The sequence below is a fragment of the Paenibacillus lemnae genome (assembly GCF_012933385.1).
Taxonomy (GTDB): domain Bacteria; phylum Bacillota; class Bacilli; order Paenibacillales; family Paenibacillaceae; genus Paenibacillus_AQ; species Paenibacillus_AQ lemnae.
Window position 1 is genome coordinate 346,029 of record NZ_JABBPN010000001.1, and the last position, 57,671, is coordinate 403,699.

Below are 57,671 nucleotides of genomic sequence, written 5' to 3' on the forward strand. Positions count from 1 at the left end.
AGGATGGAGCCTAAAATACCGGTCATGATGACAAATACAGCCGTCATATTCGGCACGCCGCCGATGACCTGGGAGACATTCATGGCAATCGGTGTCGTGATGGAGCGCGGGACGAGGCTGCTGGTGAGCGAGCTGCTCAGATGCAGCCATTTGGCCAGCAGCGCGGACGACAAGATAGCGATGGCGGATCCCATCGTTACGCTGACCATGATTTCAGCGGCGTGCTTTTTCAGAGTTTTGAAGTTTTTATACAGAGGTACGGCAAAAGCGACCGTCGCCGGCTGCAGCAGCTTGCTGAGCCATTCCGCTCCTTCGTTATAAGCTTCGTACGAGATACCTGTCTGCGTCAGCATCACGACGAGAATGATCGGCGTGATCAGGAGCGGGGACAGGTAGACGCGGTTTTTACGCAGATACAGCTTTTTGGAAGCCGCATAGACTAACAGGGTCAGAGGCAGGCCGAACAAGGCGATCCATGCTGTCATCATGAGGGTGTCCGCTCCTTTCGTTTTTTGGATATGAACGTCGCAATGAGTCCTGAACTGGTCATGACCACAACGGTACTGATACATACAACAAGTAGTATTGAAATGCCGTCGCTTTCAAACAGCGAGAAATATTTCATAATGCTTACAGCGGCAGGAATAAAGAACAACAGCAGCTCAGCGAGCAGCCAGCTGGCGCCAAGCTCGATCCACTGCAGGCGCAGTATACCGGTCTCCAGCAGGATAAACAGCACGGCAATGCCCAGGATACTGCCTGGCACGGGGATTTGGAGCCACTGGGCCGCTTGATCCATACCCAGCGAGAACAGCATCAGTCCGGCCACCTGGAGCAGACCTTTCAATATGTTTTTCATGACAGGTCTCTCCTTTTCGATAATGTTTCGTTATATGAAAATTTTACATCGGTTTCTTTCATAGGTAAAATGCATATATCGAATGCGTATCATTCCGTTTGGCTATAGTGCAGAGGGAAGGGGAGTGAGTCATGGATATTCGGCACATGCAGTATTTTTTGGAGGTAGCCCGCCACCGGAGCTTTACCAAAGCAGCGGAGACACTGTATATTACACAGCCCACGATCAGCAAGACCATCCGGAACATGGAAGATGAATGGGGTGTCACGCTGTTTTACCGTCAGGGGAAAAAGGTGGAGCTGACCGATGCCGGGCGCATCATGTATCAGCAGGCCCAGCAGATGGTGGAGGCGTTCCAGCAGATGTCTTACGAGCTGGAGGATTTGATGGAGCTGCGGCGCGGTCATCTGGTCATCGGACTTCCGCCGATGATCGGGTCAAGCTTTTTCCCGGTGGTCATTGGCCAGTTTCACCAGAAATACCCGCAGATTACGATTCAGCTGATTGAAGACGGAGCGAAGAAAGTAGAGATGGATGTGGAAAGCGGTTTGATCGATATCGGTGTGGCGGTGCTTCCTGTGCGGGAGGAGCTCTTTCATTATTACTCCTTTATTGAGGAGAATCTGAAGCTGCTGCTTCATCCGTCGCATTCTTTCGCGGCAAGGGATAGCGTGTCTCTAAAGGAACTGGCGGAGGAGCCCTTCGTCTTGTTCCGCGAAGATTTCACACTGCATGACCGGATTATTCGGGAGTGTGTTCAGGCCGGATTTGAGCCGAAGGTGGTTTACGAAAGCTCGCAGTGGGATTTGATCAGCGGTATGGTGGCCGCCAATCTCGGCATCGCACTGCTGCCAGAAACGATCTGCCAGGAGATCGATGCGTCGCGGGTGGCCATTGTGCCGCTGGATCATCCTTCGATCCCGTGGCAGCTCGGCATGATTTGGAGGAAGGACCGGTACATGTCGTTTGCCGCTCGTGAATGGATCTCGTTTACGAGGAATCTGCTGGCAGAGAAGCCGGAATCCGTATAATGCTGAACATAGAAAACAGGCGCTTTTCGGGAGACATGCTCTCGAACAGCGCCTGTTTGTTGTTATAAATTCTACTCCTGTACAGCTGCAGGCGGGACGACGACCGCTATGGTGCGGCGGGCGGACCAGGCCATGCACAGGAACACACCGCAGATCAGAATCACGGCACCGAACAGGTACGGGATGTTGATCTGGATATCGAACAGGTTGCCGGCAATGGCCGGTCCGACGATATTACCAACACTCATATAGGCATTGTTCATACCGGCGACGAAGCCCTGTTCGTTGCCGGCCATTTTGGACAGCAGTGTGTTGATCGCCGGCCGCATAATCGCTGTGAAGATGAAGAACAGCACCGAAATGCCGAGCACGTACCAGAAGTTGCTGGAGAGCAGCAGGAGGACCATGCAGACAGCGGCAGCCAGGAAGCTGGCGGAGATCAGTTTAATCTCTCCGAAACGGCGCAGCACCTTATCGATCAGCAGCGCCTGGATCAAGGTTCCGACAAGGGCACCAATGGTGATGACGACCGAGATCTCTTTTGTGGAGAAGGTGTAGCTCTCTTTGGCATAGAGCGGGAAGATGGCTTCAAAGTTCATCAATCCCAGGGTCAGCGTGAAGACCAGAATTAACGGTACGAAATAGGGTGCTTTCGCAGAGAGGGCGAACTGTTTGAGAATGTTCTGCCTCTTCGCGGTCATCGACCGTGCGGCAAGCTGTCTCTCTTTCGTCAGAGTTTCCGGCAGAACGATCAGAGACAGGACGAGGGCTGCGCCTGCCACAGCAGCCGAGACGTAAAGCGGTGTGCGCAGGCTGACTTCAGCGAGGAATCCGCCAACACCGGGCCCGACGACAAAACCGAGCGACATGGCGGCGCCCAGCATGCCCATACCTTTGCCGCGGTCTTCGTCGGTAGTGATATCCGCCACAAAAGCCATCATCGGCGGGATCAAGGCTGCGCCGCCGATGCCCCCGAGCAGACGGGATACATACAGCAGCCACACATCCCCGGCAATCGCAAACAGCAGCTGGGAGATGGTGAACAGCGCGAGGCCGGTGACAATCATGATTTTCCGGCCGTATTTATCGGACAGCTCGCCAACGATCGGCGAGAAAATAAACTGCGTAAGACCAGATGCTGCGATAAGATAGCCTGCGGTCTGACCGCCTGCGCCGAACTCTTTCAGGAAATCGGGCAGGATCGGGATAATCAAACCGATACCCAGCATGGCGATAAACATATTAACCATCAGCAGAAGGAGCGGACCGGTTTTTTTGGACGGCACTGACATTGAACGTTCTCCTTATATCTTCATCGTATTTTTAAGGCTACTGGCTTATATTAGCAGGATTACCGGATGTCAGGCAATAGAAACTATAAAAATTTTACATTCATTTCAGAAAATTTACATAAAGACAAGCATTCATGTGAAAAGTTCCTGTTTTAAGCCCTCTTGTACAGCAGAAATGAGTAGACGGTTGGAGCCAGTGCAAGCAGCAGGATCACGGGGAGAATGACGTAAACGGCATGAACCTCCAGGAAAGACATGATGATCATCAATACGCCGCCTGCCATCCAGAGGTAGCCTGCAAAGCGGTGCGTTTTATTCCAGTTGTCAGGGCTGTGAAGCGTCCAGGGAAGCTTGATCCCAATCGTATAGTTTTGTCTGCTCTTCGGCAGATAATTACCGACTACAACAAGAATCATTCCGACGAGGGCGGGTGCAATGATTTCAATAGGCAGATCAGCACCCATCGCTTTAAATAAAGTGACAGGCGTAATGATCAGGCTCAGTACTGGAATGAACCACAGCCCCATCGTCCTCATAACTGGCGCGGCGTTCATTTTCTTGGGGTCATTGTGCAGGACGATATGAACTATGATGTTCAGTACAGCCAAGGATGCCGGAAGCAGGTAAGCGGCGACCGCTTTGGAAGCATATCCATCCGGATTGCCTGCAGCATCCCAGTGGATGGCGATCTGTCCAGGTAACTCAGGGTACAGCACAGCAGATAAAATCATCGGCAGCAAGCAGACCAGTGTGGCAGCAATAAACGTCGTTCTGTATTTACTCATTTTTCTTCCCCCCATTAAATTGTGACAGCCAGAGCATAATTTCTTCAACAACGGATACATTGATTTCATAGTAAATATAGTTCTTGTACTTCGTCTCAAAAATAAGTCCGGCTTTTTTCAGCTGAGACAGATGATAGGAGATGGTGGCCCCCGTCATGTCAAAATGCTGGCCGATCTCTCCGGCAGACATCCTGCCTTGTCTTAGCAGGACCAGAATTTCCCGCCTGATCGGGTCCGATAACGCCTTAAATGTTTCGGGAAATCCCAATGTGTATCCCTCGCATTCTATTTAGAATTTTATCTAAATACATTATCTGATGAATCCTTTCAAAAGGCAAGACCTATTTAGAGGAATTTCTAAATGATTTGAATGACTTATTTTAAAATCATGTTTCAGCAAGTAAAAAAAGCCTGTACATGATAATATAAATCATACAGTTATTAGGAGCGGAACCAAGAAAAGAGACATAGGGGGACAAGACATTGACAATACAGACAGGGATTATCGGGTTCGGGCTTTCGGGATCCACGTTTCACGCGCCACTCTTAAGCAGCATTCCGGATTATGCGATCCGGGCTGTTGTATCTTCGAATCCAGAAAAAGTACACAAAGATCTTCCTGGTGCGGCTGTCTATCAGGAGGTAGACGAGCTGCTCACCGATCAGGACATTGACGTCGTCGTTGTGGCCAGCCCGAATGCAACCCATTACGATTATGCACGGAAGGCTATGGAAGCCGGAAAGCATGTTGTTGTGGAAAAGCCGTTCACGGTCACCGCGAGCGAAGCGGAGGATCTCATTCAGCTGGCGAAGGACAAGGGAGTGCTGCTGACCGTTTATCAAAACCGCCGCTGGGATAACGACTTCCTGACGGTACGCAATCTGCTGGAGACGGGTGCGCTGGGCAAGCTTTCACTATATCAGGCACATTTTAACCGTTATCGTCCTGTTGTTAAAAAACGCTGGAAAGAGCAGGAGGGGCCGGGAGCGGGACAGCTGTACGATCTCGGCTCTCACCTGATCGATCAGGCGCTGCTGTTATTCGGCAAGCCCCAAACCTTGTGGGCGGATCTTCGCGCCGAGCGGCCGGGCTCTCAGGTGATTGATTACTTTCACCTCGTGCTGGGCTATGAATTTCACCGGGTCATTCTGCATTCAGGATCACTCGTCCGCCACGCAGGACCGAAGTTCGAACTGCATGGCGATAAAGGCAGCTTCCTGAAGTATGGCCAGGATCCGCAGGAGAGCCAGCTGAAGCAGGGTCTTCGGCCCGGGGATTCGGGCTGGGGAGAAGATCAGCCTGATCAATACGGAGAGCTGGCCACAGAATTCAGCGGCCTTGCCGTACAAGGGGAGATCGACACGCTGCCAGGCCGGTATCAGGCCTTTTACCAGGGCTTGGCGGATGCCATTCTGGAAGGCTCTCCGGTCCCTGTCCAGCCAGAAGATGCCCGGGACACCATCCGGATCATTGAATATGCGATGGAAAGCCATGAAAAAGGCTGCACGATTCAGGTGAAATAGCCTCCGGATGATTGCGTGTTCTGGCAGCGCGGCGGTTTACAGTATGAGATAGACAACAAAGTCCGGCACTTCGGTGCCGGACTTTGTTGTGTTCACAGAACTTTGTCGATGCAAGGCATTCAGGGCAGCTGGATTCTGGGGTTCGGTAACACATCTTTATGAGTGCGCCCCCAATCCCGCATCAGATAAATAATCGGTTTGAGTGACTCGCCCAACGGAGTCAATGAATAATGGACAGGCGGGGGAGAACCATCAAGAACCTCCCTTAAAATGAGCCCGTCCCGCTCCATTTCCCGCAGCTGCACAGTCAGCACCCGCTGCGTAATATTTGGCAGAAGTCTCCGTAGTTCATTGAAGCGGCGGTCCCCGGTACACAAATGGTACAGAATAACCCCCTTCCACTTTCCTCCCATAATGTCGTTCGTAATTGCGATGGGACACCCGTAATTGATGATGCCTGAATAGTAAGTCTCGCTGCTCATAATGAGGCCCCCTCTTGTAAAATGATGCCTTGCTAAGTATCCATTTGGTCCCTTAGTGACAAATAAGTGCCTTCTTGTAAGCTGGATAATGAACTAGTATGATTCTCTTATGTTAGATTATATAACATGAAACGCAAAAAGAATCGAGGTGTTTTCATCAAAATGAACTATTTTTCATCTCGCGTAAAATAAAATAACATATTATAGGAGGTAAGTATGAATAAAACTGGAATTTCACGTATCGGAAAAAGAATGTTCGCAGCAATGTTAGCGTCAGGGCTGCTGTTTACCGCGTCTCCTTGGACCTCCTATGCAGATGTAGAGACAGCTTCCACAGTGACAGCAGCTAATCAAGCTGCGGCTGTTTCTCTATCGTCGACGGATGAAACCCTGCGATTTACTGAAACGAAAAAAGTAATGAAAGGCACTCCTTACAAAGTAAGCATCAGCAGCGCCACAGATTTGGACAGCGCAGCAGGGAAGTTTGTAGTCGATTATGACGCTTCCTTATTCGATTTTGATTCAGCCGAACCAGTGGACCCGTCAATCCGAGTTGTGGGTACCCGGGAACAAAACGGTAAATTGACTCTGGTAACCATGCAGTCAAACGGAGCTGTAAAAGCGGGTCAGCCGGTCTTCACGCTGACATTTAATCCGAAGCGGGCCGCAGCGGGATCTCAATTTAAAGCTGCAGCAGAAATGGCTCTACCATCTGGTGGAACTATTGAGCCGTCTCAAGGAACCGTACTGGGCATCAAAGGAGATTTGACAGGCGACAACATCGTTGATATTCAGGACTTGTCCCTTCTCAGTGCACATAATGGCGCTACCTCTGCCAGCGGCGACTGGGAACAGATCAAGGCAGCTGATTTCAATGGTGATGGTGCAATCCGGCTGTACGATTTGACAGCAATGGGTAACATTATTGCCTTTCAATCCGGAAGCTCGGTTGATCTCGCAGAGTTAAGCGTGCGGGAGATTCAAAACACGATGGAAGCCGGGACACTGACGGCGGTAGAGCTTGTAACAGGATATCTTGAGCGGATCGCCAAGTATGACAAGCAGGGACCATCCATCAATTCCATGATCACAATCAATTCAGATGCGCTTAGAATTGCGTCCCTGCTGGATGCGGAGCGCATGCACTCAGGCTCCCGGGGTTTGATGCATGGCATTCCTGTCATTGTGAAAGATAACTATAACACGATCGGGATGCCCACCAGTGCGGGATGCACATGTCTCAAGGATAACTACACGCTGACAGATGCCCAAATGGTAGAGCAATTAAGGGATGGGGGAGCCATCATTCTGGGTAAAGCCAATCTGCATGAATTTGCCCTTGGATTATCGACAGTCAGTTCCCTGGGAGGACAAACGTTAAACCCTTATGATCTGACTAAAAATCCAGGAGGATCTTCTGGCGGCACGGGAGCTGCAATAGCAGCCAACTTCGCCGTGCTGGGATTGGGTACAGACACCGGCGGATCGATCCGCATTCCTTCCTCTTATAACAATCTGGTAGGTTTGCGCCCAACTATCGGCTTAACAAGCCGTGAAGGGATTGTTCCTTTGGCTCTTTCACAGGATACCGGAGGGCCGATGGCCAGAACAGTGGAAGATATCGCGATCTCAATGGATTATTTAAAAGGCTATGATCCGGATGATGCAGCAACTTTGTACAGCATGGGCCGGACTCCGAAGACCTATACGGATTCTTTGGACAAAGACGGGCTGAACGGGGCTCGAATCGGGGTTATCCGCGACCCGCTTGTGATGGGAACGAATGAAGGTGTCATCGGTCTGACCAATCAGGCGATTGACGATATGAAGGCAGCGGGTGCAACAGTCGTGGATGTGGAGGTTCCGAATCTTTCGGATATCCTGGCTTACCCGAGCTTAAGTTCATTTGAGTTCAAATCAGACCTGAACACCTATTTTGAAACGTATATCAACAACAACCCGGATACGAAGGTTCCATACCGCTCGTTATCGGATATTGTGGACTCCGTTACCGACATGCTGCCACATATGCTGAATGTATACAAGGGCCGCGACAGCGTAACCGATTTGAGTGAGAATCAGGATTATCGGGACATTATCCTTAAGCGTCCAAAGCTTACCCGGGAGGCACTGCTTCAAACGATGACGGACAATCAACTGGATGCACTGCTCTATCCTTCTACGGCAAATCCGCCTGCAAACTTGAGAGACAGCAATGCTGGAAGTGCGAACCGGTTGAGCCCTTATTCCGGATTCCCGGCCATCAGTATTCCTGCAGGTTTTGTTACCGGTGGAACTGAAGAGAAGCTGCCTCAGAACATCGAATTGCTGGGCAGACCGTTTGATGAAGCTGCACTGATTAAATTAGCTTATTCCTATGAACAGCATACGCAGCACCGTGAAGCGCCTGTACATGTACCGGCGGTTAAGAAGCCAGTTGAACTGCCGCAATTTACCGATGTGCCTTCCACGCACTGGGCCTATGATACGATCAGAACCCTTGCGGCACAACAGATCGTCCAAGGAACGGGAGGATCGCTCTTCATGCCGAAGCGTACGGTGACCCGTGCTGAATTTACATCCATGCTGGTAAGAGCATTGAAGCTGGAAGCTGCCGGTTCGGCTGATTTCTCGGATGTTCCTGCGGGAGCATGGTATGCCGGCGACGTGAGCAAAGCTGCCGGAGCGGGAATCGTCAACGGCCGGAGCGCCACAAGCTTCGCTCCTAACGACAGTATTACGAGAGAAGAAGTAGTCATTATGCTTGTTAAGGCATACGAACTGCATTATCAAACGACATTAAGCCCGGCTGCCCCGTCGTTTAAGGATCAGGCGGCGATCAGTTCCTGGGCATCAGAGTTTGTAGGCAAGGCACAGAAATCCGGCCTGGTACAGGGAACTCCTTCCGGATTGTTCAGCCCTAAGAGCGAGGCAAACCGGGCGGAAGCTGCTCAATTTATTGCCAATCTGCTGGATTGAGAAACAGAGTGACCGTATAAGCATCTATTGACTTCTGTTTTGTGCACATAACTTTCCTCCCCTCGTGGAAAAGTAGAAAGACATGTCCTTAAAGCTGCAAGTTTGCAGACTGGGGCCATCTACGACAGAGGGGAGCAACATGTAACGTGAGAATTATCAAGATCGTCCGGCTTTTGCCGGTCGTGGTGCTCTGCGCCGCATTGCTGGCTGCCGTGCTGCCGGACAGTGTTCATGCTGATGGGCGTACCTTTCATTTTGGTTTCAAGAAAAGTGTAGGCGGCAAGCTGCCCTCGATTGATGAAGAAGGCTTTAAAGAGCTGTTGAAGAAACACGGTGCCGTATTCATGGGCGACCCGGCGAAAAAAGATCTGTATCTGACGTTCGATAACGGCTATGAGAACGGATTTACACCGGCGATTCTGGATACGTTAAAGGCCAAGAAGGTTCCGGCAGCCTTTTTCGTGACCGGACATTATGTGAAGACGCAAGCTGATCTACTGAAACGCATGACGGCAGAGGGGCACATTATCGGCAATCATTCGTGGAGCCACCCTGATGTTTCCGCCATTTCAGCGGACAAGCTAAAAGAAGAGCTGAGCCGGGTCAAGCAGGAAGTGAGCAATGTCACAGGCCAGCAGGAGATGAAGTATCTCCGGACACCGCGTGGAATCTTTAATGAAAGATCTCTCGCAGTCAGCAGGGAAATGGGTTATACGAATGTCTTCTGGTCGCTGGCCTATATGGACTGGGATGTGAATGCCCAAAAAGGAGCATCTTATGCCCTGCAAAAGGTGACCGCACAGCTGCACCCCGGTGCCGTGCTGCTGCTTCACTCCATTTCCCGTGATAATACGGAAGCGCTTGGTGCCATCATTGATGAAGCCCGCAGACAGGGCTACGAGTTCAAGAGTCTGGATCAGATGGAGACACGCCTGCCGTAGTCTTCGGGTTAAAGCGCACAAGGACTGTGTGAATGGCCTAGCAATAGAGCGAGTGCTTGAGACTTAACGGGTCTTAAGAGCTCGCTCTTTTTGCTGCTGCTTTCAAAGCGGGGGGAGTCGATGTTTGGTATAATACGAGTCAGAGATTTTAATAAAAGGAGTCTGCCCGTAATGCCTCAAACCATTGAAATATCCGTCAGGCCGCTGGTCGAGTATGTGTTCCGGAGCGGCAGCATTGTGTCGGGTTTCCGTACAACAACCGCATTGACCGAAGGGACCAAAGCGCATCAGCAGATTCAGAAGGATTATGGGGAGCAGGATCACAAGGAAGTGCACCTGACCGCTGAAGTGGTATGCGGGGATCTTACCTTTGTGATTGAAGGCCGCTGTGACGGACTGATTTTAAGCGACGGCGTGCCGATGATCGATGAAATCAAATCGACTTCCGGCAGCCTTGAAGATATTGGTGAAGATACCTATCCCGTACACTGGGCCCAGGCCAAAATGTATGCCTATATGTATATCCGCAAACATGCGGTCCAGCAGATGTCTGTTCAGCTGACATATGTGGGGATCAAGACCGATGAGGTGAAGCGGTTCCGCCGCAGCTTTAGCGCTTCCGAGCTGGAAGCCTTTGCTCTGGAAGCTGCGGAGGCCTACGCGCCGTATGCCCGGCTGCTGCTGGAGCATGCGCGGCGGCGGGATGAGAGCATCCGCAGCTTGTCATTCCCGTTTCCGGATTACCGGAAGGGCCAGCGCAGGCTGATGGGCGCCGTATACAAAACCATTAGCGACGGCCTCAGGCTGTTTGCGAAGGCGCCGACCGGGATCGGCAAGACGATTTCCACGCTGTTTCCTTCTATTAAAGCGATGGGGGAAGGGAGCATCAAGCGGATCTTTTATCTAACCGCGAAGACGATTACCCGCACTGCTGCGGAAGAGGCGCTGGAAAACATGTCAGCCGGGGGACTGCACCTGCATGCGGTGACCCTGACCGCGAAGGACAAAATCTGTTTTCGTGAGGGGGACGGCTGCACCAAGGAAGCCTGTGTGTTCTCGGAAGGCTACTACGACCGGATTAACGGAGCGATTCTGGATCTTTTGCAGCATGAGACATCGATGACCCGCCCGGTGATTGAGGAATATGCCCGCAAGCATCAGGTATGTCCCTTTGAGTTCTCGCTGGATGCTGCTTATGCCGCAGATGTGGTGATCTGTGATTATAATTATATTTTTGACCCCAGGGTGTCGCTGAAGCGAATGCCGGAAGAGATGAAGAAGTCGTCCGTGCTGCTGGTGGATGAAGGCCATAACCTGGTGGACCGGGCCCGCAGCATGTTCTCGGCAGAGCTTCGGAAGTCGATGTTTCTGGAGGTGCAGCGAGCCTATAAGGAGAGGAATCCGGGCATTTATCAGGCCGCCAAAACCGTGAACAACCGCTTTATTGTCCTGCGCAAAGTCAGCGGGGAGGAAGAACGCGTGGTCGGCTCCAGCCAGCCGGAGATGATGGATGAGCTGCTGGAAGCTTTTGTGATTCAGGCGGAAGCGGAGCTGGTTACGGGACGCGGAGGTGAAGAGGCAGAACTGCTGCTGGAGTGTTATTTTGCGTCACAAGGGTACCTGCGTATTTCGAGGCTGTATGATGAGCGTTATGTGACGTATGCGGAGCTTGACCGGAATGAGGTATTCCTCAAGCTGTTCTGTCTGGACCCTTCCCATCTGCTGAGACAGGCCGGCAAAAACTTCCGCTCCACCATACTGTTCTCCGCTACGCTGACCCCTTTGATGTATTACCGGGATATGCTGGGTGCAGAAGAAGAGGACTACAGTCTGTCGATTCCTTCGCCGTTCTCGCCGGACCAGCTGGATGTGAGGCTGCTGCCTGTGTCCACTCGGTACAAGGACCGGGAGCGCAGCAAGGAGGCTATTCTGGACATGATGGACAAGCTGGTGATGGAGAAGCCTGTGAATACGCTGGTGTTCCTGCCGTCTTATCCTTACATGCAGGAGATTTATGAGGGCTTTACCCTCCGAAATCCCGGAATGCGGACCTTACTTCAGGGCCATGCCATGAGCGAGGAGGACCGGGAAGGGTTCCTGAACGCTTTTCAAAAAGATGCCAGCGAGCCGCTGATCGGCTTTGCGGTCATGGGCGGGATATTTTCCGAAGGCATTGACCTGAAAGGGGAGCGGCTGTCATCGGTCGTTGTGGTCGGGGTGGGCCTGCCGCAGCTGTCGTTTGAAAATGATATTATCCGCACGTACTTCGGCCGCAGTGACAAGAACGGCTATGACTACGCCTATGTCTACCCGGGCATGAACAAAGTGCTCCAAGCCGGCGGCCGCCTGATCCGTTCGGAAACCGACCGGGGCACACTGGTGCTGGTGGACGACCGGTTCCAGAACCGGCAGTACCACCATCTCCTGCCCGAGGAGTGGCGGAATTTTAGACGAGTCTAGACCGCAGCGTTGTGGTATGAGCCGCGAATGGGGGCGATGTGTGTGGAAAACCACATACAAGCCCGCAAGAGACCTATGTGGTCTTTTGCGGGCTTGTATCGTAAAACGCCATCCGCCGCAGACGCGCTGCTACTGGATCGACTTCATCAAGTCATGGAAGTAACGGGGTTCATGCGTGTAATTGAGCTGGTACCACGCCTCCAAGGTGTCAGGCTCAAACACATCCAGCAGCCGCAATATATGCTTCGCAAACAGCAGCGGTGCGGTTCCGGATGATGTGACGACATGTCCGTCGGTGACGGCAGGATTGGTGTCGTAATAAGCTTCCCCGACATAATGCGGACACATCATTTTGAGGTAGCCCAGGTCATTGCTTGTGTGTCTGATAGAATCCAGTATGCCTATTTTGGCAAGCCCAAACGTAGCCCCGCAAATTGCCGCAACAACAGTCCCTTTTACTAAGGCGTCAGAAGCTTTTTGCAAGATAGGCTCATGCGCCGCGTCCATCCAAGTGTCGCCCCCCGGAAGAATCAAGACGTCTGTACGATCCAAAACACATGCGTCAACAGAAATATGCGGGGCAATATTTAACCCTCCCATTGTCGTTATCGAGCGGTGGTCCCGGCCAACGGTCACAACTTCAAGTGGTACAACCCCTTTTTTAAAATATCTCCCGGTGCGGAGTTCAGCCATAATATAGCCAACCTCCCAGTCTGACATGGAATCCAATACATACAGATACACTTTTTTATACATTTGACCACTCCTTAGGCGTTCATCAATTGGTATATCCCCATTATAAAAAAACTTCACTGACATCCCCCGTCAGTGAAGTGATCAAGCCTGATAATGATTCATCATCTCCTGCAAAACTTCCAGCATTCTCTGTTTCATACGCTCAGGTTCTACAACTTGAATTGATGTGCCATATGGAAAAAATAAATACGGTACAGCATTGTGCATATCGGTTTCTTGCAGTTCAAACGTCACTGTGTCTGGTGACCGATCCTTGACATGATGTCCTAAAAACCAATGCTGACATAAATGGTCCAGAGAACTTGCCTGACCGGTAAGCGTGAGCAGCTTAAGTGACTGGGGATGCTCCGCACTGGAAAGGATGTGATTCATAAAAAAATCAGCCGCCGAAAACGACGGAGGACGATCAAAGGTGTGTTCGGTTGCAGTCCAGTTTAAAATACGATCCACTCTAAAGCTGCGGATTTCCTCTCTAAAATGACAATAACCAATGACATACCAGTTGTGATTCCAATAAAGAATGCCATACGGGTCCAGCATCCTTTGACGGGGCTTTCCTTGAAGACGGGTGTCGTATTCGATAAGTACGGCGTTTTTGCTCACAATACTTTGTGCTAGCAGGTCTAATGCCGGTTCAACCCGTGGTCTTCCTGCGGTTTGAATGACTTCAAACCCTTCTAAACGCTGATTGATCATGGTTATCTGCTCTGGATTGGAATATTGTTTGAGTTTGGCCGCAGCCCTGTCCAGGGCTTTCCCGCCATAATAACCGGCCTGTTCCGCAAAATCAGCTGCATGCAGCAGTGCGGCCTGCTCGTCCACATGAAACAGAAGCGGGCTTTCAATAAAACGATGCAGCAGCGTATATCCTCCATGATGCCCGGCGTCCGATATGATCGGAACACCACTGGCTGAAAGCGTATCGATATACCGGTAGACTGTTCTGATATTCATCTCCAGCCGTTCAGAGATTTGCTGGGCTGTCATTTTTCTGCCGGAGTTCAGCATCCAAAGAATCGCAAGCATACTGTCGATCTTGGACATGCAAGTATCACCTCATGACTCTAGTGTTCCGTGTTCCTCGTTTTCATAGCTTAACACATGCGCCAGGAGGAAAAGCATAAAATTCCGCATGTCACGTTGTCGCAAGCCGTGCATGAGCGCACCACTGCAATTGACATGACAACTTTTTCGAGTATATAGTTAGGTTACCTAATTAATTAGTAAGCTATCTAAATGACACATACAAAAAATGAGGTGGTTCCATGACTGATTCTGATAAGGAGCCGTCCTTTAACTGCGGTGGAGCAAGCGATGCGTCTTCCCCGGAAGATGTGCTTGGTGAGGCTTCACGCCGGCTTATGAGAACCTTCGGGCTGTTTCGCAAAAGGCAGTGGGAGCAGATGAGCATCTCCGGTTTCACTGCCGGGGAGATCAAGGTGCTGATGGCTTTAAAATTCCATCCGCCTGCTGAAGGAACCGACGGTTTGAAGGTGTCCGAGATCAGCGGCCATATGGGTGTAACGTCTCCTACGATCACCCAGTTTATAAACGGCCTGGAAAGCCGGGATCTGGTGACACGCTTTATGGACGCCAATGACCGGAGAGCGGTCAGAGTGAAGCTGACAGCGCAAGGACATCACATTGCGGACAAGGCGCATGAAGCGTTTAATGTCCATTTCAAAGGTTTGGTAGAGTACTTGGGAGAAGAGGAGAGCATGGAGCTCGCCCGTCTACTCACAAAGGTGTACACCTATCTGATCGAGCATGAAATTGATCTCAATCCGGCAGATGTGAAAGGAGAGTCGTAAAACATGTTGAAGTTGTTTCGGTATATTAAGCCATATCGTGGAGCTGTGCTGCTGGTGCTAATATTTACGTTCCTTCAGACACTGTCCGAGCTGTTTCTGCCTACGCTGATGGCGGGCATTGTGGATGACGGGGTATCCCAGGGCAATATTCCACTCATCTGGCGCATCGGAGGCATCATGGTTGCGGTTGCTGCTGGCGGTGTGATCTGCTCCATCGTGGCAAGCTATATGGCGGCGAAATCGGCCACGGGACTCGGACGGATTTTGCGGCAAAAGGTGTTCTCCCATGTGGAAAAGTTCTCGCTGCAGGAGTTTGACCGGATCGGCACGGCGTCGCTCATTACGCGTACGACCAATGACATTACGCAGGTGCAGCAGGTGACGATTATGATTCTGCGCATGCTGGTGCTGGCACCGCTCATGTGTATCGGGGGGATCCTGATGGCAGTTACCCGCGATCCCGGCCTGGCCACCGTGCTGCTTGTGGTCATTCCCGTGCTGGCACTGGCGATCTTTCTGATTGCATATAAAGGTATTCCGCTGTTCAAGGTCATTCAGACGAAAATTGATACGTTGAGCCGCGTGACACGCGAAGGCTTGACGGGTATGCGGGTTATCCGTTCATTCAACCGGACGACCTATGAAGAAAGCCGCTTCCAGGAAGCGAATGAGGATCTGACGCAGACTTCTATACGGGTTAACCAGATCATGGGTGCGATGATGCCGGTCATGATGCTGGTCATGAACCTGGCGACGATTGCGATTGTATGGTTTGGAGGAGACCGGATTCAAAATGGTCATATCCAGGTGGGCGATCTGATGGCATTTTTGCAGTATGCGATGATGATTATGTTCTCCCTGATCATGCTGTCCGTCATGTTCGTGATGATTCCGCGGGCGCAGGCCTCGGCAGTGCGGATTAACGAAGTGCTTCAGATGAAGCCGGACATCGTGGATCCTGATCAGACTGGCAGAGCTGTGCACGGAAAAGGTCATGTGGTGTTTGATGATGTGACGTTCTACTATCCGGGTGCGGAAGAGCCTGCGTTGACGGAGATTTCTTTTGAAGCGGGCCCGGGTGAAGTGACGGCCGTCATCGGAGGCACAGGATCCGGTAAGTCCACATTGATCAGTCTGATTCCCCGTTTTTATGATGTGACTTCGGGAAACGTAAAAATTGACGGGCTGGATATCCGGGAAATGAGCCAGGAGGACCTGAGATCCAAAATCGGCTTTGTTCCGCAGCAAGCACTGCTCTTTACCGGCAGCATTGCGGACAATATCCGCTATGGCAAAGAAGATGCGACGGATGAAGAAATCCGGCATGCTGCTGTCGTGGCGCAGGCGGATGAATTTATATCCGGGATGGAGGGCGGTTATGAAGCGCCAATATCCCAAGGTGGGGGCAACGTGTCAGGCGGCCAGAAGCAGCGGCTCTCCATTGCGCGGGCTCTTGTCCGCAGGCCGGAAGTCTATGTGTTTGATGACAGCTTCTCGGCGCTGGATTTCAAGACCGATGCGAAGCTGGGTGCCGCGCTGAAAAGTGAAACGACCGCCTCCACGGTTCTGATCGTGGCCCAGCGGGTCAGCACAGTCATGGATGCAGACCGCATCATCGTGCTGGAAGAAGGCAAGGTGGCAGGAATTGGCAGCCATGCCGAACTGATGGAAAGCTGCAGTGTCTACCAAGAGATTGTGTCTTCCCAGCTGTCAGAGGAGGAGATCGCATGAGTGAGCAGCAACGTGGCGGCGGACACCGCGGCGGAGGCGGAGGCCATCCTCGTGGTGGTCCCTTCGGCGGAGGACCGCATGGACCAGGTATGCCAGTCGAGAAACCGAAAGATTTTAAAGGCACCTTCCGGCGTTTAGCCGGTTATCTCAAGCCGCACCGGGGCAGACTGCTGCTGGTGCTGGCTGCGGCACTGCTGAGTACAATATTCGGAATTGTCAGTCCGAAAATTCTCGGAGATGCTACCGACGTATTATACGATGGATGGAGGAATATGCAGAGAACTCCTGGAGCTAGCATTGATTTTGCGGCCCTTCAGGAAATCCTGCTCTGGCTGGGCGGACTGTACCTGTTGAGCTCGGTATTTGGCTATGTCCAGCAGTATGTGATGGCCAGCGTAGCCCAGCGGACGGTTTACGATCTGCGTGAAGAGGTGGACCAGAAGTTGAGCCGGCTGCCGCTGAAATATTTTGATGCACGTTCGCATGGCGAAACGCTGAGCCGGGTTACGAATGATATGGACAACATCAGCAGCACGCTTCAGCAGAGCTTGACCCAGATGATTACGTCTGTTGTAACGCTGCTCGGGGTTATTGTCATGATGCTGTGGATCAGCCCGCTGATGACCCTGGTGGTCATCCTCACGCTGCCTTTAAGCGTGATTGTAACCATCGGAGTCGCCAAGGGTTCCCAGAAGCAGTTTGCAGATCAGCAAAAATATCTGGGACAGCTGAACGGGCACGTCGAGGAAATGTATACTGGCCACCGTGTCGTGAAGGCGTTCGGCCGCGAGCAGCAGAGTATCGCGCAATTCGATGAGGTGAACAACAAGCTGTATGAAGCGGGCTGGCGCGCCCAGTTTATCTCCGGGGTTATTATGCCGCTGATGATGTTTATCGGAAATATCGGGTATGTGATCGTCAGCATTATGGGGGGTATTTTGGTAACACAGAACTCCATTTCGGTAGGTGAAATCCTGGCGTTTATCCAGTACTCGCGTCAATTTACCCAGCCGATCACACAGCTGGCTAACATTGCGAACGTCATTCAATCGACCATTGCTTCGGCGGAACGCGTGTTTGAGGTGCTGGACGCAGAGGAAGAGATTCCGGAAGCCTCGTCGCCCCGGGATCTCAAGCAGGCACAGGGCAGTGTGGTGTTTGACCAGGTGGCCTTCGGATACAAGCCGGATCAGCGCTTGATTGATGATTTGAATGTGGATGTGAAGCCGGGTCAAATGGTTGCGATTGTAGGACCAACCGGTGCCGGAAAAACAACGCTGGTCAACCTGCTCATGCGGTTTTATGAGCTGGATGATGGGCAGATCCGTATCGATGGCGTGAATATCGCCGATATGAAGCGCAGCGAGCTGCGCGGCCTGTTCGGCATGGTGCTGCAGGATACGTGGTTGTTTAACGGGACGATCCGGGACAATATCGGTTACGGCAGGGAAGGGGTGTCTGAGGAGGAGATCGTACAGGCAGCTGAAGCTGCGCATGCCGATCATTTCATTCGGACGCTGCCGAATGGGTATGACACGGTACTGAATGAAGAAGCGTCGAACATTTCCCAGGGACAGAAGCAGCTGCTGACCATTGCCCGGGCTATTTTGTCCGATCCTGCCATTCTGATTCTGGATGAGGCGACTAGCAGTGTGGATACACGTACCGAGCTCTATATCCAAAAAGCCATGAACCGCCTGATGCAGGACCGAACGAGCTTTGTCATCGCCCACCGTCTTTCCACCATCCGGAATGCGGATTTAATTCTGGTCATGAACAAGGGCCGCATTGTGGAGCAGGGCACACATGATGAACTGCTTGCGCAGGACGGTTTTTACGCTGATTTGTACAACAGCCAGTTCAGCGAGGAACAGCAGGCGGTTTAATATTTTATATCGCATACAGCATCGCCCCGGGGGCAGGAGACCCCGGGGCGATGCTGTATTTAGGCGATGCTGCAGGTTGGGTCGTTTAAGAGGGCTGCATAACCAAGTCGGAAAAGGCGCCGTACAGACCGCCGCTGTAGCGGTACTTTTCCTTCAAGGGCAATACGGCTCCTTGATACCGGACATGACCTGTATCCAGAAAAATAACCTCGTCAGCAGCTTGTTCGGCAACATCCAGCTGATGTGTCGAGAAGATGACGGCCTGACCTGCCTGAGCACACTGCTGCACCAGAGTGACAAACGATCGCATCCAGTACGGATCCAGGCCATTGGTAGGCTCATCCAGAATGAGCAGCGGAGGCGCTGCAAGGAGGGCTTGGGCGAACAGCAGGCGCTGGCGCATACCTTTTGAGAAGGCGGTCAGCTTCTTGCTTCTTACGGCATCAAGTCCCACAAGCTCCAGCAGCTCCTTTACGCGCTGCTTAGAAACATTACGCAGTGAAGCGTAGAACATGATGGTTTCCTGAGCAGTCAGCGCATCACCGAAGTGAAAATCATCTGGCATATAACCGATACCATCCGCACATTTCTTCCGATGCTGCTTCCAGTTCAGGCCTTGAATTGTTAGCTCACCGCTGCTTGGACGGATGATGCCGGCCGTGATTCGGAGCAGTGTGCTTTTTCCTGCGCCGTTACCTCCGCACAGAGCCAGAACCTTACCGGGCTGCAGGGAGAAGCTTAGCGGCTGAAGAAGGGTTTGCGATTTGACGATTTTGGACACTTCTCTTACTTGGAGCAGCATAGAATTAGGCATGGGTTCTCCTCCTTTGCAGTATCCATGAAGCTGCGGTCAACAGCAGTACAATCCAAAGCAAGCCTGCAGCCAGGAACGTAAGCGTGCCTTCCGGCTGATGCATCCAGTTCACCCAGCGGTAATATTCAGGTCCCAGCACAGAGCCGCCACCAAGCTTGATGACCAGAAAGAGTCTGGACAGCTCTGCGGGATTCAGAAAGACCATGATCATAAGCATAGGCTTGATCAATGGGTAGGCTAGTACACCCAGAAGAGCAATGAGAAGTGTAGGCCAGCCCAGAACGAGAAAGAACCAGACCGAGACGGAAACCGTCAGCGCCTGCCATCGGTTCCTGCACAACACACCGATGAGCAGAGATAGTGCAAGAAAGAACAGTACCAGACAGCAAGAGAATACGATAAACAGACTGTATGTTTTCCAGGTGTAAGATTGTGACGTAAAGGCACTGATCAGTCCGGATATACCAAAGCCGGCTGCAACAATAATGAGCAGTACATACAGCGTCCCGATGTATTTGCCGAGCACATATCCCGCAGCACGTATGGGGTAGGTAGACAGCAGCTGCCAGCCGCCTTCCTCCTTTTCTGCAGCGATTGAAAAAGAACCCAGCAGCAAGGTCATCAGAGGCAGCAGATATAATATGAGGTTAATCATGGCGCTGGTCGTACCGGAGTAATCCTGAAGGCCCTGCTGCTGCTGAATGAGAAGCAGGGCAAGGCTGAACAAGATAAATAAACCCATAAATGAATAAGACCAGGGATTGCGGAATCCGAGCTTGATCTCACGTCCGGCGATCGTCTGGATCGCCCGTAAGCTCAGAAAGTCCTCACCGCTTGTATTATTCATGTCCCGAATTGCCGCCATGCTCATCGCTTTCTGACGTGTCATGCGCCTCGGATCCATGTCCATGCTCGCCATCACCATGCATGTCATCCATCATATCCATTCCAGATTTCCATTCATGATTCTCAAGTTCTGCGCTGGTCATAAGCGTACCCATACCATGCTCCTGCACAAATTTGTCTGCACTTGCTTGATCTTTAAAGGAGAGAACGCCAAAAGCCATCGGAGTACGGATGTTCTCATCATAAACATAGACAGCATCTTTTAAGTGAAGCCATTCTTTCGTGTAATAATCCCGGACAAATTTTGCACCGATGTTATCCTCGCCATGCTCTTTTGTCCACACATACATGTCACCCAGATCATCGAATTTCAACGTTTTATAATCCTTTAGCTGCAGCTGTACGGCGTATTGGTCATCCTTGATCTGCATGTTGCAGACAACACATTTGTCCACATTTTCATCAATCGGAACGGCCGCATATTCCTCTTTACCGCAGCCGGCGGTTAATACGACAACAATACTGATCAGCATGAGCTTCAACATGGTTTTCATTGTGCTTTCCCCCTGAAATTAAAAATTGAGATGAGTGTAATGCCAAGCAGTATTAACGAAGCCGGAAGCACCCCTTTATGAGCTTCGGGGCTGTTTGCATCTGCCGGCAATTCCGGCGGTTTCAGCAAGGGTGAGGCATCGGACAGGCCACGCTCCTGATCGACAGGAAACAACTGCTCCAGCAAAGGCAGCCCGGGTGAATGAAACAGGAGCTGCAGCTGCGGAGTGGACCTGGTGATCTGAAGAAAAAACGGATTGACGATATAGGGAAGGTCGCTGAGACCAGATCCGTCCAAATCCAGCACCTGTGCAGAATCCCAATAATTTTGGTCCGCCGCATTGTCGCTGCTGTCTATAGCTTGGGCGGGTACGACGTTGGCAGAGAAGAGATTCTGGCGCAGCATATTCCCCTCAGCATTCAGCATTTGAATACCGATGAAGTTACTGCTGATTTCGTTAGAGAGAAGCTGATTATCCGAAGATTGTTGAACGAAGATGCCAACCCGATTTCCCTGAATAGAATTCCGGGCGACATACGACGCCGATACATCATACAGCAGCAGCCCCTGTGCGTTAACGCTGCTGTTCTGCTCTTCAAACCGATTGTCTGTAATTTCTGCTTCGCGCACACTCATAATCATGGCCCCCGTCACGTTCGACATACTGCGGTTGCGACTCAGGTCCAAATTCTTAGTGAACATAAAGTGAAATCCGTAGCGTGACCAGGATACGTCATTATCTTGTACGGTAAAGGAGTTTCCGCCTTCTACATACACACCATCCTGAAGTCGTGCTATGGAATTGCCGGTTATCGTGATGTTACTGGAATCCAGCAGATCCAAGGCATTGCCTCTGGTAGACCCGCTTTTCTGACTGCCTACAATGGTGTTGCTGTCCAGCGTAATGTCATCTGCTTCCCGAAGATAGATACCCGCCCCATACGTCTTGATACTCAGAGAGGACAAGCTGCTTCCCGGTGAAGTGATATGTATGGCGGGAACTAAAGGGTCCCGGTGCAGTTGAAGGACGGTAAAGCCGTCAAGCTGAGTCTGACCGGCTGTCAGCGATAACGCCGGCTGAGCCGAACGATTCACGATTTTGCCATCATTTCCGAGGATCTTTAACGGCTTGTCAATGACGGCAGGCCCGCTGTAGGACCTCTGCTCCAGGATGAGGGTATCACCGGGAGCTGCTGCATCAATCAGCGGCTGAAGTGGAACAGGCTGTTCTTCTGCTGCTGCCGGAACACCGATAGGGAATAAGACAGTAATCGTTATCATGAACACAAAAAAAGCACGGAATACCGTGCCTGATCGGAGAATATGCATGCCACGCCTCCTTTCCTCCGGCCGGTGTTCATTTATCCTAGAGGAAGGAGAAGGGATTGGGTATAGCTCTAAAGAGTCATTTCACCCAGCCCTGGTCATAGGCGTATCGGGTGAGCTGGACACGATTGTCCAGATGGAGCTTTTGCATAATATTTTTGAGATGGTTCTTGACCGTGTGCTCGGATATCACAAGCTCGCAGGAAATATCCCGATTGGTTTTTCCTTTGGCCACCTGCTCCAGAATTTCCTGCTCCCGCGGGGTGAGTGGCGAGCGTTCTGGCTCCAGCGGTTTGGTGGAGAATTCCTTTAACAGCTGGACTGCCAGCTCGCGGGTGAGCGGGGCCTCGTCCAGGGCAACGGCCCTGACATACTCCAGCCACGATACGGGGGAAATGTTCTTCAGCAAATACCCTTGAGCACCCTGTTTAATAGCTTCAAAGAGGTCTGTGATGTCATCAGAGACGGTGACCATAATAATCTTGACATACGGATAATTATTTTTAATCTGGCGGGTTGCCTCCAGCCCGGATTGCCCGGGCATGTTAATATCCATCAGGATCACGTCAGGCATATATACGGCGGTCATTTTCAGAGCCTCCAGGCCGTCCTCAGCCTCCGCAACGACCTCAAAGCTGGGATCTTCTTTCAAAATCTCCCGAATACCTTCCCTCGCATGGGCATGATCGTCAGCAATCAGAATGCGAATGGGCTGCATGATGCATCATCCTTTCTGTATTCTCAGAATCGTGTGTTTTTCACTGCGGGACAAGCTTAGCTTCCAGCCCAGCGCCTCGGCCCGCTCACGAATGATCCTTAGCCCGAACCGGTTAGGATCATTCAGCTGTTCCTCATCAAGACCCTGTCCATTATCTTTAATGCTTACCTGCCAGCCTCCCGGAGTCGTGCACCCTTGAACGGAGACCTGACTAGCCCCGGCGTGCTTGCTGATGTTAAGCAGTCCTTCTCGTACAGAGGAATAAAGTTCTACCTTTTCTTTGATGCTCAGTGAGGCTTCGGGAATGTTCCAATCTATGGTAACCGGAATGCCGTGCTCCTGCCCAAACTGCGATATCAAATGAAATATCGCATCCTCCCAGCCGGCAGCAGACTCTCCTTTGGGCTGTGCCCTAAGGCTGCTGATCGCTTGTCTGACATAGGCATTCAGCTCCTGAGTCACTTTGTGGAGGCCGGCATACGCAGGAGAGGTGTTCGGCGCACACGTATCCGCCGCTTTTAATTGTTCGACCTTGACACTGATCAAAAAGAGGGATTGAGCAATGCCGTCATGCAGCTCTCTCGCCAAAGCCTCCCGTTCCTCAAGAACAGCTTTAGCTGCCTGTTCTTCCCGGAGCTGAGCCTGCAGCTGTTCCATTCTTCCAAACAATTTGAGAAGCAGCGTAATACTGACCAGGAAGACAAGCACAGGAGCAAGCCAGTTCCCCAGTTCCATCGAAATATAGGGCAGAAGATACTCATGTCGGACAAACTCCCATACCGCGATCGTTAATGTAGGGATAATCAGAATAAGAATTTTAATGTTTTTGTAGCTCATAAACAGCCGCCTTTTGTTTTATTATCGTGCGAATACTTCATTTCTATATAGATTGAAAATAAGAATTACACGTTTAACGGAGAGTGAGAATCGATCTGGAGAAGCGAAGCGGTCGCCTTTATCCCCGGATTTCACCCTAAAAGTATGTAAATTCGAAAAAAATCCGGGGATAACAGCGATCGGAAGATGGTTCTCAATCGCAGTGGACTGTATGTTATTTTAAGTTCATCCTATATAGGATAATGCAATACGCTATATTTTCAACTGTTCTATGGATCGTGCTCTGATGATTTGATTAAAACAAGGGGCGCTCAGGGTAATAATATAGGCAGTACGAATGTTGGAATCTTGACACATAAAGAGGAGGAAGAATGATGTACGACCGGGCGATGCTGATTTATAACGGGAAGGCGGGGCAGCAGGAAGCAGCAACGCTGCTGGGCAGCGTCACGGCTGTGATCGCTCCCGAGGTTCGGGAGCTTGTCCTGTTTCAAACACAGGAGCCCGGCGATGGGGAACGAGCCTGCCGCGAGCGGGGATCTTCTTTTGATCTCGTTCTGATCATGGGAGGGGACGGAACGGTTCATGAGTGCATCAACGGACTGGCCGCGTTAAGTGAACCTCCGCTGGTCGGTATTCTACCGGCAGGCACTTGCAATGATTTTGCGAGATCCCTTAATTTGCCTGTCGACCTTGTGCAGGCGGCGCAGCAGCTAATGCAGGGAAACCGCAGGATGATCGATTTGGGTGCGGCAGGCGACCGGGTGTTTACTAACTTTTTCGGGATCGGTCTCATCACAGATGCTTCCGAAAATATTAATACGGGACTGAAAGGTACACTGGGGCGAATCAGTTATTTTATCAGCACGCTCCAGACGGTGAGATCGGCGGAACCGTTCAGCTACCGTCTGGATTGGGATAAAGGCACCTTGGAGGGTGAGGCCGTTATGATCTATGTGTCGAACGGGCGCTTCCTGGGAACACAGTCTCTTCCTTTTCCAGAAGAGGCTTTAGAGGATGGAGTAATGGACGTTATGATCATCCGGGAAGCTGGAATCCCGCTGTTAAAAGAAATGCTCAGCCGCAAAAATAAAGGGGCATGGGAGCCCAAAGATGACAGTATCCATTATTTTCAGACGGCATCGCTTAACTTGTCTACGGCAGAGCCGATGAAAGCAGACACAGATGGAGAGAAGTACATGGAAACACCCTCTGCTCTCGAGGTTAGAAAAGGTGCGCTGGAGTTCTTGACAGGTGAAGTTTAGAGTCTTGCAGACGGTTGATCGGTAATAGCGGTAAGCAGCAGCTGGAGATCAACGCTAGCATCGCTGAGGCAGTGTGAGGATGGACAGAAACCAAACGGCATGCTGCTGCTCATCGGCGGCGATTCTACGGAGCATATCCCGGGTGGCCTGATCGGGTGCTTGGTCTGACAGCGTTAAGTAGGCGTCGACCGTCTCCTGTTCATCGCGAAAGGCGGCAAGTACTCCGGTTCTATAGTCCTCTGGACAAGGCTCCGACATCTGAGGCATGCTCTGTCTGCCTGTGAGCCTGACATAGAGATCGGTAAAATAGCGATAGTGCCGAATTTCATCCTTGCGGATTTCAAGAATCAAATCCCGCTGTTCTTGGACAGGCGCCATGGCGGCAAGCTTTTCATAACAAATGATGGCGCTGTATTCGCCGTTGATCGCTTTTTCGAGACCGCGGATAAAATCCGGGTTGATTCCTGTCTGGGGATGAGGATAACCAGTATTTGCATACATAATTCAAAAGCCTCCCATTGATCCTTCTTCTCTATCGTATGCAGGGCGAATGCCTGCGTTACTAAAGAAAGTAATGAATGTGGGAGGCATGGCGCGGCCCAGACCTTGACGCTCGCGTGCACCAGCCCTAGCGCACGAGCTGACCGCCTGCACACCGAGGCCGAGGCAGCTCGCGCGGCGCCTGCAAACGCCAACGGACTGGAGTCTTACTTCTCCAGCCCGTGCCAGAACAGATCTACAATCTCGCGGGCAAGCTTTTCGGCTGTCTTTCCCTTAGCGATTTCACGGTTGCCAACCATCAGCACGGCGGAGAGCGCATAAGCGGTCAGGAGCGGATCTGTCTGCCGGATTTCTCCCTGCTCAATCGATCGGGCTAGATGCCCGGCAATGATCTCATGGATGCCTTCCTCCGCGCGCCGGATGTCATCCAGCTGCTCTTCGGAGAGCGAAGAACGCGCTTCCCGCATAATGGTCTCAAAATCCGCATGCTGCCGGCCCAGCTTGGTTTCCGAAACAAGGATTAAACGTTCGCGAAGCGGCATATCTTCCTCAAGCAGGGCTGCGGTTCGTTCACTGGCACGGCGCATGACGGCGGTAAGCGCAGCTGTAAACAGCTCAGGTTTACCTTTGTAGTAATAATATATGGAAGCCTTCGTGACACCACAGGCCTTGGCAATCTGCTGCAGCGATACAGCTTCATAACCCAGCTCCATAAACAGCATGGAGGCTTTGAAAAGTACGGTTTCCTGAACCGATGGCTCCTGCTCCTTGCGCTTGGGTCTGCCGGGCGTTCGAAGATTGGATTTCATGATGGATTCCTTCTTTCTTTCGATCTGCAAAAAGAACCATTTGATAATTAACCTTCCGGTATATATAATTAATTGCGGACCAAATGGACATCGCTAAAGAGACGTGATGGTCTGCTGTATAAAAAGTTTAAACCGGAATCATGATTCTGAACTAGATTTTGACAAAAGGCTATACCTTTTGCAAGTGTACACCGATTCTTACATGGATGAAAGAAGGAGGACAGGTTCCCAATGAAAGAACATACCGGATTTGGCCGTTTTGTCGCAGGCCCGAAAACCAAGTGGGTCACGCTGGCTGTGTGGGTTGTGCTTGTCGCTGTGTTAAGTGTGGCATGGCCAATGGTAAATGAGAAAGAAACCAATAATGCGCCAAACCTTCCGGAAGACAGTCCGTCTGTCCAGGCCGATCTGGTGGCGGCCCGTGAGTTTCCGAGCGGAGAAGGACTGCCCGCGCTTCTGGTGTGGCAGAGAACGGGAGGCCTCAGCGATGAGGATCTGGGCAATATCCAGAAGCTGTATGCCAAGCTGACGGAAGATCCGGTACCGTATCAGGCGGGTGAAGTGATCCCTTTTGATAAGCTCCCGCTTCCCGCTTTGAAGCAGCAGCTCTCAGAGGATGGAGAATCTCTTGTCACGCCGGTGTTTTTTGAAGCATCGGCAGGTGCAGAGGGAACAGAGGAAGGGCTGAACCGGGTCAAGGAAATGACGACAGAAGCTTTCGGTGCCAATCCTTTTGACCAGGACCTGAACGGCACGGAGCTCGCCGCACGCATCACAGGTCCGGCAGGCATATCGGTAGACGCTACCGGCCTGTTCCAGGATGCAGACGTCTCGCTCTTGATAGCTACCGTAGTGCTGGTCCTCGTTATTTTGCTGCTGATCTATCGGTCACCGGTGCTGGCCCTGATTCCGCTGGTTGCTGTCGGCTTTGCCTATGGTGTGATCAGTCCGGTGCTCGGCTACATGGCCGGAGAGGGATGGATTACGGTAGACAGCCAGGCGATTGCCATCATGACGGTGCTGTTGTTCGGTGCAGGCACGGATTACTGCCTGTTCCTGATCTCGCGCTTCCGCCAGGATCTATATGAGGAGAAGAGCAGGAAAAAAGCTTTGTTTAAAGCTTTGACGCAAACCTCAGGCGCTATTGCGATGAGCGGTATTACCGTTATTGCGGCTATGCTGGCACTGCTGTTTGCGGAATACGGTGCTTATTACCGGTTTGCCATTCCGTTTAGCGTAGCCATTCTCGTCATGTTTATTGCAAGCCTGACCCTCGTTCCCGCCATGCTGGCGATTCTCGGCAGAGGCTCATTCTTCCCGTTTGTACCTCGTACACCGGAGATGGAAGAAGAACGTGCACGCCGAAAGAACAAGCCTGTTAAGCATCGGAAAAAACAAAAGGACGATGCCATCGGCCGTCTGGCTACCCGCAAGCCTTGGACCATTACGCTGGTCGGTCTGGTGCTGCTGGGATCGCTGGCCGCGGTAACCCCGCAGCTCCGGTTTACGTATGACCTGCTGTCTTCCTTCCCGGAAGATATGCCTTCCCGTGAAGGCTTTAATATCATTGGCGACAAATTCTCGCCGGGTGATCTTGCTCCGGTGAAGGTCATGGTTGATTCAACGGGTCAAGAGGTCAATCTGCAGGAGTCGCTGTCTGGCCTGTCATTCATAAGCGATACTGGGGAGCCGGCTCAGGGAGCTGTGAATCCGAACATTGCTGCCTATGACGTGAAGCTGGCCGTAAATCCTTACGACCAGGAGGCGATGGACCGCATTCCTGAGATTCGTTCGGCAGCAGAGCAGGCACTGGGTGATGCCGGCGTTTCAGATCCTGCTTCCAAGGTGTGGATTGCCGGACAGACGGCGACCCAGTACGATACAGAGGTAGTCGGTGAGCGCGATATTATGGTGGTCATCCCGTTCATCATCGGGTTTATTACCCTGCTGCTGCTCCTATATCTCCGTTCGATCATCAGTACCTTGTACCTGATGCTTACGCTTATCCTGTCTTATTTCTCAACACTGGGGCTGGGATGGCTTATCCTGCATTACGGTCTGGGTGCAGAAGCGATTCAGGGAACCATTCCACTGTATTCCTTCGTATTTTTGGCTGCGCTCGGTGAAGATTACAACATCTTCCTGATCTCTAGCATCTGGAAGAAGAGCCGCAGTATGCCGCTGAAGCAGGCGATCCGCGAAGGTGTGCATGAAACGGGACCTGTTATCACTTCGGCGGGATTGATCCTGGCAGCTACCTTTGCAGTGCTGGCCACGCTGCCGATCCAGGTATTAGTGCAGTTCGGTGTGATTACGGCGGTCGGAGTTCTGCTGGATACCTTTATCGTTCGGCCGCTTCTGGTCCCTGCAATTACGACACTGCTGGGGAAATGGGCGTTCTGGCCGGGTAAAGCTCCGGAGCAGGTTGATGATATAGAGCCTGAGCCGGTGCCGGCAAAAGGCTGATTAAGAATACAAAACAATGAAAGAATAAAAGCGGATCCCGTGTTTTGGGATTCCGCTTTCTTTTGTGATAAGGGTATACAAAAGATGGAAGCTATTGTAGAGGGCATATCGATTGCACTACAATGGAACCATTACAGCCGAAGGGATGTTACCATGCTCAACAACAGGTTCAGACTTAAAGAACGAAACACCACGATGAAAACCGAAATCCTGGCAGGCTTGACCGTTTTTTTAACGGTAGCTTACATCATTATCGTCAATCCGATGATTCTCAAGGATGCGGGCGTGCCGTTCGACCAGAGCTTTACTGCCACCATTGCCGCCGCCGTCATCGGAACGTTGTTTATGGCTTTCTTCGCCAATTATCCTGTCGTGATTGCACCGGCGATGGGTTTGAACGCTTATTTCACGTATTCCGTGGTGGGAGGCCACGATATTCCCTATATGGTCGGATTTTCGGCTGTTTTTATATCGGGGATTATTTTTCTGCTTATCTCGCTGACCTCACTGCGTACCCGGCTGATTCAGGCGATCCCGGATAATCTGAAGCATGCGATTGCAGCAGGGATCGGCCTCTTTATCGCCTTTATCGGCATGCGTTTGTCCGGTATTATCACCGATCATGAAACCAATCTGGTTACCTTGGGAGATTTCACCGAGCCTGGCGTTGCGCTGACTCTGGTGGGTATTGCCGTGACCATTGCGCTGTTTGCTCTGAACGTTCAAGGCGCATTATTTATCGGTATGCTGATCACCGGGGTGTTTGCCTGGATCACCGGGCAGCTTCACTTTGATCAGGGGGTGATGTCTCTGCCCAGACTGCCGGAAGGGATCCTCGTGTATAATCCGCTGACCTCCATTCAGGATGTGGTGGAGTATGGATTGTACAGTGTCGTATTCTCCTTCCTGCTGGTCATGCTGTTTGATACGACAGGCGCCATGCTGGCCATCCTGAAGCAGGCCGGTTTGCTCAAGAACGGCAGGCTGGAGCGGGCAGGCAGTGCATTTGCCGCAGACTCTGTCGGCACGATCGTCGGCTCCATGCTCGGTACCAGTCCGACTGCGGCCACGGTGGAATCTGCAGCCGGCGTAGGAGCTGGCGGCAAGACCGGCATCGCCGGCATCACGGTCGCTGTACTTTTTGCTGCCGCCGCTTTCTTCAGTCCGCTCATTGGTTCACTGTCCGGCGTAGCTGCCATTACAGCACCAAGCCTGATTATTGTAGGCTGTATGATGATTCGAAGCGTCTCCGAGATCCAGTGGAACGATTTCGAAGAGGCTTTTCCCGCTTTTCTGGTGATCATCAGCATGCCGCTGACTTCCAGCATTGCCAACGGGATTGCGCTCGGATTCATCTCTTATCCTGTGATGAAAATAGCCAGGCGCAAATTCAAAGAAGTGCATCCCTTTGTCTATATTTTTGCGCTGCTGTTTCTCGTCCAGCTGATCTTTTTCGCCCATTGATTTGCAGCGAAGGAGGCAGCAGGAAAGCAGGAATAACAGACGGCAAGCTTCATACAATAGTCAAATGATGTGAACACGAATATGCCCTTAAACGTTGCAACTTTAGGAAAATCTTCTATAATGATGTGTATATTTATAAAGGGAGCCATGATATTTTTGAAAAAATCCGTACTCAACCGATTGGTTTCGGAATTGATTCGCCGGTCGGGCAGCGGAGTTTCGGTCAAGCTTGAATCCCATTTTCCGGGGGGCCGGTTAATCGGCGGGAAATACGGGATGGAAACGCACGCCGTTACGATGTATACCGAAGTCATTAAGCAGCAGTGTCTGCAGGTGTTTGGCTCACTGGATGCGGTTTATGATTATTTTGCGGTTGTTCTGGCCCATGAGCTGGGACATGCAGCAGATCAGCACTTGGCGGCGCTCTGTGACAGATTGGATGCCGCGATGGATGAACGCACCCGGACCGAGATCCTACTGCAGATTGAAGAGAATGCATGGAATCATGCCATGCCATGGTTGTTGGATGTCGATCCGGCATTCACAGACATGATTGTTGAACAGTCACTGGCGCCCTACCGTGAAGAGCTTGCCCCGGTCATCGCTTGAACCAAGCGCCTGGACAGGAACACGAAGACGTCAACCTATGCCAAAAAGGCAGGATCATCCCGCATGGGACAGCATCCTGCCTTTTTTTATTTAGTCTTCCTCTGGATCCAGCTTATTGAGTGGCTCTACAGCAGGACCCTCGAGCACGCTGCCGTCATACCCAAAACGGGAGCCGTGGCACGGGCAGTCCCATGATCGCTCGCCTTCATTCCAGTGCGTTTCACATCCCATATGTGTACAGGTCGTGTCCACCAGAAAAAGCTTGCCCTGTTCATCCTTGTACGCCCCGGCCCGCTGGCCATTATGACGAACTACCCCTGCTTCACCCGGACCGATGTCTGAAATTTTATCATGGGTCATGTCGAATTTGCCGGAGATCAGTTCTTTCGCTACACCTGCATTTTCAACGACTAGTGTCTTCAGGCTAGGATCACTTTTGAAACGGGATGGGGAGAACAGCTCGCTGTACCGGTTATCCTGTCCCAGAAGCTGGTCTCTGAGAATCAGGGCGGCCGCTGTTCCGTTGGTCATCCCCCATTTCCGGTATCCGGTAGCGACGTAGACGCGGTCTTCCTTGGAGGTCAACTGGCCAATGTAAGGCAGGTTGTCGAGCGTAATGAGATCCTGTGTGGACCAGCGGTAAGGAATGCTGCGCGCACCGAGGAGTTCCCCGCCGAACACTTCCAGATTCTCGTAATGCCTGTGGGTACAGTCGCTCTTGCCCGTAGGATGATCTTCACCGCCCACCAGAACCAGTTCTTCGCCCTGGTATGTTACAGACCGCAGGGAACGAGCAGGCTGATCGACGCTCAGGTACATACCGCCCGGATAGGCAGTTTCCGGCTTGATGGCCACCACGTACGAGCGGTCAACATGCAGCCGGGCAAAATACATGCCTTTTCCGTCGTAAAACGGAAAATGGGATGCGGAGACAGCCTGTTGACAAGTGATCTTATGCTGTCCGCGCTCGGTGTACAGGATGACCGGTCCGTCTGTATCCGCCTTCTCGTCTATCGTGGTATTTTCGTAGATGGTTCCGCCCAGCTTCAAGAACTCCTGCACCATAGCCTTCAAATAGGCGAGCGGGTGGAAGCGGAACTGTCCCGGCATCTTGATCGCGCCGGTAACTTGAATCGGCAGGGGAAGTCGGTCTGTCCACTCTCCCGGAATACCCAGCTTCTTATAGGCCTCATATTCATCTTCCAGCTGCGATTTTGTTTTGTCATCTTCTGTGGTGTATATATACGCATCCTCTGTCACCAGATCACACTCGGCACCCAGCTCTGCCGTCAAATTCCGAATAAAGTCCATCGCCTCGGCTCCGGCTTCGTAATACAGACGCGCATTCTCCTCGCCAAAGTGATGCATGAGCTCATTATAAATCATGCCATGCTGGGTTGTGACCTTCGCTGTCGTAAATCCGGTCGCCCCGTCCAGTATCCGTCCGGCATCCAGCAGCGTTACCCTGCGGCCTGCTTTAGCCAGCAGATAAGCTGTCGTGATCCCTGTAATGCCTGCGCCAACGATTGCAATATCGGTTTCGATATCTTCTGCCAGCCGCGGGAAAGCCTTAAGATCCGTTGTCGCTCTCCACAAGGATTCCGGGAATTTCGGCAAGCCGCTGCTTCGTTTCATGTCCTGTTCCATTCACATCAGCCTCCTTATTGTATACATGTTATTGATCCGTGTCCCTTCTGGGCTCGTCAACCATTATTACCACCATGAGGTAAAAAGAAACCGATATCATCCCCGCGGCCGAGGGTGTTTCCCCTACTGCAGGTTTCTTTGGATACATAATGTGGAGTCTTTTTGAAGAAAATACCTTGAAGATCAATATACGGACTCCACTTCACGGAATGAGGGAATGTAACATGTCATCACACAAAAGTCATGCGCAGCAGACCCGGGAATGGCTGCTGAAGCAGCTGGAAAATGTCGGGGACAAGGAAGAGTGCACGCTTTCGATCGGACAGGATCAGGCTGTTCTGATCTATCTGAAAACCATGACCGACCCGATAACCGTTCAGGAACAGCTGGTGAACCGGTTTTATGAACTGAATGACCTGGACCAGTACCATAACTTTGTGTCATCCTTTCCTTCTGTTAAAGAAGCGAAGGACCAGGACGAACTGCTGGGAAGCTTGCTGAAAGGCCAAGTGATTGTATGTATTGGGGATCAAATGTATATGTTTGATGCGCTTCTGGTGCAAGGGGCCACCGTGTCCGATGCCAAGACCGAGAATGTCATTCAAGGCCCGACAGATTCGTTTACAGAAAGCCTGGATACGAATATGAACATGATTCGGCGCCGCTATCAGAGTGCGAATCTGAAAGCTGAATATATGGCCATCGGGAAGCTGTCACAGACCCGGATTGCGATACTGTACGACGATTTAAGGGTGGATAAAGCAGTGCTTAAAGAATTAAAGGAACGGCTGGACAACCTGGAGGCGGATGTCATTCAATCGGCATCGGAGATCGAGCGGTTTACGATGACTCCGAAATGGCGGCTGTTTCCTACGATGATGCTCAGTGAACGGCCGGATCGGACCGTGCTGAACCTGTCACAGGGAAAAGTTGTAGTTGTGATCGATACCACGGGGTATGTCATTCTGCTACCCGCTATTTTCAATGATTTCTTTACTGCCATGGATGATCAGATCCAGCTTCCGCCCATTGGCTGGTTTCTGAAGGCCGTGCGATATATAGGACTGGTGGCTACTTTGCTGCTGCCCGCGCTGTACGTAGCGTTTACTTCCTACAATCCCGAGATTTTAAAGATGCAGATTGCGCTGCTGATCGCCGGCAGCCGGGCAACAGTTCCCTATCCTTCCTTTGTCGAAGTGATATTCATGCTGCTGGCCATGGAGTTTCTGACCGAGGCCAGTGTCCGGCTTCCGAAAGCGATCGGTCCGACAGCGACCACGGTAGGTGGTCTGATTCTGGGAACGGCAGCTACGGATGCGGGCCTGGTCAGCAATATTATGATCATTCTGGTCGCAGCTGTTGCAATTACCAACTTTGTCATCCCCATGTCCATGATGAGCTTCGGGATCCGATTAGCCAAATACGGATTTATCATGCTGGCAACCTTCTTCGGACTTGTCGGCATCGTACTTGGCATCATCAGCATGATTCTGTATCTGGCCAGCCTGAGGAGCTTTGGAAAACCTTATTTGAAAATGTTCGCCATTCGAAAGTTAACGGAGGAGGGGAAGTAGGTGGTCAGAAGTGTCTATTTCTACTATCTTTTTCTGCTCAATGCGCTGATGAACCTGGTCAATTTTGTGCCCAGGATTCTAATTGGAGACCGTTTCGATGGAGCCGTGATGGGGGTGATGCTGGCCATTCCGATCGGCATGCTGTTCATGTATCTTTTTGTACGAATGATCACCAAATTTCCCGGACAGGGTTTTCCTGAAATTTTTGCTAAATACCTGCCCGGTTGGCTGGGAAAGTTGATCCTTTTCCTGCTGGCCTTTGTCTGGTTCTCGGCAAGCTCGGTCACTTTGGTGGGATTTATGGATGTGACAGGCAGATATATTAGCCCGGATGTATCACCTTATACCATTCTTATAGGTTTTTTGGCTGTTGTCTGCCTGGGGGCAAGGCGAAGCTCGGAATCCATTTTGTATGCGCTGGAAATTATTTTGTTCATTATGGTGCCGCTGATTGTTTACATGACATACCGCGCGATCAGCAGTCCGTATTTCCAGTGGGATGCCGTCAAGCAGGTACTGACTTATTTCTGGACCGCACCGACGCTGACTTCTGTCGCTGCAGCTACATATATCTTCAGCGGGTATGCCAATGTGGTTATCTTCAATCGTGTCTTTCAAAAGCTGCGCGTCCGCCACTATTGGGCCATTGCTTTGATAGGGGGAATGACCGCTGTCATGGCTATGCTTGCTCCTGTCGGTTTTCTGGGTGCGGAAGGGGCCGGGTTCCATGTATACCCTGCGTTCTCGACGGTAGACTCACTTCGCATCCGTTACTTCATTATTGAACGAATGATTTATATATTCTATGTCGTCTATCTCTGCCTTTCGCTGGTGAACTCTATTATCCACTGGCATGTGGCTAAAGAGATGGTCCTGGGTGCAATCGAGAAGCCCGTTTCCCGTTCTCAGGATCGAGGTCCTTCCCAGAAAAAAAGGGATACCAAAGAGTGGTGGATCCTGGCGTTCTTTTCTGCTGCGGTGATGGTTGGCGCATCTCTTATGGATCAGTTTTCAAATAATCTCATTGGGATCTGGTTTCTCAATATGCGGTTGTGGGCGGAGCTGCTGTTGTTAATTCTGCTGGCATTTTGTGTGCTGCGGAGGAGGTCAAGGGCATGAACAGAATAAAACAAGGCATCCTGCTGCTGTGTTTCCTCACTCAGATGCTGCTGGTCAGCGGATGTGAGTTTCGGGATATAGATCTGCGCTTGTTTATTGTGGCTATGGGTGTCGATACCGTCGAAGACAACCCCGATGTATTGAAATACACGTTTAAAGTGGCCGTTCCCATGGGAGATCCGAAATCCGGTGAAATCAAATCGCTTATTCTGACACAGGTCTCCTCCTCCATCGCCAAGGCAGCTAGGGAAATCAAGTCCAAAGTCGATAAAGAGCTGGATTTTGGTCACTGCAAGACAGTGCTGTTCGGGGAGAGCTACGCCCGCAGAAGTATTCGCGAAATGCAGGAGTGGACGGTCCGGCGGCGGGATACCCAGCTCATAATGTATCCGGCTGTGGCTGTGCCTGATGCGGAGACCGTATTGAATATAAGTCCTGCCACCGAGCGCATTGCCGGCAATGCCAAAGCTTTGGCATTGAGTGAGGAAGGAACCGAGTCCCCGTATATTGTGAAGACGTATATGTTTGATGTTGACCGCCGGATCCGGGACGAGGGAATAGACCCTTTCCTGCCGGTGATCGGCATTGTTGAGGGCGGCAGTCCCATGCTGAATATTAACAAGGTCGCACTGCTCGATAAGGAAAAAGTCAGAGATATACTTGCCCCTGAGGATACCAAGATCTTTAATCTGCTTCATGTCCGCAACCTGCGTACCGATCTGGAGACGATGATGCACGGCAATCACTATAATCTGAATGTAGACCGGAGCAGAGCAGTGTACCAGATCATAACGACAGAGCCAGGTAAGGGAGAAATTCACTATAAGATAACCATCGGTGGAAACCTGGAAGAGAAAGATGACTATAACAAGCTGTCTCATGGGGAATTAATCGAACTGGAGAAATCATTTAATGAAAGTGTCGCCAAAGATGTGGAGACATTGCTGTTGAAAATCCGTGATACGGGAACGGACCCGACCGGCTTCGGACTAAGATATTTCGGCACGCACTGGAATAATGCCACAGAGAAGCAGCAGTGGAAGGACATGTATCCGGGGATAACGTTTAAAGTAGATGTCCAGGTTGACATTAAAGGAACAGGATACAGCCGTTAACCTGTGCGTGCTTCAACTACCTTCTGAGTGGTAGAATAAAAGAGTGTACCTATCTTGGTGAAGGAGGAAATCGGATATGGAATTCAGAAGACTTGGAGGCAGCGGGCTCAAGGTAAGCGAAATCAGCCTGGGCAGCTGGCTGACCTACGGGGGCTACGTAGAACGGGAAAATGCGGTGAAATCCATCCAGACCGCATACGGGCTCGGCGTCAATTTTTTTGACACGGCCAATGTGTACGAGCAGGGTGCAGCAGAAGTGGTCGTCGGAGAAACGCTGCAGGGATTTCCGAGGGAATCCTATGTACTGGCAACCAAGGTGTTCGGCAAAATGGGCGATGGCCCCAATGACCAGGGTTTATCCCGCAAGCACATTATCGAGCAGTGCGATGCCAGCCTGAAGCGGCTGGGCATGGATTATATTGATCTCTACTACTGCCACCGGTTTCATCCCGAGACTCCTGTAGAGGAAACATTGCGGGCACTGGATGATTTGGTGCGAGGCGGCAAGGTTCTCTATGTCGGAGTAAGCATGTGGACAGCAGCCCAGATGGAGGAAGCGCTGGCCATTGCTGACCGTTACCTGCTGGACCGGATTGTCGTTAACCAGCCGCTGTACAACATGTTTGAACGTGGAATCGAGAAAGAGGTCATTCCGCTTGGAGAAAGAAAAGGCATCGGACAGGTTGTGTATTCTCCACTGGCGCAAGGACTGCTGACCGGTAAGTACGCTTCCCGGGAGAGTATGCCGGAGAACAGCCGGGCCGCGAAGCTGGGTGCTGACCGATTGAAGATCAGCGGCGAGCGCATCGAGAAGGTTCAGCAGCTTGGAGCGATTGCCGGAGATCTTGGCATCTCGGTCGGCCAGCTTGCTCTGGCCTGGGTGCTCCGGCAGCAAAATGTCAGCAGTGCTCTTGTCGGTGCAAGCCGGCCGGAACAGGTGGAAGAGAATGTGAATGCTTCCGGGATCAAGCTGTCTCCGGAGACGATCTCTGCCATCGAGGATATTTTGCAGCCTTAAAAAGATTCATTAGGTTATGTATTCTCATCAGGCGCCTCTGCCATGCATACCCGGTTTCGTCCGCTGTTCTTCGCGCGGTACAGTGCCTTGTCCGCCTGAAGCAGCAGCTCACGGGCGTTATCCGTCATCACGGTATCCGGGTACACGGCGGCACCAAGGGATATGGTGACATTCAGCACGATACCGTCCTGCAGCTCAAACATGTGCTGCTCCACTGCCTTGCGGATCTTCTCTCCCAATGCTGCGGTTTCGAGCAGCGAAGCTTTGGGAGCGAGAATCGTGAACTCTTCTCCGCCGTTACGGGACACCTCGTCCATCGGACGGGCATGCTTCTTCAGCAGCTGACTGAGCTGCTGCAAAACGACATCTCCAGCCGCATGGCCGTAGGTGTCGTTTATTTTTTTGAACCCGTCGATGTCGACCAGGAGCACACCCAGCTTCTCACGGTTTTGAATCGCCTCATCATATCGTCTGTCCAGCAGCTGCTCAAACTGCCGAAGGTTGTTCAGGCTGGTTAAATGATCGGTTTCGGCATGTTTTTTCATTTGCAGAAACATCTGGATGGAGCCCAGTACATCTTCGGTCAGGATGTAAATGACCAGGGTTGCGGCGATGGAAAGCACGAGGTAAATCAACAACACCCAGAATAGCGGCTCTGTTGTATTCAGTGTAATGACGAGCGATATGATCGTCATCGCTGCCAGATTCATCGTCAGCATGTTGTACAGCCGCTTTCCAGGCAAGCGGGAGATCAGTGCGCAAAGAACCGCGGTAAGCATCATCCCGGTGCCTGCTATCATTGAAGCTGTGCTCATGCCTAACAGAACCATGCGTCCAGCACCAATAACGACACCTGTAATGAGCGTCGGGAACCAGCCCAGATAGCTGGCAATGATAACGAGAGCAAGATGTCTGAAATCCGCAATGACCAACTGGTTGATAGAGAACGAATAAGACATCAGAATATTGCCGTAGAGGCCAAAGAGAAGTCCGGCTACCATTTGAACTTTCAAAGACGGCATTTTCAGATCATTATTATATTTTTTAGCCAGGATCCCTGAGAGATATACAAAGGTAACCAGTACGCAAAAATTGGTGAACAGCATATTAAACAAAAGGTATCTCATTCCCTTCATTCATTGAAGCGATATCTTCATCTTATCGGAATCAGGAATAAATTGTCGACAAGTATTGTTAATTTTCGTCCATTTATACATAGATATTGACCTTATCTGCATTAAGATTTATACTTGGTCTAAAAACAAGTAAAGGGTGAATCTCTTGAGATCATTAAATCTGACCACCCAGCGTCAGGCTGTCTATGATGTCGTGCGCCAGTCGGAAGATCATCCCACCGCATCGGACATTATGAACCGCCTGGTGGAAAAGGGATACAATCTGGCTTACGGTACAGTATATAATTCGTTGCGTTATTTAACAGATAAGCAGTTAATCCGGGAATTGAAACTCGGTGAAAGTTCGAGCCGGTATGATGCCCGCACCGATGAGCATCAGCATATTATGTGTGAGGTCTGCGGAAAAGTGGATGAGGTGATGACCGGCATTCCGGAGGAGTGGAACCGGGTCGTCTCCGAAGAAACAGGATATGCTATTAATCATGCGCATGTGGTATTCGGGGGGGTGTGTCCTGAATGTCAAATCAAGCGAACCCGATAATGGAGACCGGACCAATGACAGGATATCCATTCTTTACGAGCTCCGGCTGGCAGTCGAAGTCTGAACAGTCCTTTCAGCAGCCGCAAGAACAGGAAGAGATTGCTTGTCCGGTATCGCTTTATCAAGCAGCGATGCTGAGCCGCAATCCGGCACGTGTCCATGACCTCGCAGGCATGCTGTCCGAGCAGTGTTTTGATGTCATGATGATGAGAAGATGGGAACCGCGGCTGACATCTGCGCTGACGACAGGCCTTATTATCGCAGATATGACGGAGTGTGCCTCACCGGAAGCTTTTCATGAGGAACGAAGTCTGCTGCTGCTGGACGGGATCAGCATCCCCGTGATGTATCTGGTCGGGGAAGCGCTGATGAACCGGGCCAGCGGTTCCATGCTGGACGAAGAGCTGATGGTGTGGCCTGCCCGTTCCCCGCAGAGTCTGATGTATCAGATCCGGCGCAGCATTCGTGTTCATGCGTCTTCATCACCGATGATGAGTGAAGAGGCAGGAAACCGGAGCATATATAAAGACCTGTTCATCGATCGGGACAAAATGACGGTCATGCGGGGCAGCACTACAGTGCATCTGACAAAAACGGAGTACAGCCTGCTGATTCTGCTGCTGGATAGCGAAGGGGCAGTACGTACAAGGGAAGATCTGATGAGCCGGATTTGGGATACCGATTTTGTCGGGGGAAGCAATGTAGTCGATGTTCATATCAAAAGCCTGCGGAAAAAGCTCGGCGATCATGCCGGAGCACCGCGATATATTGCCACAGTAAGAGGAGTCGGATACCGCCTGGCGGACTGACTCTTCTTTTTTTGGTGCGGTGTTCCCGCTTCATATATTCTTCATAAAAGGATCATTTAAGACTCACTCAAGGCTCACCGATATATCATGAACAGCTCAATTGGCGATGGTACAATCAGTATATAAATTTAGATTCAGTCTAAAATCAATTACTGATGGAGGTCATCATATGAATAATCGTTTAACAACCAACCAGGGGACTCCTGTTGCTGATAACCAGCATTCCAAAACAGCGGGCCGCCGCGGCCCTGCGCTGCTGGAGGACTATCATCTGCTGGAGAAGCTGGCTCACTTCGACCGTGAACGTATACCGGAGCGTGTCGTTCATGCCCGCGGTGCGGGCGCACACGGGGTGTTTGTGACAGAGAACAGTATGCGTCACTTTACCTCTGCGGCTTTTCTGCAGGAGGCGGGTAAAGAAACGCCGGTATTTGTCCGGTTCTCCACTGTCATTCACGGGACAGGCTCGCCGGAAACTGCCCGTGATCCGAGAGGTTTTGCGGTGAAATTTTATACCGAAGAAGGAAATTATGATCTTGTAGGCAATCATCTTCCTGTATTTTTTATCCGCGACGCGATCAAATTTCCTGATATGGTGCATTCCCTGAAGCCTTCACCGGCTGCCAATGTCCAGGAACCGGGACGGTACTGGGATTTTATGACGCTGACGCCGGAATCAACGCATATGATGACCTGGCTGTTCTCCGATCATGGTACACCCGCGAATTACCGGCAGATGGACGGCTTTGGTGTTCATGCATTCAAATGGGTCAATAACGAAGGCCGCGTCCTGTATGTGAAATACAAATGGGAATCTATGCAGGGTGTGAACACGCTGAGTGCCGATGAAGTCAGAGAGGTGCAGGGCGGCGATTTCAATCATGCTACACGTGACCTTCATGATCATATTGCGAAGGGTCATTTTCCCAAATGGAGGCTGCTTGTGCAGATGATGCTGCCGGAGGAAGTGGATGGTCTGGCCTTCGATCCGCTGGACCCGACCAAGACCTGGCCGGAAGACCGTTTTCCATTTCAAACAGTCGGGACCCTGACACTGAACCGCAACCCGGACAATTTTTTCGCGGAGGTGGAACAGTCTGCCTTTTCGCCAAGTGCGCTGGTTCCCGGCATTGAACCTTCCGAGGACAAGCTGCTGCAGGGGCGTCTGTTCTCTTATCCGGACACACAGCGTCATCGTCTGGGTGCTAATTATTTGCAGATTCCGGTCAACTGCCCGTATGCACCGGTACGGAATCACCAGCGTGACGGCCAGATGAATGTAAATCAGGATCCTTCGCCTGTAAATTATGAGCCGAACAGCTATAATGAAGGCCCCGTAGAAGATAGGGCGTATCTGGAAAGCGAGACACCCCTAATTGGCCGAACGGTCCGCCAGCGTATTGAGAAGACGGATGATTACACTCAGGCGGGTGAGCTGTACCGGTCCTTTACGGAGGAAGAGCAGCAGCATCTGCTGAACAATCTGGTGCATGATCTGAGTCAGGTGAAGCCTGACATTCAAATGCGTGCCATCTGTCATTTTTTCCGGGCCGACCGTGAGCTTGGAAGCCGGCTTTCCCAGGACCTGGGTGTTGATATCAGCGCCTATTTGACCGGCATTCCGCAAGCCTGACAAGTCCGGCAATACAGCAAGCGAAAGCAGAACCGTGATGTTCTGTTTTCGCTTTTTTTCATGCTGAATTTGTGGGGAAACGGCTTTCTATTCTTGGAAAGGGCAAGTATACTGGACTAATACTGATCAGGTCGGGGGAGGAAAAAGCATGGCTCAACATATGAAGGGAAAGGTAATTGCCTTGACAGGACCGCGCAAATCATCGGATATGGCCAAACTGGTCGAGAACATGGGAGGCACGCCGCTGATTCGCCCGGCTCAGGGCACCGTGTTTCTGGATGATGAGGCACTGCGTGCCTCGATTCTGGCATGGGTGCAGGATCCGCCGGCATGGAGCATCTTCACGACAGGCATCGGCTTTGAAGCGATTATGGATATGGCTCAGCAAATGGGTGTGCAGGATGAACTGCAGGCGATTTTGGAACAGACCCAAATTGCGGCGAGAGGCTATAAAACCGTCAATGCGCTGAAGAAGCGAGGCTTGAAGCCGCTGGTCCGTGATGATGACGGGAGTACAGAAGGGCTGATCCGGGCTTTTGGCGACCCGCTGTTAAAGGGTGAAAAGGTGACGCTGCAGCTGCACGGAGAGTCTGCACCTAAACTGGTCGCATGGCTTGCAGATCATGGCGCCCAAACGGTCCAGATTCTTCCTTATAAGCATATTCCCCCAGAAGAGCAGGATCTGCGGCTGCTGCTCTCGGAAATTTTGGACGGGAAGGTTGATGCCGTAGCCTTTACGAGTGCGCCCCAGTTTCGGTTTTTGGCAGAATATGCACGAGGCCAAGGGCTTTTTGAACCGCTGGTTCAAGCGTTCGAGGGACCCGTGGCTGCATGTGCTGTAGGCAAAGTGACCGCACAAGGTCTGGTGGAGGAGGGTATTGAAGCCCGGGTTGTTCCTCAGGAAGAACGGATGGGAAGCATGCTGGTGGCACTGGGACGTTACTTTGCAAGCAGCGGTAATTGAGGACAGAATTGGCTGCCTGAAGATTAAGTTCCTGAAATACGCGGCAAAATAAACATATATCGGAGGGAAAACGTAATGCTGACTGCATGTGTAACCGGAGCGGACCATGGTCTTGGTCTTGCTCTGGTACGGAAGCTGCTGCTGGAAGGTTACCGGGTGATCGCGGGCAGATACGCGGATCACTCACCGGGTCTGGAACAGCTTGAAGCGGCTTATGCCGACAGGCTGCTCGTGACCACCTTGGACATCGGCAGTGACGAGAGTGTGAAGCAGGCGGTACAAGCCGCGAAGGAGTTCACTCCCTTTGTGGATATTCTGATCAACAACGCAGGAGTGCTGGGCGACATCGACACTGGGCTGGGAGAGTCGCTGGATTTTAACGATATGCAGCAGGTGTACAATATTAATGCGCTCGGACCGCTGCGGGTAGTGAACGGTTTGCTTGGACTTCTTCAGGAGGGTGACGCGCCGCTCGTTATCAACATCTCGTCCGAGGCCGGAAGTATCAGTCAGGCGGCACGCGACCGCTGGTTTGCTTACGGCATGTCGAAAGCAGCCTTAAACATGCAGTCCAAGCTGGTATATAACGCGCTTCACGGAGATGTGGATGTGTGGGTCATACATCCCGGCTGGATGAAGACGATGATGCGGGGGAAAGTGGATGATGCCGCTGACTTGACTCCGGAACAGTCTGCTGAGGCGATATTTTGTTTTATAGACAACAGAACGCATGAGACGCTTGAACAGAAAGGCGGCGAAATTCGATATTTTGATATAGAAGGCCAGGATCTGCCCTGGTAATCTCTTAAGGAGGTATATGATGGATAAGAGAAAAGCACTTTTAGTGGGCAGCTATACACACCCCAAGTTTCATCCGCTGCAGGGTATTGATGCGCAGGTTTCGCACCTGCTGAATGATATGTTTACCGTGCAGTGCACAGAAAATCACAAGATGCTCAGAGAGAGCAATTTGTATCCTTACGATCTTTGTATCGCTTACAGCGATTTATGGGATGAGAAAGTATCCCCGCGCCAAACCGCAGGGCTGATCTCGTATGTCAGCGGAGGCGGAGGACTGGTTGTGCTGCACAATGGCGTTTCACTGGCAAACCGCTATGAACTCGCCCAGATGATTGGAGGCCGTTTCAATGGACATCCGCCGATGTGTAAATTAACCTTCACACCGGCAGCGGAGGGGCATGATATCATACAGGGCATCGAACCGTTCGAGATGGAGGAAGAGCCTTACCGTTTCGAGTTTGATTCCTTTACAGACAAAACGGTGCTGCTCCAATATGAACATGAAGACAAGACGTGGCCTGCCGCATGGTGCCATCAATACGGACTCGGACGTGTTGTGGTCTTAATGCCGGGCCATCATGAGCCGTCTTTCCTGCACGAGCCATTCCGGCAGATCATCGTTCAGGCCGCGAAATGGGCTTCGCGCTTTCCTGGCTGAGTTAGGGCAGCCGAGCTAACCAACAGACTTAAATCCGGCGTTTGACCGGGAAAACTACTAAATGAGGTGGAATTTTTGCCGAACTTTCAACAATTGGGCATTGACGAACAAATGGTACGCAGACTAAAAGAAAAAGGAATTACCGTACCGACTCCGGTGCAGCAGGAGAGCATACCGCTTCTGCTGGACGGCAAGGATGTCATTGCCCGTGCACGTACAGGAACCGGCAAAACACTCGCTTTCCTGCTTCCTATTCTGCGGAAGATCGACCCTGCGCGTTCTTACCCACAGGCGCTTATTGTCGCGCCTACGCGTGAATTGGCGCTGCAGATCACAGAGGAAGCCCGAAAGCTTGCCGAAGGCATACCGGACGGAGCGAAGGTCCTGGCTGTCTATGGCGGACAGGATGTGGAGAAGCAGCTGCGCAAGCTGGAGGGCGGACGCCATCTGATCATCGGTACACCGGGAAGGCTGCTGGATCACCTGCGCCGGGGGACCCTGGAGCTGGGCGGGGTAAAAACGCTGGTTCTGGACGAAGCCGACCAGATGCTGCATATGGGATTTCTGGATGAGGTAGAAGCTGTTATTGCTGCCCTTCCGTACAAACGGCAGACCATGCTGTTTTCAGCCACCATGCCGGACCGAGTCAAGCAGCTGGCCAGTAATTATATGAACAAACCGGTGGATATTGTGGTGAAAGACGGCGGCGGCAGCTCGCTGATTCCGCTCGAAAGCATCAAGCAGGTCGTGGTGGAGTGTACGGATCGTACGAAGCAGGACGCCCTGCGCAGTATGCTAAAAGAGCATCAGCCTTATTTGGCGATGATTTTCTGCCGGACCAAGCGGCGTGCACAGACGCTGAATGAAGCGCTGCTGTCCTTTGGCTATGCCAGCGACGAGCTGCATGGTGATCTGTCACAGGCCAAACGCGAAGCGGTGATGAAGCGATTCCGTGATGCCAAGCTTCAGCTGCTGGTTGCCACCGATGTAGCAGCACGGGGACTGGATGTAGAGGGCGTTACCCATGTCTACAATTACGACATGCCTCACGATGTGGAGAGCTACATTCACCGGATCGGAAGAACAGGCCGTGCTGGCGGTACAGGTCTCGCGGTAACCTTTGCGGCGCCGAAAGACAGCTTTGATCTGGAGAAGATCGAGCGCTCCATCTCGGTAAAGCTTAAGCGGATGACGTGGGATGGCCGAAGCAGTGAAGCCCGCGAGAGTTCGCGCCCGAAGGGCTCCGGACAGGAGAGCTCCAGAAGAGGAGCAGCTGCAGGGTCCCGAGGAAACCGCGGTGAAGCAGGCAGAGGCGGACGAAATGCGGAAGCCGGCGGAGGCCGCCGTGAACGGAGCAGCGGTAAAGCCCGCGACATCTCTGCCTTCAAGGACACTGAACGCGGTGAAGGACGGCGGCGCGGAGAGACAGGCAGCCGCAGTCAGGGAAGCAGCGGACGTTCCGCCAAAGCCGGTTCAGGAACCAGCCGTCAGGGCCGGGAGGCATACACTTCCAGTGCAGGACGAGCCGGCGGCAGCAGCAGCGGCAGCGGTACCCGGAACAGCAGAGGTACGTCGGGTCCGCGCGGTCAAAATACAGGACGCCGGGGAAGAAAATCGTAGTTATCATGCCTTTTTGTACACTTTATGTATAAGTTCTGTATGATTTTTGTCTTGGCTGCAGATTATGATTCATGACGAAGACCCCTGTTTAAGTAAAGGATGTTACTAAAAATAGTAAAAAATTACTGAGGAGGCGTTTTACATGTCTGAACATAATCATGTGGTGAAAAAAGACGGCGAACTCGATATGAACAAAGTGGATAATGCCATCAACAAGATTGATCAAGGCGAGAAGGATCGAATCCTCTCCGATTTCGATAGTTTTAAAACGTATCTTCACAAGCGCATCAAACTCGCGGAAAGCATTGGTCTCGGTGAAGAGCAGCTGGCTAAAGGTGCCGAGAAAATTGCAAGCTATCTTGCTGAGAATGAAGAGCCGCGCAATAGTGAGGAGAAGCTGCTGCAGGAGCTGTGGAAAGTTGGTACTCAGGAAGAGCAGCACAAATTGGCTCATCTCCTGGTAAAGCTTGCACAGAGCGAGTAATTCGCAAAGGGCATTTGAAATCCTTCTCCGGTCACAACCGGAGGGGGGTTTTTGCTATATACATAAAGACAACATCACCTTATACACAAAGGAGTGGCCTCCATGTCAACGGCTATTCATGAACAGCGGCAGCCCAAAATGCAGCCCTTTTACTGGATCTTAACATTTGAAAGCATAATCATCGCCATGGTGATCGGACTTGCACTCATCATTGGACCCTTTATACTGCTCTCTCTCTGGCCCTCCCCATGGATGTGGCTTACACTGCTGGCCATCCCTGTGGGACTGTTGATGTCATTCATGTTATTCAGAAACCTGAGGCAACGGATCTGGCTCAACCGTCACAATGACCGGTTTGCCATCTATGATGATCATGTGGAGTACACGGTATGGGACAAGGAAACCAAAGAATCGAGACAGGAAAGCGTCCCGATTCGCGATATTAAGGAAATGTATTATGGACGGCATGTGATGATGTACAGCTATGCCTATAAGGAGACCAAGTTCAGGGAACGTGCGCCGATGGCGGAACTTTGGCCTGTCCTTCATCTGGTCTATCGAGGGGGCGCGGGTGACCGGTTGCTGACCGTTCCTTTTGGCCAGCCGGACGAAGCCAATCAATGGCTGAATGTGCTGTTTCCGAAAGGAATTCAGATGTGGCTGTCCAATATCGTCATTCAAAATCCGGATGATCCATATGCCATTGATATTCTCCGTGAGGAGGAGAACCGCGTTTCTGCCGAATTTGATGGGAATGTGGAACGTCAATTCCGTCCTTACATGGATGCTCAGATTGAACAAGAAAGAGCCCAGGAGCATAGCCGGGAACTGACGCCTGAAGAAGAGGAAATCCTGGACGATGAGATTCGGCAGATCGAAGAGATGGAGAAGACCCGCCGGGAGAAGGCGGTATTCGTCAATATCGGCTCCCTGGCATGGATGGTGTTTCTTCTGCAGTTCGGTCTGGGCTGGTGGATCATCCGTCTGGCTGCAGAGTGCAGCATCGAGCTGGACAGCTTTGTAATCCCGGGGCTTATTCTTCTCGGGATAAGCATGCTGTTCTTCCTGCTTGTGAAACGTCTAAGATGGCAGCATATGCTTGTGTTTTGGGGTGCTTCGTTCCTCACCTGGCTTGTTCTGGATATTGCTGCAGGCTCAGAAGAGGAAGGCAGTGTACTGTATGAGGCGGGCGGGGCCTTAATGGGCACATCCATGCTGGCACCGCTGGGAATATGGCTGACTTTTCTGCTTGGGAGCTTCATCCGGCGCCGGAAGGATGCAGACAGGCAGGAAGAAGCGCGCTCAAAGTCTCAAGCTGAAGGTTCAGCTGCAGAAGAGACCCGAAACCTGTAATACATGTATAATATAAGCTGGCGAAAAAAGGGCGGGCCCTCAAGATCTTCGATCTTGAGGGCCCGCCCTTGTGCTGCCTGAGTGACATTAAGAGAGGCTGCGAAACGTTAAGTGACGCTGCGAGAGGTTGTGAAATGCTGCGAAATGCTGCGAAATGCTGCGGCTATCGGGTGCGCTGGAAATAAGCTTGAATTCCAATCTTATTTCTCTCATTTTTCAGCGAAGTGGCAGTTTAAGCTTGAAAATCAATCTTAAAATAGCCGAAAGTCTCATTACAGGCCGAAAATATGGGTAAATCAAAAAAATAAGCCTGAAAATCAGGCTTATTGAGATAATAAATTGATTTTTCATAGATATAAGCTTGAAAATCAGTCTTATTGAGGATGCCAGCGATGCCAGCGGTGCCGGTGATACCAGGTCAGCTCGGCTGAGGAAGATGCATCACCGTTAGAATCTGGCTGGCTTCCACCACCATCCCTATATCGCTATGGTGAATCCGGGATGGCTTCAAAGGTATGCCAGTATTGTTCGATATCCTTTGAGGTGAAGACCGAATCGATCTCCTTCTTTTCGCCAGGCTCAAGACTCACATCGCGGTAGGTTTTCTCCAGCAGTTCCTGTTTGTCCTCATCTGTTACCACAATTTCCAGCGTGCCGGTAAAAGGCTGGCTGCTGTAGTTTCCGGCATATATGACCCATTTTGTGCCTCCGTCCTCATCACTAAACGCACCGACATGGGCAAGAACCCCCGGGGCTTCACTGTATTGAAGCTTGTCTTTAATTTCCTCATAGCGTTCATCGATGGCTGTCGTCATTTTTTCTTCAACATACTTCCCTTCCTGGGAGATGACGACAACCATAAATGTGACGATGCCGTAAAAGGCCAAGAGCGACATGCCCGTACTTTTAAGAACGGTTTTACGATCATACCCTCCGACCATCATCGCAATCCATGCAATCAGGCCAAGTATAATGACAGCGCTGTGCCAGGGGGAAAGAAACATTTCTGGATATAATTTCATGATAGAACCTCTCTTATATGTATTGTAGGCTGGAAGAATTTATTAAACCATGTACCCTAACTTCAAGTGAGTTAAACACCTCTGCCGAAGTGTGCGGGAACCTTGTCCATTAAGGATTTGTCTATCCATTGTAGTGCACAAATGCGTAATGCTTCAACCGGGAACATCTGCTGGAAAGAGTGTCCTTTTAGGCTTAAACGTGCAAAAGAGGACCGAAATACGTTATAATGGGAGAAGTCCATAAAAACATTTCCTTATTTTTCATGATAGATGATGTCTTAAACAGGAGGTCTTTTGTGTATATAGTTCAGTCTATTGTAGAGGTCCCGGAGCATAAAGCGGAGGACTTAATACATTTGTATACCAACCGCAGCCGGTCCGTTGATAAACAGCCCGGCTTTATTTCATTTCAGCTCCTGCAAAACGAACATAAGCCGGGTGAACTGACCGTTCACATGACCTGGTCCGAGAAGGAGCATTACTTGGCCTGGGTAACCAGCGATGATTTTAAACGCATTCATGAGCTTGAGAAGAAGTATCCGGATCAGGAACTGGCCGGGATCAAGCCGACCGTAAGGCGGTATCATGTGCGTGCTGACTAAATGCTATAAACTCTAGCAAGAAGGAGGGATGACCATGGGAACCCCGGGAAATACCGCCGGTGATGTTTTATTGAAGGAAGCGGGCGATCTGGCGGAGTGGATTACCGAGCAGCAGTATGCGAAACAGCCAGACTTGAATGAACGCTTTGGTCCTTCCGGCAGAGTCCGTACCAAGATGGATTCCTTATATACCCTCAATTATCTCGCAGAAAGCGTGCTGGTCAACAGCCCGGCCTTGTTTTTACATTATATCTCCTGGCTGAAAGTGCTGCTGGAGGGATACAAAGTCACAGGTGAAGATTTGAAAGTGAACCTGGAGGCGATGCGGGAAGCCGTGGAGTCACAATTCCATCACCCGCAAAAAGATAAAATTTTGGATTTTATGGACATGGGGATGATGCAGTCTCTCAAGACCACCACCATGGATTCCTATATTACGGACAGCAATCCACTGGCACGCGAAGCCCGGGACTATCTGGAGTTTTTGCTGCAGGGCCAGCGTATGAAAGCATCCAAGTTAATTCACAAGCTGATGGATCGTGAAATTTCTATCCAGGCATTATATAAACATATCTTTCAATCGACACAGTACGAGATCGGCCGTCTGTGGCATACGGGCACGATGAATGTGTCTCAAGAGCATTATTGTACAGCGGTGACGCAATCGATTATTTCCAGCCTGTATCCGCACTGGATTACGATGGGTACGAAGGGTCTGACCCTGGTGGCTGCCTGTGTGGGCAGCGAAACGCACGAAATTGGGCTGCGAATGGTCGCAGACACCTTTGAGATGGAAGGCTGGGATACCTACTATCTGGGCGCTAACGTTCCGGACAGCAGCCTGATTCACGCTATAGATGAACATCAAGCAGATGTCGTTGCTGTATCGGTGACGATGACGTATCATATACATCTGGTTCGGGATCTGATTGCAAAGATCCGTGCAGATCAAAGATTTGAGCATGTAAAAATAATGGTAGGCGGATTGCCGTTTAATCTGGATCAGAATCTTTGGAAAGAGGTAGGCGCAGACGGGTATGCCCCGGATGCGGAAAGTACAGTAGCGGTGGCAGAACAGCTTGTCTCTTCCCATAAGAATAAGGTTACATGAACAGCTAAAGAGGGCACCGTACACAGGAAGGGGGCAGGCAGGGATGCATGACCCGCAGACAGAAGCAGCGATGCTGCGCAGAACCATTGAACAGCTGTCGGATCAGATCGTAAGAGCGCGGGAAAGTGAAGAACAAGTGCTCAGCGAATTTTCCGCCATGAATAATGAACTGGTTACGCTGCAGCGGCAGCTCTCCAAGAGCAATGCGCAGCTCAAGAAAGCGAGAATGGAAGCAGAGCAGGCCGTTGAAGTCAAAAGCTCGCTCCTCGCATTGATGAGCCATGAGATCCGGACTCCGATCAATGCCATCATGGGTTTGGCAGAGATGATCGAACAGCCGGATTTGACCGAAGAGAACCAGGCTTCCCTTACGATCATCCGGGAGTCGGCTTCTCATCTGGTCAATATGATTAACGATCTGCTGGATTTATCCAAGGTGGACGCCGGCAAAATGGAACTGAAACCTGAACCCTTCGAGCTGAAGTCTGTTTTGGATCATGTGTCGGGACTGCTGGAAGGGAAGATCAGGGGCCGAGGAAATTCACTTTCCATTTATGTAGATCCGAAGGTCAACCTTAATCTGATTGGCGATCCCGGTCGAATTACACAAATCCTCCTGAATCTCGTCGGCAATGCTAATAAATTTACGGACAAAGGCCAACTATCCATCCGTGTAATGCTGATCGGGGATCAGGATGTGCAGCAGGAGCTTCGCTTTGAAATACAGGACACCGGTATGGGCATATCTTCAGAGGATCAGGCCATGCTGTTCAAGCCCTATACGCAGACCGGCAAGGGAAGCTCGCAGGAATTTGGAGGCACAGGTCTTGGGCTGTCCATTTCGAAATCTTTTGTTGAGCTCATGAAGGGGGAAATCGGTGTTCACAGTGAAGAAGGCCAGGGTGCCTTGTTCTGGTTCCAGATCATCCTTCCCAAAGTCAGGGAGGCGACCCCCAAACGTATGGTTAAAGAAACTTCGGGCGTCCAGCTTTCTCGCAACAAGCTGGACCTCTCAGCACCAGTACTGCTGGTTGAAGACAATTCCATCAATCGTCAGGTCGTCCTGATGCAGCTGCGAAAACTCGGCCTCACTTCCATAGATTCCGCACAGGATGGGGTTGAAGCATTCAAGAAAGCAGAAGCCAAGGCTTATCGTCTTGTCATTATGGATCATATGATGCCCCGAATGAGCGGAATTGAAGCGGCAGCAAAGATCCGGGCAGCTGAGCTGGAACTGGGGAGGAAGAGAGCCCCGATCATCGCCCTTACAGGAAGTACTGATGAATCGGACCGCCAGCGGTGTACAGAGGCAGGTATGGATCAGGTTCTGGCCAAGCCGGTGAATCTGGAGTCTCTTGCAGCCATGCTTGAACAGTATCTGCCAAAGGCGGTGAAGCCATTGGAGGAAAAGGTGCTTGATCAAGAGGTGATCCGCGATATTATCGACATCAACGAGGATGGGAGCCACGAGCTGCTGAATCTTTTAACCGATATGTATCAACAAGAAATGCCGGGCAAGATGGAGCAGCTGCAGAAGCTGCTGGACAATGAAGATGCTGCCGGTGCTGCAGCCTCAGCCCACGACATGAAGTCAGGCAGTCTCAGCCTGGGCATATACAGTCTTTCTGTATTATTATCAGATATCGAATCGGCGGCTAAAGCTGGGCGCCTTGATGACTGCAGAGACATGTTCAGTCAGCTGCAGCCTGCTTATGAGAAAGCCTGTGACAGTCTGAACAGGATTTTGAATAACGAAGAATAATCAAGGAGCACGAAAGAGAAAATAAGAACCACCGGATGAGGCGAAAGCAGCCTGCCTTCTGGTGGTTCTTTTCTTATTCGGGAACATCCTCTTTCTCTACGAGCTGTATCAGCGCTTCTTTCAGCGGGGTGTCGCCGCCTGCGAGATCGAAAGTGATATTCTCAGTCTGGGGCAGCTCCAGCGAAAGTACAGCAGCATGTGCAGCATCGGCTTTGGATAATATCCGAGGGTCTTCCAGGCTGTGTCCAGCTGCTGCCATGCCGGCAGGCTCTTCATCGCTTAACTCTCCAAGACGGATGATCGTGTAGGTCAGGCCGCTTTCCTCGAGCTGATGTTCAGCTGTAGACTGGGCGAGGAGAAATGGCTTCGCTGCAGGCTGCCGTTCAGGCTGGCGGGTGTCCATAGAGCTGATCAGGATAAAACGCGGGATGCCCTGCAGTACAGCTTGTTCAATCAGACGGATGATACCGGCCTGGTCGGCTTCCTCATGCTGCTGTTCCATCCCGGTTCCGGCAGCGCAGATGATCGCGTCAGCATCTTTCCAATGATCGGAGAGGGCATTGGACAAATCACCAACAATGCACTTTACATTATTTGAGGGCAGTGTATTGATCTGGTCTTCCTGTTTCACCAATGCGATCGTGAAGCATCCTTTACGATTTAATTGTTCTACAATATATCGTCCGGTATCGCCGTGGGCGCCGGCTATGAACACTGTTTTCATAAATAAACACCTCCATAGGTACCTTTACCCTGAATAATATGGTTCAAAAAGTGTTCAGTCTGGTATTAATAAGGAAAAGGTAAAGCACAGCAGGTATCCACGATCCGAACTTATCAGATCTAAAAATATGTGAAAATGTGAACAAATTGTGAGACGTACAATGACACCCTTGATATGTGAAATCAATCACAATATAATAAGGATATTAATAAGGTGAATGTTTTCACAAACCAAACTAAAGTATTCCTGAGGAGGAACTTCATTATGAAAGTAGCAGTCATCGGATGCACCCATGCCGGAACGGCAGCCATCGTTAATACCGCCAAGCTGTACCCTGAAGCCCAAATTACTGTATATGAGCGGAATGATAATATTTCTTTCTTGTCCTGCGGGATTGCCCTGTACGTCGGCGGTGTGGTGAAAGATCCGCACGGTCTGTTCTACTCCTCGCCGGAGAAGCTCGCTGAACTCGGTGTAACCACCAAGATGCGGCATGAAGTGGTCTCTGTGGATACGGAAGGCAAGAAGCTGACGGCACGTTGTCTGGAAAGCGGGGAAACGATGGAAGATCATTTTGACAAGCTGATTGTGACTACGGGATCGTGGCCGATCGTTCCGAAGCTGGATGGCATTGATCTGGACAATGTGCTGCTGTCGAAGAACTATAACCATTCCAATACAATTATTGAAAAAGCGAAAGATGCCAAGCATATCACCGTAGTTGGAGCCGGATATATCGGGGTCGAACTGGTGGAGGCTTTTGAAAATAACGGCAAGAAAGTGACACTCGTGGATAGTGTAGAGCGTATTCTGAACAAATACCTGGACCCTGAATTCAGCGGTAAAATCGAAGATTCGTTCCGCGAGAAGGGCATTGAGCTCGCATTAGGCCAGACCGTACAATCATTCGAAGGCGAAGACGGAAAAGTGAAACGGGTCATCACAGACAAAGGCGCGATTGATACCGACCTCGTCATCCTGTGCATCGGATTCCGTCCGAACACCGAACTGCTGAAAGATCAGGTCGACATGCTGGAGAATGGTGCGATTGTGGTGAACTCCTATATGGAAACGAGCAAAAAAGATATTTTTGCAGCCGGTGACAGCTGTGCTGTAAAATACAACCCGACAGGCAAGGCCATGTACATTCCACTGGCCACCAATGCGGTGCGTATGGGCACCCTTGTTGCCCGCAACCTGGTACGTCCAACGACGGAGTATATGGGTACACAAGGAACGTCGGGCTTGAAAATTTATAACCACAACATCGCCTCCACCGGATTAACAGAAGGAGCTGCGGCCGACGAAGAGCTGAATGTGGATTCTATCACCATTAAGGACCACTACCGTCCGGAATTTATGCCGACCTCTGAGTCCGTTATGGTCAAGGTAGTCTTTGAGAAGGAGACACGCCGGATTCTGGGTGCACAGGTCATGTCGGAGGCGGATTTGACGCAATCGGTTAATACGCTGTCGGTATGCATACAGAATAATATGACGATCGACCAGCTTGCCTTTATCGACTTCTTCTTCCAGCCGCATTTTAACAAGCCGTGGAACTTCCTGAACAGTGCTGGACTTGAGGCACTGCCGGAAATCACACCGGACCCGGTGCAGGTGTAGGGATAGAAACACTTCCGCCATCTAAATAATCGTATGATCTTGGGACCCTCATGTTTATGACATGGGGGTTTTTTATTTGAAAATTGACAGGAATCTGGAAAGTTTCGGCGAATGACATACAGGGTAGAAAGAGACAGTACACCGGGAGAGGAAGGATGAATGAAGATGACAATGAAAAAATGGATGCTGTCCGCAGCTGTGATCTCCACACTGCTGCTGAGCACGGCCTGTGCTGCAGATCAAGAGGATCAGGCACCGTCTGATCCGGCTGTCACGGAGCCAGTGGGTGATGATAACACAGAGAGCGGAGAACAGGAGCAGGAAGACGAGAAAGAACAAGAGACAGGTGAGAGTGAGAATGAGAGTGAGAATGAGAGTGAGAATGAAACGGAGACAGAAGGCTCTCCGGATGACAGTCTGAATGAAGCCGGCGATGATGTTGGAAAGGCAGCGCCTGCATCGGATCAGCCGGCTGCTGTAGGGGAATCTCTGGATTATCATGGATTTATCATCACGGTAAACGGGGTTAGAGAATCGGAAGGAGACGATTTTCTAAAACCTCAAGCCGGGAATACCATGCTGGTCATGGATGTTACCGTAGAGAACGGGAGTGAAGAGGAGAAGTCGATTTCCTCGGCGCTGTCCTTCAGTCTGAAGGATGAAGGCGGCACAGCTTATCTGCCTGCGATCAACTCGGATGTCAAAGAGGGCCTGGATACCAATCTGGCACCGGGAGCACAGGCACAGGGCGAAGTCGCTTATGAAGTACCTGAGAGCGCGAAGGGCTTGATTTTGTCCTTTGTAATTCCGCTGCTGGAGGGAGAGGCACTCTGGGAGATTAGATAAGAGGCAGGGTGCTGGACCCTGCCTCGGATAATAGACGAGAACTTCACATGAAATAAAAAAATAAGCCTGAAAAACAGGCTTATTCATAACACCAGCACAACACAAAATTCGCCACGCCGTGTTTCGGGGGAAGAAACACGCTGTGGCGAATTTTTTTGGGAGTGGTCCATGATACGGCAAGGAGAGAAAGGGTCTGGGTTCCTCCTCTTGCTGCTGATACAAATTTACCCGTGATCCGGAGAAGTGAAACACCGGTCACGGAATTTTTTAGAAAATGATGAGGGGGGCCTACTTTTCTTTACGGCAGCGATTCTTCGTTCTAAGATAAAGGGAGGCATTCACGTTGGAGCCAGATTCATCACGCATGGGATATGAAAGGATGAACGTATAGATGATTCATGAAACAGAGGGTGTGTTTCCGGCAGTATGTCCGCTGGATTGTCCGGATACCTGTGGGCTGCTGCTGCATAAAAAAGAAGGAAAGATCGTGAAGGTAACCGGCGATCCGGACCATCCTGTCACGCAAGGAGCGATCTGTAATAAAGTAAGGAACATGGCGGAGCGTGTATATCATCCGGAACGGCTGCTGTATCCGCTGCGCCGGACCGGCGCGAAAGGCGAAGGGCGTTTTGAGCGGATCAGCTGGGACGAAGCGATATCGGAAATTACTTCACGATACCGGAGTCTGGTCGAGGAGTTCGGACCGGAAAGCATCCTGCCTTACAGCTTTTACGGAAATATGGGTGTGCTGAGTGTGGACGGCATGGATCGGCGTTTCTTTCATGCCTTGGGTGCCAGCAAGCTGAAGCAGAGCATATGCAATTCCGCCGGAAATGCAGGCTGGACATCAGTCATGGGCATGAACGGCGGCACAATTCCGGAAGAGACGGTGCATGCAGATGTGATTCTTGTCTGGGGCGGAAATATCGTCAGTACGAATATGCATCAGGTCATTCTGGCGGAAAAGGCCCGGAAAAACGGGGCCCAGGTTATCGTGATCGATGTGCACCGGAATCAGACAGGACAGTGGGCAGACTGGTTCATTCCGCTGCATCCCGGAACGGATGCGGCTCTGGCGGTCGGTATGATGCACATCCTGTTCCGCGACAATCTCGTCAATGAGATGTTTATGGAGCAGTATACGCTGGGGTATAAGGAGCTGAGGGAGCATGTGCAGACGTATACACCGGCCTATGTCTCGTCCATTACCGGTATACCGGAGTCCGATATTGAGAAGCTGGCCTCTGTCTACGGCCGTGCGAAGGCTGCCTACATTCATATCGGCAACGGCCTGCAGCATCATGATAATGGCGGTATGGCTGTCCGCAGCATCGCCTGCCTTCCCGGACTGACGGGTCACTGGCTGCAGCGCGGCGGAGGTGCGTCGAAGTCGAATGGCGGGTATAACAGTATGAACAGCGAGGCGCTTGAGCGCCCGGATCTGCGTCCCAACCCGGATGCGCGAACCATCAATATGAACCGGATTGGCGAAGCGCTGGCCATGACAGACAAGCCGGTCAAGTCCCTCTTCGTCTACTGCAGCAATCCGGTGGTAGTGGCTCCGGATGCCGAACGGGTCAAGGCCGGTTTTGCGAGAGAAGACCTGTTTACCGTCGTGCATGACCTGTTTATGACAGACACCGCCAAATATGCTGATATTGTGCTGCCGGCAACGTCTTCTTTTGAGAATACTGATGTGTTCGGATCATACTGGCACCAGTACATTCAGCTGCAGGAGCCGGTCATTGAGAAGCTTGGGGAAAGCAAGAGCAATGTTGAACTCTTCTCCCTGTTGGGGCAGGCGATGGGATTCGATCAGGCCGTCTTCGCGGAAACTGAAGAAGAAATGATCGTAAAAGCGCTGGACAACCCGGCTAATCCGTACCTGAACGGAGTGACCTTGAGCGGTCTGAAGGAACATCGTCATGTAAAGCTCGATATGACACCTTTTGAAACCTATCTGGACCGCCTCCCGACATCATCCGGGCGCATCGAGCTGTACTCGGCTAAACTTGCGGAAGGCGGTCTGCCGCCGCTGCCGTCGTATGTGCCGCTCAAGGAAGGATATGACGGTGTACGCCGCGGCCGGGGACACAAGTATCCGCTGATGTTCATCTCGCCGCCGAATCATAACTTCTTAAATTCCACCTTCGCCAATGTGCCGAAACATCAGAAGCTGGAGAAGGAGCCTGTACTGCAAATCCATCCTGAGGATGCGGCAGAGCGGGGCGTGGCTGATGGAGATGAGGTTACCGTGTATAACGACCGCGGGGTATTCGAGGTCAAGGCGAAGGTGACAGACAAAATGCTGCCGGGTACAGTCGTCAGCCAGGGTTTGTGGTGGGATCGAGAGGGCCGCAGACAGCGTGCGAACGCCCTGACGCCAGACCGGCTGTCCGATCTGGGCGAAGGAGCGGTATTTTTCTCTACTGTGGTTGAGGTTAAGAGGTTAAGCGTTATGAAATGAGCCAGGAAAAGAGGGGTGCTTATGGATACGTGTCAACGACTCATCACGATCCGGTTCTCCGAGTTAAAAGATGCCGCCAGGCTAATGGAACTGGATCATCTTGTATGGGACCGGAATACAGCGCCGGAACCGCTGAACTGGGAATCCAGAGAGCACTATCTGCTCCACTGTCCCCCCGGATCCCAGCTTGTAGCTGTCACGGACAGTGAAGAGATTGCCGGTTATCTCGGCTTCAGGCCGCCCACGGGACTGGATAGCAGCGCACATGTCTATGAGCTGTGGATTGCGGTAGATCCG

52 protein-coding genes (2 of these 52 cut by a window edge) are annotated in these 57,671 nt (G+C 51.3%); 32 read left to right on the forward strand and 20 right to left on the reverse strand.

Annotated features, from left to right (window positions below):
• Both HII30_RS01545 and HII30_RS01550 read right to left on the reverse strand, forming a co-directional pair.
• Positions 1-488, reverse strand: the 5' portion of a protein-coding gene (locus HII30_RS01545) for a CidB/LrgB family autolysis modulator (protein WP_169503158.1). 202 nt of this gene lie to the left of the window's left edge; only the first 488 of its 690 coding nucleotides appear in the window; the start codon lies at positions 486-488; the stop codon falls past the left edge of the window.
• Positions 485-859 (reverse strand): CidA/LrgA family protein, encoded by a 375-nt coding sequence (locus tag HII30_RS01550; RefSeq protein ID WP_169503159.1) that lies wholly within the window; start codon positions 857-859, stop codon positions 485-487. Before HII30_RS01550 ends, HII30_RS01545 begins: the two co-directional genes overlap by 4 nt.
• A gap of 131 nt (positions 860-990) precedes the next feature.
• On the opposite strand from HII30_RS01550, the gene cidR reads away from it, so the two are divergent.
• Entirely contained in the window at positions 991-1,890 is a 900-nt protein-coding gene (gene cidR / locus HII30_RS01555; protein WP_169503160.1) for a cidABC operon transcriptional activator CidR, read from the forward strand.
• Between the two features lie 71 nt (positions 1,891-1,961).
• On the opposite strand, the gene HII30_RS01560 is transcribed toward cidR, so the two are convergent.
• The 3 genes from HII30_RS01560 to HII30_RS01570 all read right to left on the reverse strand — a co-directional run bounded on the left by HII30_RS01560 (position 1,962) and on the right by HII30_RS01570 (position 4,235).
• Entirely contained in the window at positions 1,962-3,182 is a 1,221-nt protein-coding gene (locus HII30_RS01560; protein WP_169503161.1) for an MFS transporter, read from the reverse strand.
• A gap of 152 nt (positions 3,183-3,334) precedes the next feature.
• Positions 3,335-3,967, reverse strand: coding sequence for an SdpI family protein (locus HII30_RS01565; RefSeq protein WP_169503162.1), 633 nt, complete (start codon positions 3,965-3,967; stop codon positions 3,335-3,337).
• Positions 3,960-4,235 (reverse strand): autorepressor SdpR family transcription factor, encoded by a 276-nt coding sequence (locus tag HII30_RS01570; RefSeq protein ID WP_169503163.1) that lies wholly within the window; start codon positions 4,233-4,235, stop codon positions 3,960-3,962. The genes HII30_RS01565 and HII30_RS01570 overlap by 8 nt, the downstream gene beginning before the upstream one ends.
• A gap of 215 nt (positions 4,236-4,450) precedes the next feature.
• On the opposite strand from HII30_RS01570, the gene HII30_RS01575 reads away from it, so the two are divergent.
• Positions 4,451-5,491: an oxidoreductase gene (locus HII30_RS01575; protein WP_169503164.1), complete on the forward strand. Its 1,041-nt coding sequence runs from the start codon at positions 4,451-4,453 to the stop codon at positions 5,489-5,491.
• A gap of 119 nt (positions 5,492-5,610) precedes the next feature.
• Here the strand turns inward: HII30_RS01575 and HII30_RS01580 are convergent, their stop codons facing one another.
• Positions 5,611-5,973 (reverse strand): winged helix-turn-helix transcriptional regulator, encoded by a 363-nt coding sequence (locus HII30_RS01580; protein WP_169503165.1) that lies wholly within the window; start codon positions 5,971-5,973, stop codon positions 5,611-5,613.
• Positions 5,974-6,189: 216 nt separating this feature from the next.
• Here HII30_RS01580 and HII30_RS01585 point away from each other — a divergent pair, with 216 nt between their 5' ends.
• The 3 genes from HII30_RS01585 (at position 6,190) to HII30_RS01595 (ending at position 12,353) form a co-directional block, all read left to right on the forward strand.
• Positions 6,190-8,952, forward strand: coding sequence for an amidase family protein (locus HII30_RS01585; RefSeq protein WP_169503166.1), 2,763 nt, complete (start codon positions 6,190-6,192; stop codon positions 8,950-8,952).
• Positions 8,953-9,137: 185 nt separating this feature from the next.
• Positions 9,138-9,893: a delta-lactam-biosynthetic de-N-acetylase gene (gene pdaA / locus HII30_RS01590; RefSeq protein WP_425495973.1), complete on the forward strand. Its 756-nt coding sequence runs from the start codon at positions 9,138-9,140 to the stop codon at positions 9,891-9,893.
• Between the two features lie 171 nt (positions 9,894-10,064).
• Positions 10,065-12,353 carry an ATP-dependent DNA helicase gene (locus HII30_RS01595; RefSeq protein ID WP_169503167.1) on the forward strand — a complete coding sequence of 763 codons (2,289 nt, stop codon included), beginning with the start codon at positions 10,065-10,067 and terminating at the stop codon, positions 12,351-12,353.
• A 129-nt stretch (positions 12,354-12,482) separates the two neighbouring features.
• Here the strand turns inward: HII30_RS01595 and HII30_RS01600 are convergent, their stop codons facing one another.
• Positions 12,483-13,109, reverse strand: a complete 627-nt coding sequence (locus HII30_RS01600) for a type 1 glutamine amidotransferase family protein (RefSeq protein WP_169503168.1) — start codon at positions 13,107-13,109, stop codon at positions 12,483-12,485.
• A gap of 81 nt (positions 13,110-13,190) precedes the next feature.
• Positions 13,191-14,153 (reverse strand): helix-turn-helix transcriptional regulator, encoded by a 963-nt coding sequence (locus HII30_RS01605; protein WP_169503169.1) that lies wholly within the window; start codon positions 14,151-14,153, stop codon positions 13,191-13,193.
• 221 nt (positions 14,154-14,374) lie between these two features.
• Here HII30_RS01605 and HII30_RS01610 point away from each other — a divergent pair, with 221 nt between their 5' ends.
• From HII30_RS01610 to HII30_RS01620, 3 genes are read left to right on the forward strand one after another with little or no spacing between them, the layout of a single operon-like run.
• Positions 14,375-14,920: a MarR family winged helix-turn-helix transcriptional regulator gene (locus HII30_RS01610; protein ID WP_169503170.1), complete on the forward strand. Its 546-nt coding sequence runs from the start codon at positions 14,375-14,377 to the stop codon at positions 14,918-14,920.
• 3 nt (positions 14,921-14,923) lie between these two features.
• The gene (locus HII30_RS01615) at positions 14,924-16,651 is read left to right on the forward strand and encodes an ABC transporter ATP-binding protein (RefSeq protein ID WP_169503171.1); all 1,728 of its coding nucleotides are present in this window, start codon (positions 14,924-14,926) and stop codon (positions 16,649-16,651) included.
• Complete coding sequence (locus tag HII30_RS01620) at positions 16,648-18,537, forward strand: ABC transporter ATP-binding protein (RefSeq protein ID WP_169503172.1); 1,890 nt, start codon at positions 16,648-16,650, stop codon at positions 18,535-18,537. Before HII30_RS01615 ends, HII30_RS01620 begins: the two co-directional genes overlap by 4 nt.
• An 85-nt stretch (positions 18,538-18,622) precedes the next feature.
• On the opposite strand, the gene HII30_RS01625 is transcribed toward HII30_RS01620, so the two are convergent.
• The 6 genes from HII30_RS01625 to HII30_RS01650 all read right to left on the reverse strand — a co-directional run bounded on the left by HII30_RS01625 (position 18,623) and on the right by HII30_RS01650 (position 23,631).
• A complete protein-coding gene (locus HII30_RS01625) occupies positions 18,623-19,351 on the reverse strand; it encodes an ABC transporter ATP-binding protein (protein ID WP_169503173.1) in 729 nt (242 codons plus the stop codon).
• Positions 19,344-20,198 carry an ABC transporter permease gene (locus tag HII30_RS01630; RefSeq protein WP_169503265.1) on the reverse strand — a complete coding sequence of 285 codons (855 nt, stop codon included), beginning with the start codon at positions 20,196-20,198 and terminating at the stop codon, positions 19,344-19,346. The genes HII30_RS01625 and HII30_RS01630 overlap by 8 nt, the downstream gene beginning before the upstream one ends.
• Positions 20,191-20,751, reverse strand: coding sequence for a nitrous oxide reductase accessory protein NosL (locus HII30_RS01635; protein ID WP_169503174.1), 561 nt, complete (start codon positions 20,749-20,751; stop codon positions 20,191-20,193). Before HII30_RS01635 ends, HII30_RS01630 begins: the two co-directional genes overlap by 8 nt.
• Positions 20,748-22,079 carry a right-handed parallel beta-helix repeat-containing protein gene (locus HII30_RS01640; RefSeq protein WP_169503175.1) on the reverse strand — a complete coding sequence of 444 codons (1,332 nt, stop codon included), beginning with the start codon at positions 22,077-22,079 and terminating at the stop codon, positions 20,748-20,750. Before HII30_RS01640 ends, HII30_RS01635 begins: the two co-directional genes overlap by 4 nt.
• 76 nt (positions 22,080-22,155) lie before the next feature.
• A complete protein-coding gene (locus tag HII30_RS01645; protein WP_169503176.1) occupies positions 22,156-22,794 on the reverse strand; it encodes a response regulator in 639 nt (212 codons plus the stop codon).
• Positions 22,795-22,800: 6 nt separating this feature from the next.
• Positions 22,801-23,631 (reverse strand): sensor histidine kinase, encoded by an 831-nt coding sequence (locus HII30_RS01650; protein WP_169503177.1) that lies wholly within the window; start codon positions 23,629-23,631, stop codon positions 22,801-22,803.
• A gap of 371 nt (positions 23,632-24,002) precedes the next feature.
• On the opposite strand from HII30_RS01650, the gene HII30_RS01655 reads away from it, so the two are divergent.
• Positions 24,003-24,896 carry a diacylglycerol/lipid kinase family protein gene (locus tag HII30_RS01655; RefSeq protein WP_246245916.1) on the forward strand — a complete coding sequence of 298 codons (894 nt, stop codon included), beginning with the start codon at positions 24,003-24,005 and terminating at the stop codon, positions 24,894-24,896.
• 54 nt (positions 24,897-24,950) lie between these two features.
• On the opposite strand, the gene HII30_RS01660 is transcribed toward HII30_RS01655, so the two are convergent.
• The gene (locus HII30_RS01660) at positions 24,951-25,397 is read right to left on the reverse strand and encodes a ferritin-like domain-containing protein (protein ID WP_169503178.1); all 447 of its coding nucleotides are present in this window, start codon (positions 25,395-25,397) and stop codon (positions 24,951-24,953) included.
• Positions 25,398-25,603: 206 nt separating this feature from the next.
• Positions 25,604-26,206 (reverse strand): TetR/AcrR family transcriptional regulator, encoded by a 603-nt coding sequence (locus HII30_RS01665; RefSeq protein ID WP_169503179.1) that lies wholly within the window; start codon positions 26,204-26,206, stop codon positions 25,604-25,606.
• Positions 26,207-26,437: 231 nt separating this feature from the next.
• On the opposite strand from HII30_RS01665, the gene HII30_RS01670 reads away from it, so the two are divergent.
• The 3 genes from HII30_RS01670 (at position 26,438) to HII30_RS01680 (ending at position 30,745) form a co-directional block, all read left to right on the forward strand.
• Entirely contained in the window at positions 26,438-28,672 is a 2,235-nt protein-coding gene (locus HII30_RS01670; RefSeq protein WP_169503180.1) for an MMPL family transporter, read from the forward strand.
• 153 nt (positions 28,673-28,825) lie between these two features.
• On the forward strand, positions 28,826-30,136 hold the full coding sequence (locus HII30_RS01675) for an NCS2 family permease (RefSeq protein ID WP_169503267.1): 1,311 nt from the start codon (positions 28,826-28,828) through the stop codon (positions 30,134-30,136).
• Positions 30,137-30,283: 147 nt separating this feature from the next.
• A complete protein-coding gene (locus HII30_RS01680; RefSeq protein WP_343045039.1) occupies positions 30,284-30,745 on the forward strand; it encodes a hypothetical protein in 462 nt (153 codons plus the stop codon).
• Positions 30,746-30,835: 90 nt separating this feature from the next.
• Here HII30_RS01680 and HII30_RS01685 read toward each other — a convergent pair whose 3' ends face one another.
• Entirely contained in the window at positions 30,836-32,392 is a 1,557-nt protein-coding gene (locus HII30_RS01685) for an FAD-dependent oxidoreductase (protein WP_169503182.1), read from the reverse strand.
• 224 nt (positions 32,393-32,616) lie between these two features.
• Here HII30_RS01685 and HII30_RS01690 point away from each other — a divergent pair, with 224 nt between their 5' ends.
• The 4 genes from HII30_RS01690 (at position 32,617) to HII30_RS01705 (ending at position 37,218) form a co-directional block, all read left to right on the forward strand.
• Positions 32,617-33,966 carry a spore germination protein gene (locus tag HII30_RS01690; protein WP_169503183.1) on the forward strand — a complete coding sequence of 450 codons (1,350 nt, stop codon included), beginning with the start codon at positions 32,617-32,619 and terminating at the stop codon, positions 33,964-33,966.
• Entirely contained in the window at positions 33,967-35,085 is a 1,119-nt protein-coding gene (locus tag HII30_RS01695; RefSeq protein ID WP_169503184.1) for a GerAB/ArcD/ProY family transporter, read from the forward strand.
• Positions 35,082-36,200, forward strand: a complete 1,119-nt coding sequence (locus tag HII30_RS01700; protein WP_169503185.1) for a Ger(x)C family spore germination protein — start codon at positions 35,082-35,084, stop codon at positions 36,198-36,200. The genes HII30_RS01695 and HII30_RS01700 overlap by 4 nt, the downstream gene beginning before the upstream one ends.
• A gap of 76 nt (positions 36,201-36,276) precedes the next feature.
• Positions 36,277-37,218: an aldo/keto reductase family protein gene (locus tag HII30_RS01705; protein ID WP_169503186.1), complete on the forward strand. Its 942-nt coding sequence runs from the start codon at positions 36,277-36,279 to the stop codon at positions 37,216-37,218.
• A 14-nt stretch (positions 37,219-37,232) separates the two neighbouring features.
• Here HII30_RS01705 and HII30_RS01710 read toward each other — a convergent pair whose 3' ends face one another.
• Positions 37,233-38,354, reverse strand: a complete 1,122-nt coding sequence (locus HII30_RS01710) for a GGDEF domain-containing protein (protein ID WP_246245918.1) — start codon at positions 38,352-38,354, stop codon at positions 37,233-37,235.
• 145 nt (positions 38,355-38,499) lie between these two features.
• Here HII30_RS01710 and HII30_RS01715 point away from each other — a divergent pair, with 145 nt between their 5' ends.
• The 9 genes from HII30_RS01715 to HII30_RS01755 all read left to right on the forward strand — a co-directional run bounded on the left by HII30_RS01715 (position 38,500) and on the right by HII30_RS01755 (position 47,217).
• Positions 38,500-38,895, forward strand: coding sequence for a Fur family transcriptional regulator (locus HII30_RS01715; RefSeq protein WP_169503187.1), 396 nt, complete (start codon positions 38,500-38,502; stop codon positions 38,893-38,895).
• Positions 38,871-39,704 carry a winged helix-turn-helix domain-containing protein gene (locus HII30_RS01720; RefSeq protein ID WP_169503188.1) on the forward strand — a complete coding sequence of 278 codons (834 nt, stop codon included), beginning with the start codon at positions 38,871-38,873 and terminating at the stop codon, positions 39,702-39,704. Before HII30_RS01715 ends, HII30_RS01720 begins: the two co-directional genes overlap by 25 nt.
• Positions 39,705-39,873: 169 nt before the next feature.
• Positions 39,874-41,337, forward strand: a complete 1,464-nt coding sequence (locus tag HII30_RS01725) for a catalase (protein ID WP_169503189.1) — start codon at positions 39,874-39,876, stop codon at positions 41,335-41,337.
• 148 nt (positions 41,338-41,485) lie between these two features.
• The gene (locus HII30_RS01730; RefSeq protein ID WP_169503190.1) at positions 41,486-42,301 is read left to right on the forward strand and encodes a uroporphyrinogen-III synthase; all 816 of its coding nucleotides are present in this window, start codon (positions 41,486-41,488) and stop codon (positions 42,299-42,301) included.
• Between the two features lie 75 nt (positions 42,302-42,376).
• A complete protein-coding gene (locus tag HII30_RS01735) occupies positions 42,377-43,102 on the forward strand; it encodes an SDR family NAD(P)-dependent oxidoreductase (RefSeq protein WP_169503191.1) in 726 nt (241 codons plus the stop codon).
• 19 nt (positions 43,103-43,121) lie between these two features.
• Positions 43,122-43,760, forward strand: coding sequence for a ThuA domain-containing protein (locus HII30_RS01740; protein ID WP_169503192.1), 639 nt, complete (start codon positions 43,122-43,124; stop codon positions 43,758-43,760).
• 75 nt (positions 43,761-43,835) lie between these two features.
• On the forward strand, positions 43,836-45,380 hold the full coding sequence (locus HII30_RS01745; RefSeq protein ID WP_211184361.1) for a DEAD/DEAH box helicase: 1,545 nt from the start codon (positions 43,836-43,838) through the stop codon (positions 45,378-45,380).
• Positions 45,381-45,522: 142 nt separating this feature from the next.
• Positions 45,523-45,864 carry a DUF3243 domain-containing protein gene (locus HII30_RS01750; RefSeq protein WP_169503193.1) on the forward strand — a complete coding sequence of 114 codons (342 nt, stop codon included), beginning with the start codon at positions 45,523-45,525 and terminating at the stop codon, positions 45,862-45,864.
• A 102-nt stretch (positions 45,865-45,966) separates the two neighbouring features.
• The gene (locus HII30_RS01755; RefSeq protein WP_169503194.1) at positions 45,967-47,217 is read left to right on the forward strand and encodes a DUF4229 domain-containing protein; all 1,251 of its coding nucleotides are present in this window, start codon (positions 45,967-45,969) and stop codon (positions 47,215-47,217) included.
• A gap of 485 nt (positions 47,218-47,702) precedes the next feature.
• Here HII30_RS01755 and HII30_RS01760 read toward each other — a convergent pair whose 3' ends face one another.
• The gene (locus tag HII30_RS01760; RefSeq protein WP_169503195.1) at positions 47,703-48,239 is read right to left on the reverse strand and encodes a hypothetical protein; all 537 of its coding nucleotides are present in this window, start codon (positions 48,237-48,239) and stop codon (positions 47,703-47,705) included.
• Positions 48,240-48,535: 296 nt separating this feature from the next.
• Here HII30_RS01760 and HII30_RS01765 point away from each other — a divergent pair, with 296 nt between their 5' ends.
• The 3 genes from HII30_RS01765 to HII30_RS01775 are packed head-to-tail and all read left to right on the forward strand — an operon-like array spanning position 48,536 to position 51,714.
• Positions 48,536-48,841, forward strand: a complete 306-nt coding sequence (locus HII30_RS01765) for an antibiotic biosynthesis monooxygenase (protein WP_169503196.1) — start codon at positions 48,536-48,538, stop codon at positions 48,839-48,841.
• 34 nt (positions 48,842-48,875) lie between these two features.
• Positions 48,876-49,952: a cobalamin B12-binding domain-containing protein gene (locus HII30_RS01770; protein ID WP_169503197.1), complete on the forward strand. Its 1,077-nt coding sequence runs from the start codon at positions 48,876-48,878 to the stop codon at positions 49,950-49,952.
• Positions 49,953-49,995: 43 nt separating this feature from the next.
• Positions 49,996-51,714: an ATP-binding protein gene (locus HII30_RS01775; protein WP_169503198.1), complete on the forward strand. Its 1,719-nt coding sequence runs from the start codon at positions 49,996-49,998 to the stop codon at positions 51,712-51,714.
• A gap of 73 nt (positions 51,715-51,787) precedes the next feature.
• On the opposite strand, the gene HII30_RS01780 is transcribed toward HII30_RS01775, so the two are convergent.
• Entirely contained in the window at positions 51,788-52,438 is a 651-nt protein-coding gene (locus tag HII30_RS01780) for an NAD(P)H-binding protein (RefSeq protein WP_169503199.1), read from the reverse strand.
• A 264-nt stretch (positions 52,439-52,702) separates the two neighbouring features.
• On the opposite strand from HII30_RS01780, the gene HII30_RS01785 reads away from it, so the two are divergent.
• The 4 genes from HII30_RS01785 to HII30_RS01800 all read left to right on the forward strand — a co-directional run.
• A complete protein-coding gene (locus tag HII30_RS01785; RefSeq protein WP_169503200.1) occupies positions 52,703-54,061 on the forward strand; it encodes an FAD-dependent oxidoreductase in 1,359 nt (452 codons plus the stop codon).
• Between the two features lie 165 nt (positions 54,062-54,226).
• On the forward strand, positions 54,227-54,907 hold the full coding sequence (locus tag HII30_RS01790; RefSeq protein ID WP_169503201.1) for a DUF4352 domain-containing protein: 681 nt from the start codon (positions 54,227-54,229) through the stop codon (positions 54,905-54,907).
• Positions 54,908-55,298: 391 nt separating this feature from the next.
• The gene (locus HII30_RS01795; protein WP_169503202.1) at positions 55,299-57,374 is read left to right on the forward strand and encodes a molybdopterin-containing oxidoreductase family protein; all 2,076 of its coding nucleotides are present in this window, start codon (positions 55,299-55,301) and stop codon (positions 57,372-57,374) included.
• A 21-nt stretch (positions 57,375-57,395) separates the two neighbouring features.
• Positions 57,396-57,671, forward strand: the 5' portion of a protein-coding gene (locus HII30_RS01800; protein ID WP_169503203.1) for a GNAT family N-acetyltransferase. It continues 228 nt past the right edge of the window; 276 of the gene's 504 nt are visible here — the first part of the coding sequence; it begins with the start codon at positions 57,396-57,398; the stop codon falls past the right edge of the window.

Excerpts from the sequence above, each read along its gene's own strand:
- HII30_RS01670 (WP_169503180.1), top strand. The coding sequence starts at position 26,438 with ATGAAAGAACATACCGGATTTGGCCGTTTTGTCGCAGGCCCGAAAACC.
- HII30_RS01680 (WP_343045039.1), top strand. The coding sequence starts at position 30,284 with ATGATATTTTTGAAAAAATCCGTACTCAACCGATTGGTTTCGGAATTG.
- HII30_RS01600 (WP_169503168.1), bottom strand. The coding sequence starts at position 13,109 with ATGTATAAAAAAGTGTATCTGTATGTATTGGATTCCATGTCAGACTGG.
- HII30_RS01675 (WP_169503267.1), top strand. The coding sequence starts at position 28,826 with ATGCTCAACAACAGGTTCAGACTTAAAGAACGAAACACCACGATGAAA.
- HII30_RS01740 (WP_169503192.1), top strand. The coding sequence starts at position 43,122 with ATGGATAAGAGAAAAGCACTTTTAGTGGGCAGCTATACACACCCCAAG.
- HII30_RS01770 (WP_169503197.1), top strand. The coding sequence starts at position 48,876 with ATGGGAACCCCGGGAAATACCGCCGGTGATGTTTTATTGAAGGAAGCG.
- HII30_RS01605 (WP_169503169.1), bottom strand. The coding sequence starts at position 14,153 with ATGTCCAAGATCGACAGTATGCTTGCGATTCTTTGGATGCTGAACTCC.
- HII30_RS01630 (WP_169503265.1), bottom strand. The coding sequence starts at position 20,198 with ATGAATAATACAAGCGGTGAGGACTTTCTGAGCTTACGGGCGATCCAG.
- HII30_RS01620 (WP_169503172.1), top strand. The coding sequence starts at position 16,648 with ATGAGTGAGCAGCAACGTGGCGGCGGACACCGCGGCGGAGGCGGAGGC.
- HII30_RS01580 (WP_169503165.1), bottom strand. The coding sequence starts at position 5,973 with ATGAGCAGCGAGACTTACTATTCAGGCATCATCAATTACGGGTGTCCC.
- HII30_RS01710 (WP_246245918.1), bottom strand. The coding sequence starts at position 38,354 with ATGAAGGGAATGAGATACCTTTTGTTTAATATGCTGTTCACCAATTTT.
- HII30_RS01685 (WP_169503182.1), bottom strand. The coding sequence starts at position 32,392 with ATGGAACAGGACATGAAACGAAGCAGCGGCTTGCCGAAATTCCCGGAA.
- cidR (WP_169503160.1), top strand. The coding sequence starts at position 991 with ATGGATATTCGGCACATGCAGTATTTTTTGGAGGTAGCCCGCCACCGG.
- HII30_RS01700 (WP_169503185.1), top strand. The coding sequence starts at position 35,082 with ATGAACAGAATAAAACAAGGCATCCTGCTGCTGTGTTTCCTCACTCAG.
- HII30_RS01785 (WP_169503200.1), top strand. The coding sequence starts at position 52,703 with ATGAAAGTAGCAGTCATCGGATGCACCCATGCCGGAACGGCAGCCATC.
- HII30_RS01615 (WP_169503171.1), top strand. The coding sequence starts at position 14,924 with ATGTTGAAGTTGTTTCGGTATATTAAGCCATATCGTGGAGCTGTGCTG.
- HII30_RS01635 (WP_169503174.1), bottom strand. The coding sequence starts at position 20,751 with ATGAAAACCATGTTGAAGCTCATGCTGATCAGTATTGTTGTCGTATTA.
- HII30_RS01795 (WP_169503202.1), top strand. The coding sequence starts at position 55,299 with ATGATTCATGAAACAGAGGGTGTGTTTCCGGCAGTATGTCCGCTGGAT.
- HII30_RS01650 (WP_169503177.1), bottom strand. The coding sequence starts at position 23,631 with ATGAGCTACAAAAACATTAAAATTCTTATTCTGATTATCCCTACATTA.
- HII30_RS01640 (WP_169503175.1), bottom strand. The coding sequence starts at position 22,079 with ATGCATATTCTCCGATCAGGCACGGTATTCCGTGCTTTTTTTGTGTTC.
- HII30_RS01690 (WP_169503183.1), top strand. The coding sequence starts at position 32,617 with ATGTCATCACACAAAAGTCATGCGCAGCAGACCCGGGAATGGCTGCTG.
- HII30_RS01585 (WP_169503166.1), top strand. The coding sequence starts at position 6,190 with ATGAATAAAACTGGAATTTCACGTATCGGAAAAAGAATGTTCGCAGCA.
- HII30_RS01750 (WP_169503193.1), top strand. The coding sequence starts at position 45,523 with ATGTCTGAACATAATCATGTGGTGAAAAAAGACGGCGAACTCGATATG.
- HII30_RS01725 (WP_169503189.1), top strand. The coding sequence starts at position 39,874 with ATGAATAATCGTTTAACAACCAACCAGGGGACTCCTGTTGCTGATAAC.
- HII30_RS01705 (WP_169503186.1), top strand. The coding sequence starts at position 36,277 with ATGGAATTCAGAAGACTTGGAGGCAGCGGGCTCAAGGTAAGCGAAATC.
- HII30_RS01560 (WP_169503161.1), bottom strand. The coding sequence starts at position 3,182 with ATGTCAGTGCCGTCCAAAAAAACCGGTCCGCTCCTTCTGCTGATGGTT.
- HII30_RS01645 (WP_169503176.1), bottom strand. The coding sequence starts at position 22,794 with ATGCAGCCCATTCGCATTCTGATTGCTGACGATCATGCCCATGCGAGG.
- HII30_RS01550 (WP_169503159.1), bottom strand. The coding sequence starts at position 859 with ATGAAAAACATATTGAAAGGTCTGCTCCAGGTGGCCGGACTGATGCTG.
- HII30_RS01610 (WP_169503170.1), top strand. The coding sequence starts at position 14,375 with ATGACTGATTCTGATAAGGAGCCGTCCTTTAACTGCGGTGGAGCAAGC.
- HII30_RS01720 (WP_169503188.1), top strand. The coding sequence starts at position 38,871 with ATGTCAAATCAAGCGAACCCGATAATGGAGACCGGACCAATGACAGGA.
- HII30_RS01755 (WP_169503194.1), top strand. The coding sequence starts at position 45,967 with ATGTCAACGGCTATTCATGAACAGCGGCAGCCCAAAATGCAGCCCTTT.
- HII30_RS01760 (WP_169503195.1), bottom strand. The coding sequence starts at position 48,239 with ATGAAATTATATCCAGAAATGTTTCTTTCCCCCTGGCACAGCGCTGTC.
- HII30_RS01565 (WP_169503162.1), bottom strand. The coding sequence starts at position 3,967 with ATGAGTAAATACAGAACGACGTTTATTGCTGCCACACTGGTCTGCTTG.
- HII30_RS01625 (WP_169503173.1), bottom strand. The coding sequence starts at position 19,351 with ATGCCTAATTCTATGCTGCTCCAAGTAAGAGAAGTGTCCAAAATCGTC.
- HII30_RS01780 (WP_169503199.1), bottom strand. The coding sequence starts at position 52,438 with ATGAAAACAGTGTTCATAGCCGGCGCCCACGGCGATACCGGACGATAT.
- HII30_RS01655 (WP_246245916.1), top strand. The coding sequence starts at position 24,003 with ATGATGTACGACCGGGCGATGCTGATTTATAACGGGAAGGCGGGGCAG.
- HII30_RS01595 (WP_169503167.1), top strand. The coding sequence starts at position 10,065 with ATGCCTCAAACCATTGAAATATCCGTCAGGCCGCTGGTCGAGTATGTG.
- HII30_RS01665 (WP_169503179.1), bottom strand. The coding sequence starts at position 26,206 with ATGAAATCCAATCTTCGAACGCCCGGCAGACCCAAGCGCAAGGAGCAG.
- HII30_RS01775 (WP_169503198.1), top strand. The coding sequence starts at position 49,996 with ATGCATGACCCGCAGACAGAAGCAGCGATGCTGCGCAGAACCATTGAA.
- HII30_RS01735 (WP_169503191.1), top strand. The coding sequence starts at position 42,377 with ATGCTGACTGCATGTGTAACCGGAGCGGACCATGGTCTTGGTCTTGCT.
- HII30_RS01730 (WP_169503190.1), top strand. The coding sequence starts at position 41,486 with ATGGCTCAACATATGAAGGGAAAGGTAATTGCCTTGACAGGACCGCGC.
- HII30_RS01790 (WP_169503201.1), top strand. The coding sequence starts at position 54,227 with ATGACAATGAAAAAATGGATGCTGTCCGCAGCTGTGATCTCCACACTG.
- HII30_RS01660 (WP_169503178.1), bottom strand. The coding sequence starts at position 25,397 with ATGTATGCAAATACTGGTTATCCTCATCCCCAGACAGGAATCAACCCG.